The sequence below is a fragment of the Tateyamaria sp. syn59 genome, assembly GCF_007995245.1.
Taxonomy (GTDB): Bacteria; Pseudomonadota; Alphaproteobacteria; order Rhodobacterales; family Rhodobacteraceae; genus Tateyamaria.
Window position 1 is genome coordinate 479,384 of the sequence record NZ_VCBA01000003.1, and the last position, 48,184, is coordinate 527,567.

Genomic DNA, 48,184 nt, shown 5'->3' on the forward strand with positions numbered 1-48,184 from the left:
AACCCCGTCACGCCATAGGCCGTGCAGCCCAGGCCCAGGGCCAGCCCGCGCGCCGCCGACACCCCGATCCGAATACCCGTGAAATTGCCGGGACCCGTCCCGACGGCCAGGGCATCCAGATCGGTCCACGCCACGCCTTGACCCGTAAGCACTTCTTCGAGCAGACCCATCAATCGCTCGGCCTGCCCCCGCGCCATATCTTCGCCGACCGCCGCCAGCAGCGCATCGCCCCGCAGCAATGCTGCCGTGCAATGGGCCGCCGACGTGTCAAAGCCGAGGATCAGCGGCGCGGTCATTCGGCTGCCCGGTTCAGCGCCTCGCGCGCCGAGGCATCGGCGCGTGGCAGGTCATCCGCGATATGCAGCCAGGGCAGGGCGCTGTCCGCGTGGCTGTGCATCTCTGGCACAAGCGTCTCCGCCTGGTCGATGATCCCCACCGGGACATATATCTGATCCGGCAGGTAATCGAAAGCCGCGGCCAAAGGCGCATGACAGGTCGGGCAGGTCCACCGCTCGACACCCGGCGCCCCGAAAAACGGCTCAGACAACTGCGCCACGACGTCAGTCTTTTCGAATGCAGCAAAGGCGGCCACCGGGGCTCCGGTCCACCGCCTGCAATCGCCACAATGACAATAAGCCACCGTCAGGGGTGGCTTATTGAACGTCAGTCGGGACGCACCGCAATAGCACCGTGCCGTCAATGGCTCAGACAGCAACAGGGCGCACCTCGGTCACCTCGGGGATGTAGTGACGCAGCAGATTCTCGATGCCCATCTTCAGCGTCAGGGTCGAGGACGGGCAGCCCGCGCATGCGCCCTGCATATGCAGATAGACGACACCGCGGTCAAAGCCGTGGAAGGTGATGTCACCGCCATCCTGCGCCACGGCAGGACGGACGCGGCTGTCGAGCAGTTCCTTGATCTGGCCCACAACGGCAGCATCTTCGCCATCATGCTCGGCATGGCCCGAGGCGGGGGCGTGGCCTTCGCTCATCACCGGCTGGCCGGACTGGAAATGCTCCATGATCGCGCCCAGCAGCGCTGGCTTGATGTGGTCCCAATCGACCGCGTCGGCCTTGGTCACGGTCACGAAATCGGTGCCAAAGAACACGCCTGTGACGCCTTCGACCGCGAACACGCGCTGCGCCAGCGGGGACTTGTCAGCGGCATCTGCCGTCGGGAAATCTGCAGTGCCCATCTCGAGCACGGTTTGACCTGGCAGGAACTTGAGCGTGGCGGGGTTCGGTGTGGATTCGGTCTGGATGAACATGGGGCAACTCCTGAGTGCTCCACTCGGATATGCGGACCATGGGCCCGCGTGTCAAGGATTGGAACGATTCTAATCTAATCCGATGTAAATCGCCAGACCCGTAAAACGTAACACTTAACCGATCCTTGGGGGCCGGCGCCTACACCACTGCCTTGAGCCAAAAGAAAAGAGCAGTGCCATGAGTTCGTTTTACACCGTCGGCGGTTACGCCCAGAACGCCTTTTATGTGACGTCTGACGGAAAGGTGTTGCTGGACCCGAATTTCGACGCAAGTGAAGACGCGTATCGCTGGGAGATCGAGGAATACGACAACGGCGTCCAGTTCGATGGCGACGACAACGGCCAAGGGGATGAGATCGGGGACAACGATCAATACGCCCACAAATACGATGCCCAGGGCAACCTGATTGCCGAGGGGAACGTCTATCTCGAAGAAAGCTGGACGCTGACCGACGGCGACGGCAATACGATCACGCTCTACAAGGTCGAAAGCAACGGCACGCATTCCGGTTGGGTGGCGGACGGGGAAATTATCCCCGGTGTGTCCTATGATTATTCGGGGCCAAATGATGTCGTGACGGCGAACCAGCCCCGTTACGACGAACTGCACTATCCCACCTACGATCCCGACAACGTCAACAGCTACGACGGCGGTGACTTCGACGATTACGCCTATGCCGGTGACGGCGCCGACACGGTCTATGGTGATGGTGGCGATGACCGCATTTACGGCGGCGGCGGCAACGACAACCTCTATGGCGGGGATGGCAGCGATACGATCGACGGCGGGTCGGGCGACGACTACATCGCCTACGGGCGTGGAGGAGACTCCGTTCGTGGCGGTGATGGCAACGACACAATCGACGAGGCGGCGGGCAATCCGGAATACGACTATGACGACACGATCGACGCCGGTGCAGGCGACGACAAGGTCTATGCCGGGTGGGGCGACGACTATATCGACGGTGGCACCGGCGACGATGAGCTGCACGGCTCAGAGGGCGACGACACCATTCTCGGCGGGGCTGGGAACGACACCATTTATGGCGGCGTCGGCAATGACCAGATCACCGGCGGGGCGGGCAATGACCTGATTTACGCCGGTGACGGGAACGACACGGTCGATGGGGGCGACGACAACGACACGATCTACGGTGAAGCCGGGAATGACCAGCTGTCGGGCGGGGCGGGTGACGACAGTATTGATGGCGGCGCCGGGGACGACACGTTGTCCGGCGGTGACGGCAACGACCGGATCGACGGCGGGACAGGCAGCAATACTGTCACAGGCGGCTCCGGCGATGACGCATTTGTCCAGTCGCAAGATGGTGCCACAACCGTCACCGATTTCGACATCAGCGACGATGACGGTGACGGCAGCTACAACGACCAGCTGGATGTCTCCGAATTGCGCACGCTGGACGGGCGTCCGGTCACGGCGTTCGATGTGGTGGTCACGGATGACGGCAATGGCAACGCCAAGCTGACGTTCCCCGAAGGCGAAACGATTGTCTTGCAGGGCGTGTCACCTGCGCAGATGTCCTCAGCCCAGCAGTTGAATTCGGCGGGAATCCCCTGTTTCACCGCAGGCACGCGGATCGCCACGGCGCATGGTCTCATGCCGGTCGAGGCGCTCAAACCCGGTGACCGGGTCCAGACGCGGGACAACGGCCTGCGGCCCATCCGGTGGATCGGTACGCGGGCGGTGGACCGGCACGATCTGGAAACGAACCCGATGCTGCGCCCTGTTCACATCGCGCCCGGAACCTTTGGCAACAGCCGCGCCCTGCGGCTCTCGGCCCAGCACGCGCTGGCTCTCAACACGGCACAGGGCACCACCCAACTGGTCCGCGCCGGACATCTCGCGCGCCTGCACGGGGGTGCGGTGCGCGTGGCAAACGGCGTGCGCCGCGTCACGTATTATCATCTGCTTCTGGACAGCCACGACCTGATCCTGGCCGAGGGTGCCGCCTGCGAAAGCTTCTATCCCGGGCCGTGGGGGCTTCTGTCGATCGGGCCGACGGCAACGCGCGACCTCTTGCGCCTGATGCCGGGCCTTGGCAACCGGACCGTGGCCGACATCTACGGCCCCACGGCGCACCCGGTCGCACGCTTCGGACGGCTGCCGCCCGACCTGCGCGACCTTGCCATCGCGTCCTAGGTGATCGCTTCCAGCTTTTCCTTGCTCAGATCGCCCGGCACGATGGTTATGGGAATGGGCAGGGCGCCCGCGTTCCGGCTGAGCTGCGTGACCAGAGGGCCTGGGCCCTTTTTATCCGTGCCCGCGCCCAGCACCAGCACGCCGATCTCGGCGTCTTCATGGACCTGCGCCATGATCTCGTCCACCGGTTGGCCCTCGCGAATGACCAGCTCGGGGTCGATCCCCTGCTTGTCGCGCATCCATTTTGCGAACACCTCGAAGTGGGCGTGGATACGCTCGCGCGACTCCTCGCGCATGACGTTGCCCACACCGATCCAGTGATTGAACTCATCGGGCGGGATCACCGACAGGATGGCCACACCACCGCCCGTATGGCTGGCGCGCATCGCGGCAAAGCGCATCGCGTTCAGGCACTCTCGGCTGTCATCCAGCACCACCAGGAATTTGCGCATCGGGTCCTCCGCCTAAGTTCGGGCACAATGGCCCAAGGACCTTGCCCGTGCAATCCCGACAATCTCAGGCAGCGCGCGCATGGGCCAGGGCCTGCTCCAACCGATCGTTGCCCCAAAACAGCGCGCCATCGACCACAAAACTGGGCGCACCGAACAGGCCCCGCTCCAGCGCTTCGTCCGTGGACCGGCGCAGCAGCGCCTTGCCCTCCGGCGTGGTTGCAGCGGCGATGACAGCCGCACTGTCCTGCCCGATCTCATCGACAATCGAGGCAATAACCTTTTCATCCGCAATGTCCCGATCTTCCGCGAAGTTCGCCCGATATACCGCGCGCACAAAGGCGCCCACCCAAGCGGCGTCTGCATGCGTCGCCGCAATACGCGCCGCCAGAAGACTGCCGCGGGGAAAGGACGACGGTTTGACAAATGGCAGGCCCAAATCGGCGCAACACCGTTCCATATCCGTCCACATGTAGGCGCCCTTCACCGGGTACAGGTTAAACGGCGAGTCCGTCAGGCCCTGCGCGCCAAAGACCGGGCCCAAAAGGAACTGACGCCACAGCAGCGGCACACCTGCGTCGGCACAGGCCTCTTCAATCCGGGCTGCAGCCAAATAGCTGTAAGTGCTGGCAAACTCGAACCAGAACTCGACCGGCTTAACCATTGCTGGCGGCCCAATCCCAATACATCTGACGCACCCGGCGCGTCACAGGGCCAACCTGGTACGAGGTATCCTCAAAGGCCGACACAGGCGTGACCTTCATCATATTGCCGGACATGAATACCTCGTCCGCATCTTCGAAATCGGCGAATGACAGCACCTTTTCTACCACCTCGATCCCGTCCGCGCGCATATTCTCTATATGTCGGGCACGGGTGATGCCGGCCAGGAACGTGCCATTCGGAATGGGGGTAAAGGCGACACCATCCTTGACCATGAACACGTTGGCCGTGGCACTTTCCGCGACATTGCCCATTGCATCCGCCACCAGCGCATTGCCAAAGCCGCGGGCACGGACCTCGGCCAGCATCCGTGCGTTGTTGGGGTAGAGGCACCCCGCCTTGGCGTTCACCACATTGTCCTCCAGCACCGGACGGCGGAACCGCGTGCGCGCCAGTGTGGTCGATGCGCTCTCCGGGGCCATGGGGATCTCTTCCAGGCTGATGGCAAAGCCAGTGGAGCCTTCCTTGGGCACAATTCCCAACTCGCCGCCCTCAAGCGCCCAATACATCGGGCGGATATACACCGCCTGATTGGGGCTATACGCCTCCAGCCCTTCGCGGACCATGGCGACCATGTCTTCGGTGCTGACAGTGGGCGTGATCATCAGCGCCTTGGCCGACCGGTTCACGCGCGCGCAGTGCGCCTCCAGATCCGGTGCCAAACCGTTAACGTATCGTGCACCGTCAAAAACTGTCGTGCCCAGCCAACTGCCATGATCTGCGGCGCGCATGACCGCCACATCGGCGTCATGCCACGCACCTTCATAGTAGGTGCGCACATTCGTTCCCGTCGCCATCCCGGTTCTCCCTCGTTTGGCCGACAGGCTAGCAGAGACAGGTCAGGCGTCCAGACCCTTTCACTTGGGCTCTTTGCGCAGCTGATAGACGCCTTCGGGCAGGTCAAGTGCCGCCGCCAGATCGCGGGCCTGTTCCGGGGACAATGTGATCTTGACCATACTGTCGCTGCGCGGGTCGTATTGCTCGACCGTGATCACCTCGGCAAAGGCGTTGATGACCACATCTTCCTGCAGAGGGGCCGCCCCATCGTCGACCAGCGTGATCACCGATGCGTCAAATTCGTGCTCAATCGTAAACATGTCGGAAACCTATTCCATGGGCAAACCATTGCATAGAGCACACGGCTGCGTGATGAGGGCTGGAAGCCACCCCCTTGCATGATACAGTCTGATGCGTCTTGGAACGAAAGGACATCGGTTTGATCTCTCGCATAATGGCCGCGCTGACGGCCCTGGCCTTCGTGGCCGCATGTGACGACGCGGTTGTAACCACGGCCCCGACAAACACCTCTGCGCCCACTGCGACGGTCGCACCGGCCGAGGTGCCCGATGAGTTGCGGACGCGCCAGCAATCCGCGCGCGCCTTTGCTCAGGTCGTTCAGCGGGTGGAGCCTGTGGCCGAGCGTGAATGTCGCGCCCGGACCCGCAACGTGAACTGCGATTTCAAGATCCTTGTCGACGATCGCGCAGGCGTGCCGTCGAATGCGTTTCAGACACTGGATGACAATGGTCGTCCGATCATCGTGTTCACGCAGTCCCTGATCGACGATGCCCGCAACGTGGATGAATTGGCCTTTGTGATGGGCCACGAGGCGGCTCACCACGTGCGCGGCCACATTGCCCGTCAGCGCGAGAACGCGGCTGCCGGTGCGGTCATCTTTGGCGGGCTGGCGACGCTGACGGGCGGCGATGCGGCTGCAGCCCAGCGGATCGGTGCGCAGGTCGGCGCGCGGACCTATTCGAAGGACTTCGAACTGGAGGCTGACGCGCTGGGCACCATCCTGACCGCACGCGCCGGCTATGATCCTGTGCGCGGTTCTCAATTCTTCAATCGCATTCCGGATCCGGGCGACCGTTTCCTTGGCACCCACCCGCCCAATGCGCAACGGCTCGAGATCGTGCGCAGAACGGCAGCCGGGCTTTAAACCGGTGTCTGGTGCCGCGCGCGCAGCCGCACCAGAATGCCGATCAACGACATGGCGACCCAAAAGATCTGCAGCATCGCCGACGCCAGGTTAAAGCTGGCCATCAGCCCCATCAGCACGCAACTCGCCGCCACCAGGTTGATCGTGAAATAGGCCAGGCAATCGCTGCTCAGGCAGCGGGTGGTCAACAGGCTGTAATTCGTCACATAAAGCGCAAAGCCCAATATGCCGATCAGCTCATAGACCGCGAGAGGCGGCAACAGTGAAATCATCATGGAAAAATACCCCGGTGTGAAATGGTTTTTCGTTTATCAATGCACCGGAAGTAGCACATGCGGACCCGTCTGTCGGGTCCGGGAATCCCGACCTTGAGGCAACTTGGCCATATCCTGACCGACCGTGGGTCCAAATATGCTGTATCGGGCAGCGCGGTGACCTCGCGTGCGGACATTGATGCAGCCCTCAAGCACCTCAAGCGCGACCGGACCTACGCCAGGGCCACCCACAACAGCTGGGGCGCGATGCTGCAAGACGGCGGCGCCATCAAGGGCGACGATGGAGAGGCGGGTGCTGGCATGGTCATCCTGCGTATGCTCGAACGCGAGGGCCTGACCGACCACCTTGTCGTCGTGACCCGCTGGTACGGCGGCAAACACCTGGGCGGCGATCGGTTCCGCCATGTGCAAACCTGTGTGCGTACCTATCTCGACCAGATTTGACCTGGATCAATGTTGGGCAGCGGTCCAGTCCGGCACAGTCGGGCCATCCTATTCACTCGAAAGGACGACCCAGAATGACCGATGCCCGCCTCAAGACCCACGCCGATCTTGTCGACCGCATGGCCTCCGCCCGCGGGGTCGACCTCGAAGAAGCCGCGCTGCGTGCCCATCTCACCCCTGGCGACATTTCGGACCTGGTCCTGAACTGCGTCGGCTGCACCAAGCCTGACACCTGTGCCCAGTGGTTGACCGCCCAACAGGGCACCGTTTCGGAAACTCCCGGCTATTGCCGAAACGCCGATGCGTTTGCAGAGCTGGCCAAGGCCTCAGACTGACACACCCAACGCCACAGCGCCAAAGAAACAGGCCGACGCGGCCAGTACGAAGCTGTGCCAGATCGCGTTTTGAAACCTCAGCGCCTTAGCCGCGTAGAATACCGTGCCCAGCGAATAAAGCCCCCCGCCCGCCGCGATCAGCGCGGTGGACGCGCCCGGCAATGCTTGCCACATCGGCCAGATCAACAGCACGCTCGCCCAGCCCATCGCCAGGTAAAGCGCCAGTGACCCCCGCGCATCCGTGGCCCAAAAGCTCAGCTTCGCCACGGCACCCACCAGCGCCACCAGCCAAACCGCCGCCAGCACCACATAGGCGAACGCTGACCCGATCAGCACGACGAGCGGCGTGTAAGTCCCTGCAATCTTGAGGTAAATGGCCGCGTGATCAATCCGGTGAAACACCGGACGCGACGCCTCCCACGGCAGCAAGTGGTACAAGGCCGAGGCAAGCAGCGCAAAAACCGCAAGCCCTGCATAAACGCTCGTAGCCGCGATCTGTGCGATGCCTTGCGTCTGCGCCACATGCACGACCAACATCGCAGCGCCAGTCATACCCGCCCCCAGACCAAGGACATGGACCGACGCATCGGCAATCGTTTCGCGGGCGGAATGTGGGTAAGGCATGCGCGCACCGTGACGACAGTAACGCGTCCAGTCTATGCACAAATCCTCACGAAGTGGTTGACGTCGCTGCCCTTTGCCGACGCAGATGCCAGCGGTAGATCAGTGGGGCCAGCACATGATCGTAGGTCTTGGAGGCCAGCCAATGCACGCCTGGCAGGGACACCAAGCGCGCCAACCAGCGATACCGCGGCATGTCCTGCCACAGCACGATAAACGCGGGGATGCCGGAATACATCCGGCCGTCCTTCAACACATACAACCGCTGTGCCGCTGCATCCCGATCCATCCTCCAATCGGCCATCTCGGCCTGGTTCAGATCCTCAAACCGAATGGGCAGGGAACGATCGCCACTATACTTTGCATAGTGGCTGATCTCGAAATTGCAGACCGGGCAGTCGGCATTGTACAGAACGCGGGTGTCATCACTCATGCTAAAAAAATAGGCGCGCGCACAGCCCCGCCAACAGACAAACGGTCGCAACCTACCGCGGCTTGTTCCCGTCAATCCAGCGCGACATCATCACCTTGTCCTTGAAGCACTCCGCCGGGATCTGACGCCGCTTCAGCCGCGCAATCCGTTCGGCAAACTGTACCTGCTTGGCACTTGGATAGGCGGCAAAGCGGCCCTCGGGCGCCTTCGGTTTGGCTTGGTCAATCCACGCCGACAGGCCCGCTTTGTCGCGAAACAGAGATGTCGGCAGCACACGCCCCGTCTTGGCAGCCAGCGTCCGCGCATAGGCGATCTGCTTTTCGGTGGCGGGCTGCGCATCAAGCGGCAAAGCGGTCTGCACCGGTTCAAACAGACCGGGAAGGGTGGGATGAATGGACATATCTGTTCTCCTACCGTGAGGAACAAATATAGAACATAGTTAACGTGTTTTCAAGCAATGCAGTGCAAACACCTCAGCCCAGCCAGGATTTCATTAAACCAATCAAAGGCTTGAGAGGCTCGTCTGACCCGTGCAGCAGTCCGAGTGCGACCACGCTCAACAAACCTGCCCCGAGCAAAAACAACATCACGGCCCCCAGGCCAGTGCCTTTGGCTTTGCCCACCTCCAGATGGGCGGCTCCGATCAGTTTCAGCAATGCGGTCATCGTCCGGTCCTCCGTCCTTTGGCGCCGTGGCGCATCCGTCGGAACCAGACTTGACGGGTTTGCAGGAAATTTTGGTTAATGCGTCGTCACGCCGAGAGACTTTTTCAGCAACGCGCGCCGCACGTGCGCAGTAAGGCGACCATATCGCCAAGTCAGCATGCGCATAAGGCTATGATTTATTTGATCAAACGGCCCCAAAGATCATATTCGCCAGCCTCGTCCACCTCGACGGTGACGATATCGCCGGGGCGCAAATCTTCGAATCCGTCGTCAACGAAGAGATTGCCATCGATCTCAGGGGCGTCGGCTTTGGTTCGGCACGTGGCCGCCTCGTCATCGACCTCGTCTACAATAACTTCCATCCTTGTGCCCACTTTGGCCGCCAGCTTCGCCTCGGAAATGGCCTGCGCCTTTTCCATGAACCGCTCCCAACGCTCCTGCTTGATCTCTGGGGCCACATGATCCGGCAATGCGTTTGACCGCGCCCCATCTACATTTTCGTACTGAAAGCAGCCCACCCGATCCAGCTGCGCCTCGTCCATCCAGTCCAGTAAGGTCTGAAACTCGTCCTCAGTTTCTCCCGGGTAGCCAACGATAAACGTGGATCGCAGCGTGATCTCGGGACAAATCGACCGCCATTCCGCGATCCGGTCGAGCGTCCGTTCTGCCGCGGCAGGCCGCGCCATGCGCCGCAGCGTATCGGTGTGGGCATGTTGGAAAGGAATGTCGAGATATGGCAAGACCAATCCCTCGGCCATCAACGGAATAAGCTCACGCACATGTGGATAAGGATAGACGTAGTGCAAGCGAAGCCAAGCGCCGAGCGACCCGAGATCGCGCGCCAGATCGGTGATATGCGCCCGATGTCCTTTGTCTTCCGCGTGTTTGATGTCCACGCCATAGGCCGAGGTGTCCTGCGAAATCACCAGCAGTTCCTTAACCCCAACCTCGACCAGCTTCTCCGCCTCGCGCACCACCGCATGGGCCGGGCGGGACGCAAGCCGGCCACGCATGTCGGGGATGATGCAGAACTTGCACTTGTGGTTACAGCCCTCTGAAATCTTGAGGTAACTGAAATGCCTGGGCGTGAGGCTGACGCCAGAGGCTGGCAGCAGATCGATGAACGGGTCCGGGTCCGGTGGCACGGCGGCATGTACCGCATCCAGCACCTGTTCATATTGATGCGGTCCGGTGACGGCCAACACCTTCGGGTGTGCACCGGTAATATACTCCGGCTCCGCCCCCAGACAGCCCGTCACGATCACGCGGCCGTTCTCGTCCAGCGCCTCGCCAATGGCTTCCAGGCTTTCTGCCTTGGCACTGTCCAGAAAACCGCATGTGTTCACGATCACCGCATCCGCCCCACTGTAGTCGGGCGAGATGCCGTAGCCTTCGGCCCGCAACCGGGTCAGGATGCGCTCGCTGTCCACCAGCGCCTTGGGGCAGCCAAGCGATACCATCCCGATGGTCGGCTGGCCGGAACGGCGGGTGCCGTCCAGCTTGGCGCGGGGTGCAAGATCTGGGCGAAGGTCAGGCGGGTTCTGGCTCATGCTCTGCCTCATATGTGAACTCCGCCCCCGCGAAAAGGCGGGAAAAGGGTTGGGGTGCGACCGCACGCTGCGTTAGGCTGATGTCAACACGTCATCAGAACGGGAGCAGTCGCAATGAAATGGATCATCCGCCTGATCGGGTTCGTCCTCGTCCTGTCGCTTGTAGCGATCGGGTCGATCTTCCTGCTGCCCGCCGACCGCATCGGCGCCATCGCTGCTGACCAGATCCGCAAGGCAACGGGCCGCGATGTCACGATCATAGGCGTTTCGATGACCCTCTGGCCCGTGCTCGGTGTCCGCGCCGACGGGCTCGAGGTCGGCAATGCCGACTGGTCCGAACAGGGGCCCATGCTTACGGCGGAGAATGCAGCGATTGGCGTGGACATGATGGCATATATCCGGGATCGCGAAATCCGCATCACCAACGTCGAGGCGACGCGCCCCACGATCCGGCTGGAAAGCCGCGCGGACGGGCGGGCCAGCTGGATTTTCACCGACGCCAGCGGTGCGGCGCAGATCGAGGCGGAGACGCCCGCTCCATCGACCGACAGCGCGCCACAGGCCCTGTCGATCCAGAAGCTCGAGGTCACGGATGCCACCCTGATTTACGACGCCGAGGGCGCGGATCTCGTGTCCTATTCCGGCGTGGACCTGACCCTTGACTGGCCCGAAAGACTGGGCCCTGCCACGATCGCCGCGACATTGCGCCCCGCGGGGACAGAGGTACAGGTGGACGCCACGATCGGTGGCTTCGCGGGCTTTATCACCGGCCAAGTGCAACCGCTGAATGCCACGGTCGACGCTGGCGGCGGGCGCGTCACCCTCGACGGGCGTGCGAGCACAGCGGGCGACGTGGCCGGGGCGTTGGGCGTGAGCCTGCCCAGCACTGACGCGTTCATGTCCGCGCTTGGCCTGTCCCCGCCGGGACTGCCGCCAAAACTGGGCAGGGCGGTTGAGATGTCGACGCAGCTGACCCTCACCTCGGACCGGCGCCTGTCGCTGCGCGACTTGCGCGCGGATCTTGAGGGCAACGCGCTGAGCGGTGCGGCGGACATCAGCCTCAACGGCACGCCGGTCGTCAATGCGCAGTTCAACGCGGGCGCGCTCGATCTGCGCGGTGCAACCGGATCGGCGGCCTCGGGCGGCGGGTCAGCGACCGGGGGCGGTTCTGCACCTGCGCCGACGGGCAGCGGATGGCCGAAGGACCCAATTGATGCGAGCGGTCTGGCGGCCTTTAACGGAGAGATCGCGCTGACCGCGTCCTCCATCGACCTCGGCCAGTTCAAACTGGGTCAGACCCGCACGCTCCTGCGCAATGACCGCAGCCGCATGGTGTTCGAGCTGCGCGAGGTTGCAGCCTACGGCGGAACGCTTGTGGGCGAGTTCGTGGTCAACAACCGCTCCGGCCTCAGCGTCGGTGGCAACATGAACATGCGCGGGCTGTCGCTTCAGCCCTTTCTGCGGGACGCCGCGGACCTGGAGATGCTGACGGGTGCGGCGAACATGGACCTGCGCTTTCTGGGGGTTGGGCAAAGTGTTGATGCGATCATGCGGTCACTTTCGGGCAACGGATCGTTCAACGTGGCGCGCGGCACGATTGAGGGGATCGACCTTGATGGCCTGCTCAAGTTCGGGCGCGGCAATGGGCGCACGACCGTCTTTGACGCGATGAGCGCGAGCTATCGGATGGAGAATGGCAACCTGTTCAACGATGACCTTCTGGTGGTGTTGCGCAGTTTTGAGGCGCGCGGAAATGGTCGGATCGGGCTGGGTCAGCAAGACATCGACTACCTTTTTACGCCGACGGCATTGAAGGGCGAGGACGGCCCGGATCTCGCGATCCCGGTGCGCATCCGCGGGCCGTGGGCTGACCCGAAAATCCTGCCAGATCTGGATGCCGCGATTGACCTGCGGCTTGATGAGAAACTGGAGGCTGAAAAGGAGGCGTTGAAGGCCAAGGCAGAACAGCAGGTGCGCGAGAAAGTGGCTGAGGAACTTGGGGTCACGGATCAGGGTCAAAGCCTTGGAGATGCGGCCAAGCAGAAGTTGGAAGACGAGGTCAAAAAGGGGCTTCGGGGACTGTTTGACTGATCTGTCTCCGCGGGGACACGCTGTTCGGGAGCTTTGCCGTATTTTAGGCTTTGTCTTGTCTGCGCGTGAAATCAGGGACTTCGGCCTATGCGCGGTGCATTATGTCAAACTTAACCGGATGTCCGATAGGCTGTGCGCGAAGGCGGGCGGCACTTTGATCGCGCCCTGAGCGGTGCATTGCTTTGGCCTGTGGAAGTCTGGTGATCGCGACCGAGATGCGGGTTTGTTCGACACGACCCGGTCAGGCGTTCGGCTCGGGGTTGGGGTTGTAGTGTGGAAAGCTGCAGTCGAGGGTGGCGTGCCGCTCCACCACCGTGGCCCCGATGCGGCGCAGCAGGTCCGGTGCAAAGGCTGCCGCCGTCCCTTTTCCTGCGGCGCAGACAACGGTGAACTTGCGTGTCAGTTTGAAATCGCGTGCGAGGTCGTCGGGATACGTGTCGCATACGCCTTCCACGAAATCATACCCTCCGCCCCGGCGCGGTTCACCGGCTCCGTTCAGGACGATGTTGCGCAGCTCTGCCATGTCGTCGGGGCCGTGGGTGAGAGGGCATTCGAAGCCCATCTTCACCCCTGTCTAACCGTTGGGATTATGGGAGGCGATGACCATGGCAACCGCCGGGACATCAATGTGGAATTGCGCGAAATAGGCCATCGGTGACAGCGCAGGGCCGATGTCATGGACGCGGATGCCCCCCTGCATCAGCCCCAGGATCAGGGCGTCTTTGACCGAAAGCGAATAGTCGCGATAGCCGTTGCCAACCACGATATCCGGCCTGATCCCCGCCTGTGCATCTGTGTGCCAAGCCCCAAGCCGAGGGCTGTGATGCCGGGTAGGTTGATCTGTTCGGGATATCTCCAGCGTGCGTCGTGTTCCCGAAACCCTGTCGGAGCAATCATGGGGTCGCGTAGGAAAACCCAGGTGTTCGGTGTAACGGTGGTCTGCGGTTTGACCCTGTGCGGTCAGACGGACACGGGCCGCGCCTTTGCCAGCGCGTCGAACTGCATGAGCGTGTCGATGAGTTGCGGCATCTGGTCGAGGTAGATCATGTTCGGCCCGTCCGAGGGTGCCGTGTCAGGGTCGGGGTGCGTTTCGATGAACACCGCCGCGACGCCGATGGCGACGGCGGCCCGCGCCATGACGGGGGCAAACTCGCGTTGCCCGCCGGAAGAGCCGCCCTTGCCCCCCGGTTGCTGGACCGAGTGCGTGGCATCCATCACGACCGGGTAGCCCGTTTGGGCCATTTGCGGCAGCGACCGCATGTCAGCCACCAGTGTATTGTAGCCAAAAGATGTGCCCCGTTCCGTCAAAAGGATGCGGGTGTTGCCGGTGCTTTCCACCTTGGTCACGATGTTGGGCATTTCCCAGGGTGCAAGGAATTGACCCTTTTTTATGTTCACGACCGCGCCGGTGTTCCCTGCGGCCAGCAGCATGTCGGTCTGGCGGCAGAGAAAGGCGGGGATTTGCAAGATGTCGGCCACTTCGGCCACGGGGGCGCACTGTGCTTCGGTATGCACATCCGTCAGGACCGGGACGCCGATTGCGTCCTTGACCGACTGCAGGGCCTTGAGCCCTTCGTCGAGGCCAAGGCCGCGCCCGCCGGTGAGCGAGGTGCGGTTGGCCTTGTCGTAGCTGGCCTTGAAGACGTATTGCGCGCCTGCGGCGTCGCAGACTTCTTTCATGCGGCCCGCGATCTCTTGGCCAAGATCAACGTCTTCCAGGGCGCAGGGCCCAGCGATCACGGTCAGGGGCCGGTCATTGCCGATGGTCAGACCGGCGACGTCAACGTGTTTCATATCAGCTTGTCACCTGTTCTCTGAGGATCGACGCAGTGAGCGAGATCATCAGGTAGATGCCTGCAAAGACGAGGAAAGCCAAGATCGTGTTTTCGAATGCGCGGGGGTAGGTCGGTTCCTCGGGTGCGATGGGTTCAACCGCGACCGTGAGGTAGCGCACCTGCCGCGAGGCTTCGACGCGGGCCTGTTCCATCTGTTGCAGGGCCGATTGCAGCATCATGTCGCGCGAGGCGAGGTCGGCCTGGGCGATCTGGATGCGGGCGGCCAGTTCAGCGAGGGAGTTTGCGCCCTGGCTGACGTCGGTCATCTTGTTATTGAGCGCGACAAGCTGGTTATTGAGGATCTGTAAAGTGCCGCGTGCGCCGTCCACGCGGCTTTGGTTGGGGCGCGTATTGTTGAGCAGGCTGGCAAGCTCAATCTCTTTCTCGATGATCTGGGTTTCAACGGTGCTGATCTGCGTGCGCAGCGAAGCGATCACGCCTTCGGGGTCGAGCGTGGACCCCTCGATCTGGAGGCGGACGAGGTTTTCCTGAGCGGCACGGCGTTCTTCTTCTGCCCTTTCGAACCCTTCGCGGGCGTCGCGCATCTGGTCGTCCCGCTTTTGAAACGAGAGGTTGTTCACCCGCTGTTCGGCGTAGTCTATAAGCTGGTTCGAGAAATCGGCCGAGACGGCAGGATCAGCGGCCGCCACCTCCATGCGGATCATACCCTCGGTCGGATCATAGCCGATTTTGACGTTTTTCTTGTATGTCTTGTAGGCTTCTTCGTTTGTGGGATCTTCGCTCAGCCGTTGGATCGGGTCGATCCAGTTCTGGGTGAAGTGCGTTTTAAAGCCGACATCGCGGTCAAGCCGCAGCATGGCGTCCTTGGATTGCAGGAAGCCCTGCACCGCGATGCTGTCGGCGTTGGTGGCAAATTGCGTGGGCAGAAGCCCGCCCAGCGGACCGGAGCCGCCGGACCCCTCGTTCTGGATGATCAGAAATTCGGACTTGGTCGCGTACATGGGTGTCGCGATCTGGTAGAAATAGTAACCCGCCAGAAAAGTCGGCAGGATCACGAAGAAGGCGAGCCGGACCAGCAGGAGGCCCATTTTCTTGCGGCGGCGGCGACCGATGTCGCGCTGGATGTTCTGGATTTCCTGAGTGCGCCGTTCCGCAGGGCTCAGTTCGGTCGAAGGCAGCTGTTGGCGCGCCAATTGAACTGTTTGCGGCAGTTGCGCGCGCCCGGACCCTGCGCCGCCGGTGGTGGCAGGCAGGTTGGCAAAGGCGTCGGGTGCGCCGCCCTCATGCGGTTCAGCGCCCGCTTGCGGCACCACCAGCTCGAGCATGTTGGAGCGTTGGAACGGGTCGATGCCCTTGGCCCGCAACAGGCGCACGGCGTCGAAGTCTGAGGTGGGCGCCAGCCCATGTTTCTGCGCGACACGGCGCGCCATGCGCAACTGGCGACCGGTCAGCCCTTCCTGGCGGATGGCATCGACGGTATTTTCGCTTTGTACCTGCTGGGCCGAGGCAACCTCACCGCTCTTGGCAGGGGGTGGGGTTGGTTTGGGCTCCGCATGCGCGGTGTCGACCGGTGGCTCTGGCGCTTCGGTCGCCTCGGCACGCGCCGCGTTTGCGGCTGCCGTTCCGGGCATCGGCGCTGTCCGCTTGATGCGGAATTTTCTAGCTTTGGGTTTCGTAGTCATAGAGCCGTTTCGCCTCTTCGAGCGTGTCGAACATGTGCAGTTTGCCGTCGAGCAGGACCGCGGCAGAGCGCGCGAATTTCTCGAGCGTCTGGGCCTGGTGCGACACGATGATGATGGTCGTGGTGCGCAGCCGCTCCTGCAGCACTTCGCCCGCCTTGCGGTTGAATTCCACATCGGTGGAGGAGGGCATCCCCTCGTCAATCAGGTAGATGTCAAAGTCGAGAGCCAGCATGAGTGCGAAGGAAAACCGCGCCCGCATCCCCGACGAATAGGTGCCGAGCGGCTGGTCGAAATATTCGCCCAGATTGCAGAGCCAGCGGCAGAAGCTTTCGACATAGTCGGGGTCAAGCCCGTAGAGCCGCGCGATGTAACGGGAGTTTTCCAGCGCCGAGATCTTGGGCAGCACGCCCCCCATGAAGCCCAGCGGAAACGAGATGTTGCAGCTGCGCCGGATCTCGCCCTCATCCGGTTTTTCCAAGCCAGCCATCATGTTGATCAGGGTCGTCTTGCCGGTGCCGTTGGGGGCAAGCACGCCGAAGGAGTTGCCCAATTCCACTTGGAATGACACGCGGTCAAGGATCACCTTGCGCTGTGTGCCTGTCCAGAAGGACTTGGATACGTTTTCAAACTCCAGCATCTCTGGCTGCTCCGCGGCGTCTGCTCTGCCTCCGCACCCTCAGGTGGGCGACCCGTGCCCCCATTACCAGAGGGGTGTTAACGGTCTAATCACCGACTTTGGCCATATTATGTCCAAAGTGCTGTCAAATGTATAGGTTTTGCGGGGGACTGTCGCTGCGGAATAAACAGTTCTGCGCCCTTGCCACACAGTTGTGACAGGGGCGTGAGGCGCGGAGCGTTGTAAGGCGACGCATTGTACGTGCCTTCGCGACCGACCTTTCCTTTGCCGAAGCGTAGCCTTGTCTTTGATCAGTATAGGCTGGCAGATCGAACCTGCCCTGTCAAAACTGGTTTTGAGCGAAACCCTAATGGGCGATTGTCTCTACAATCTGTTCCTGGAAACGGTTGAAGGTCGTTTAGCAAGAGTTGAATAAAACACTGCGCACCTTTTCAGAGTTGGTCTTGTGTCTGGTCTTTTTTGCACGGTCATCACCGTTGGCCTTAATGAGATCCGCAGATCACGTTCCTACCTGCCAAGAGGGCTGCAGCGCCCTAAACATTCGGCGGATTGTCCTCATCGTTACCGCTGAAGTGTACACCGTCACATCAACTCGTCTTGCTATGTCGTTGTCCTTTTCATTTTCAGGCCGTGTGCTGTCTGTCAGCTTTGTTCCTCGTCAGCACGGTCCACGTGATCCGAGCCGTCTTATTCGCCGTGGCCCGACTTAGTTCCGGGTCTCTGTCTCGTTTCCACCCGTTGGTGTGTACGATGTGCCAGAAACCCTCTGTGATCAAACCAGCCTGAACTATCCCACCGGCTCTGACGTTACACCGCTTCCCGCAGTGTGGGCTGCCCCGCGCGGTTCAAACGGTCACGACAAAGCGCTGCGATGGCGGGTACGGCGGCACGGCGGTCCGCAAAGCGAACCGCAATCGCGACATGCCGCGCGAGCGACACCCAGCGCATGGTGTCGATACGATGCGGGTCCGGCAGTGTGCGGAGTTCTGCGTAGCCTTCGAGGAAGTCGCGCACAAGGTCGTCGTACGCATGGCCGTCCCCCCCTCGGCGAAGGTCGAGCTCGGTCAGATGCGCGATAAAGTTGCCGAGATCAATCGCCGCATCGCCGATTGCATGAAGGTCGAGATCGACCAGCCAGGTGGTCTCCGGGCCGACAATGATCTGATCAAAATAGAAGTCGCGATGAAGCCCGACATCGACCGCAGGCGGGAGCGTGGCCATGCATTCAGAGGCGAGCCATGCGAGGTCGGCTTCCGGGCCATCCAAAACCGCCCGTGACAACACGGCCAACTCGTTATCATGACTCCAGTGACGGTTGGTCTGCGGGGCAGTGCAGTGCAGCGCCGCCAGCGCGCGTCCTGTTTTGCGCATGGCACTGGCCGCATGAGGCGTTGCGATGAGCTGGCCTAGCGGCGTGCCATACACCTCTTCCTGAAACCAGACGGGGATGTCCTCGGCGACGCCCACGACGCGCGGTACGCCGATACCATCCCTCCCATTCAGGCCCGCAGCCCTGAGCCCTGACTGTATCCTAGGCGCAGTGTCGTCGTGCCCCTTGGCGCGCAGTTTTCCCAATACAGCGCGAACGGAGCCTTCATACCGGATCATCGCCCGGCGATGGGGCTTCAGACGCGTAAGGGTCGCCTTGTTTGCTGCGAAAGCGGTAGCGCAGGCACGTGGGTCGAGCGCCGCAGCAAGGTGCGGGGTCGACGGATATCCGCCGTCCAAGACCGCCGTGATCTGATTGAGCACCGCTGCGATCTCGCGGTCCCAGCCTGGACGACGGGCGCGAAACCCGTCGGTGGCGCGCGACATCAGCACATGGGCGCGATAGGTCGCAATGTCTGCGTCGGAGGCGCTGCCGCCAGCGGCGCGGTAGCCCGCGATGAGCGCATCCCCTGCCGCATCGGTTCCGTCAACCCCGCGCAGGCGGTCCAAGTCAAGCACAGCCAGCGCCGTCCCGATGTCGTGGGCCGCCGGTCCGATACAGGCGCGGTCCCAGTCGAGGATGCGGGGGCCTTCAGGTCCGCAGACGATTTGATCGGCACTGAAGTCGCCGTGTAGCGCTGTCGCAGGACCACCAGGGAGGACGGGCATGCGTGCAGCCACATCACGCGCCGCCTCATCCAATTCCGGGGCCAGCCAACCCAGCCGCTCGGCCACGGCGTCTGCCTCAACAGGGCGTAAGCGAGGCAGGTCCATCGGCGGGGCCATCTTGTGCGCGGCGGCCAAGGCCCGTCCTGCCTGCACGTAGTTATCAAGTGATGCGTCTTCGTCCAACGTCTGACCCGGTATCCACTGCGTCGCAATGGCGCCATCTTCGGCTGATACGGATAGTAGCGGCGCCCCGCCAGCGGCTTCACCGGCCCGAGCGCCCGCGAGGGCGCGCGCGAACGCGTCTGGGTGGGCATGGAGCTTCAGAAGAGCGCGTGGACCGTCCGGTCCGTCGGCGCGGAGCACCAAACGGCGCCCTGGCTTGAAGCGAAGAAGTTTGAGTGTGCAGCCCGAAAGACCCATCCGCGCCAGAAGTGCCTCACGCGAGGACGGATCGGCCAGCGCACGCGCTGCCTTCGGCCGACGCATCAGGGACAAGGGAACAAGCACGGTTTGCACGTCATCCAGGAAAATCACGCCGTTCTGCCACGCCGGACGGTCGCGCACTTCGCGGTAGCGCGCCGTCGTGTAGGACGCTGCCGTCCAGGCGCCGAGCGTTCCATCCTCGGGCATCAGCCCGGCCACGCAGCTCGTCCATGGCTTGTAGAGCAGATAAGATGTCCGGAGACCCTTCAGCCCGGCGCGCATCGCTATGGCTGGCGCGTGCAGAACGCCAGCCAGGCCGGGCAGCTCGGGCTCGCGCATGGCGAGCGCCGCATCAGGATGCAATTGCATGGGGTCGGTCTCCTCTTTGACGGGCATGCGCGGCGGCGAACCAACCGCCATCACGCAGCAGCATCTTGGGTGCGCCATCCTCGACCACGCGTCCGCCATCCAACACCACGACCCGGTCACAGTCAGACGCAAGTGCGAGGTCATGGGTGATCAGCAGCGTCGTGCGACCGCGCGATACACGCGCGATGGCGCTTGAGACGATAGCCTCCGAAGGGCCATCAAGCCCGGTGGTCGGCTCATCCAGGATCAGGATCGGAGTGCGACGCAAGAGCGCGCGGGCAAGCGACAGGCGCTGGCGTTGCCCAGCCGAAAGCGACCCGCCCCGCTCGGCGATGACGGCATCGAGGCCACCGTCCATAGCTGTCACGAAGTCCTCGGCTGCGGCGGCCTGAAGCGCATTCTTGATCTCGTCATCCTCAACATCGTGGCTCAGCCCGAGCAAGAGGTTCTCGCGTACGGTGCCGGAAACGATCAGCGGCTCCTGCGGCACGAGGGCGATCTGCGCCCGAAGCGAGGCGAAGGTTGCATCGCGCAGGTCCATGCCATCAGCCGTTACGCGACCCGCGTCAGGATCGTGCAGGCGCAGTGCCAGTGCCGCGAGCGTCGACTTGCCCGTGCCGGATGGTCCAACCAAAGCAATACGTTCGCCCGGCGCGACCTTCAGGTTGAGATTGTCAAACACCGGCGTGCCGCCCGGATGCCCGAAGCGGACGCCTTCAAAGGCCATTGCACCCGAAAGCGCCGGGGCCGGTACGGCACCCTCGCGGTCACGCACAGCGTCGGTTTCGTCAAGCAGGCCGACGACGCGCTCACCCGCGGCGAGCGCCTTCGCAAGGCGGGCGGCGTACTTGGCATAGCCGCGCACTGGGCGGAACGTATGCTTGAGGTAGGTGACGAAGATCAGCAGATCGCCGGGCGTAATACGGCCCGAAAGCACTTGCAGAGTGCCGAAGAACAGGATTGCGGCCAATCCGACACCCGCCAGGACATCAACCGACCGCTCCAGTCCCGCAGTCAGACGCGCGCCTCGAAGGCCCGCCTTCATGTCGCCCTCGTTGGCACCCCCGAAGACCGCTGCCGTCCGCGCCTCCAGGCCCAACGCCTGGACCGAACGGATGCCAGCCAGCGTCTCGGTCGAGGTGGCCGCAAGATGGCCCTGGCGTTTGCGTTGTGTGCGGCTGACTTCGCGGATGCGGCCTGTCAGCACGCGCGACAGGATCATCAGGATGGGTAGGGGTGCCAGCGCCACAAGCGCAAGCTGCCAGTCGAGCCACAGCATGACCCCGACCATGCCGCCGAAGATCAACACATTTGCCGCCAGCGGCATCGCTGCCGTGACCATCGTCTCCTTGAGCATGCCCACGTCACCCACGAGGCGCATCGTCAGATCACCCGACCGCGCGCGGGTATGAAACCCGACCGACAGCGATTGCAGATGTGAAAACAGATCAGCGCGCACGCGTGTCAGCACCGTATTGCCCACCCGCGCAAAGCCCATCGTCGCGAGGAATTGGAAAAGGGCGCGCAAAAGGACCGCTGCAAGCAGCCCGAACGCGCAGAGCGTCAGCACCAGCATCGGGTCGTATCCTGCCAGCGCAGGCGCGCCCGACGCGGATGGCACGACGCTGTCGATCACGAACTTCAGCGCCCACGGCTCGGCCAGCTTCGCAACGGTGGCAAGGATGAGGGCGATGACCGACCCCGCAAGAACGACGCGATGTCCGCGCAGGTAAGGCGCAAGGCGGCGCACGATCCGGCCCAGGCCCGGCAGCGTCTCTGAAAGGGTGTCGGGGCGGCTCATGCGGCGTGGCGCTTCGGCAGGGCCCGCTCCAGCAGGCGCGCTGCAACGCCGTCCCACGTGCGGTCGGTCAGAACCTCGTCCCGACCGGTGGCGCCCATGGCGTGGCGGCGTGGGGCGTTTCGGGCAAGTATCAGCAGTGCGCGTGCCAGCGCAGCAGCATCGGCGACCGGCACGACATGGCCTGTGGCCCCGTCACGCACTAAAGCGGGCAGGTGTCCGACCCGCGTGGTCACAACCGGCAGGCCCGCGGCCATGTATTCATAGATCTTGAGTGGCGAGAAATAGAAGTCGTCCGTTTCGCCGTAGGGCGCACAGCCTACGTCCATGCGCCGGAGTGCTGCAGGAACGCAGGATGCGGGCAGCGCACCGGTGAATTCCGCAGCATCGTCGCATCCTGCACGGCGCAAGCGGTCCATACAGGCCGCGCGCTCCGGTCCATCGCCAACCACCAGCAGGCGGGCATCCGGCAGGTCACGCGTGAGCAGTGCAAACGCATCGACCAGAAGCGGAAGGCCATGCCACGGTTTGAGCGAGCCCAGGAAACCGACCGTAAAGGGTGCAGCCGCGAGCGGCGCGGGTATGGGGAAGCGCGCGGGATCGACCGCGTTGGGCTCGACCGTCACATCTGTTGCCCCCATTCTGCGGGCATGGGTGGCGACGGGCTCCGAGACTGCACAGACAAGCGGCGCGGCGGCCATTGAGCGGCGCGCAGAGGCTTCGGCGGCTTGCGGCAGGGCGAGGGTGCGGTGAGCCGCCTGCTCGGCCAGAAGCGGTGCATTGACCTCCAGCACGGCAGGTACATTGCATCGACGCGCCCATTCCATCGCGGCATGGGCGTAAAGCGCATGGCGCTCGTAAACAAAGGTCGGTTTTAGATGATCGAGCGCGATGGCCACGTCGTCGTTCGAGGCCAGCAGCTTGGTGGCCCGAACATCGGGAGCCCCTTTTGGGGAAGGTGGCAGGGCATGCACCGCAACTTTGGTGAGGTCTGCAGGCGGCGACCCTTCAAGCCGGGGCGAAAGAACCGTCACGCGTGCGCCACGGCGCACGAGGGCGCGCAGCATCTCCTGCACATGGACAGAGGCGCCCTTGCTGCCCCAGACGGGAATGCCGGGATCGGTTGAGACATAGGCTACGTGCATCACGCCGCCTCCGGCAGATGTGCGCGGCGGGCGAGCGCATCGGCCCAATGCGCGCGCAGTGCGCCTGCTGCGGCGCGCGCGTCGAATTGGCGTTCGATCAGCTTCCGTGCGCGGACCGAAAGGTCGGCGCGCAGGCTCGCATCATCGAGCAGCCCGCCCATTGCGGCCGCCAGGGCCTCGGGATCGGTCTCGGGAACGATCCGCCCGGTCTCTCCGTCGCGCACCAGTTCGGGGATGCCGACCACATCGGTTGATACGACCGGCAAACCAAGCGCCATCGCCTCGGTCAGGACTGTGGGCAACCCGTCGCGATTGCCGTCAGAACCGACGACACAGGGGCAGGCCATCAATGCAGCGTTGCGGATCAACTCGACGACTTCCGACTGCGGGCGGGGGCCGTCCAGCAGAACCTGACCTGACAAGCCTGCGTCCTCAATCTGGCGGGCAAGGTTGTCGCGCTCTTCGCCATCGCCGATGATCCGACAGCGGGGCCTGCGGCCTTCGGCGGCCATCAAACGGATCGCTTCGATCAGGATGTGAAAGCCTTTCTTTTCGACAAGGCGGCCGACGGCGAGGATCTCACGCGCCTTCGGATCGGGCGCGGCGTATGTAAAGCGGTCAAGATCCAGCCCATTGTACACCCGCGCCAACCGGGGGCCTTTCCCGAACCGGTCCCGCAGATGTGTGAGGTTGTAGTCCGATACGGTCACACAAAGATCTGCATCGCGCAGCTTGAGATCGAGATGCTGTGGCGCGTCGTAGTCGTGATAAATGTCCTTGGCGTGGGCCGTAAAACTGTAGCCGATGCCGGCCATCGCCGCGGCCAGGCGTGCGACCGAAGTCGCGACCGTGCCAAAATGCGCGTGCAGATGGACGAGGCCGCGGCGCTTGGCCAGCACCGCCAGTTCCAGAGCCTGTGCGGCGTCCTGGCCCGATGCGACACCTTGTGCGTCGCGCAACGCTTCCCACGCGCCGGGAAGTTCGGCGCGCGCCTCATTCAACCGCTTCCAAAGGCTCTCGACGCCCGAGAAGCGGTCCTTGAGGCGCGTGACCGGCGCACGGACGCGGCCAAGGTTGTCCTGGAAGTGTGTCTCTTCGACAGGGCGAAGCGCGAAGACATCAATGTCCTGCCCAGCGGCCTCGTGGGCGAGAATTTCGGTGACGATGAAGGTTTCCGAAAAGCGTGGGTAGCGTTTGACGACGTAACCAATGCGATCGACGGGGGGGACGGATGCAGACATTTGAAAAACCTCTCTGATCAGGCCGCGAGCGCGGGCGGGGTGACGGTTGGGGCGCCGACCGTTGCAAGGGATTGAATGCGTGCCAGCCCGCCCATATCCGGTCGGCTCTGCGGGCGGGGGGGCGGCGACACCAGCCACGCGGAAAGTGCATCAGGGCCAAGCGCATCTGGCCGCAGCATCGAGACCAGACCGCGTGCGGCGAGACGCGCAGTCCGGATCAGCTGTTCACGGCGTGGGGTGCAGCGAGGCACGATCAGCGCAGGGGGATCCAGCGCCAGCATCTCCATGGTTGTGTTGTAGCCACCCATGCCAACAATGCGGGCTGCGTTGGCCATCAGGCCAATCGGCTCGCGCACGAAAGGCAGCACGGTCATGTCGTCTCTTTGCTTTGCCAGATCGGCGACACGCGCCTTGGCGTCATCGGGCATTTGCGTGCCTGTCACGAGTACGCCGCGATGGCCATCCGGCAGACGAGCGCGGACGAACGCTTCGCACAGGGCGACGCCATCGCGGCCGCCACCCACAGCGCAGTAGACATAGGGACGCGGATCACCACCGGTGACGGCGCCAAGATCACGCGCGGCTTGTGCTGCGTCGCGCCGCCCAGTGGGATCAAGATAGCCGACATGCACGGCCTTTTCGCCCAGCGCTGCCTGCATTCCGCACTCGCGCAGGATGTCGTAGAAATCGGCGTCGCCATAAATCCAAACCGCATCGTAAAAACGTCGCACGGTCTCGAAGTTGCGCTGACGCAACCACTGCCGGCGTACGGTTGCGCAGTCGTCGATGACGTCGCGCAGCCCTAGCACGATTCGGGCACGGCCGCGCGCCCTCAGCTTACGCAGCATACCGTCAAGTTCGTATTGTGCGCCGCGCGGCACGTTGTCGACGATGACAAGGTCGGGGTCGAAGCCTACGACTGTGCTGCGCACAATGCGCGCGCGCAGCGCTGCAAGCCGTGTAAGATCGCCACCCAGATCGCGTGGTCGGTAGCTGCCGTCGCCCTGCTTGGCGTAGGCGGGCAAGGTGATGCTGTCCACCCCTGCGGGCATGGCAAAGGCGCCCGCCTCGCGCATCCCTCCGATCAGCAGGATCTCGGGGCGCGGTTCGATCTCGGCGAGAGCAGCAGCGATCAGCAGGTTACGCCGCAGGTGGCCGTAACCCAGCGTGTCATGGGAATAGAGTACAATCCGCATCGGCTCGGCTCGCTGGGCGCGCGGATCAATTGGAAATGGCGGACGGGCATGGAGCATTGGTGCGTGATCCTTGAGTGTCGCGTGGTTGTCATAACCGTGTGCCATCCAGATATGTGGGATCGTCCGCGTTACCCGTTAGAAGGGGATTAGCGCGGATTAGAATTTCGTTAGAGAGCTGGATTGACCCATGCTTGACAAAACGACGGGTGCTACAGTCGCGTCGAAGGCCGGGCCAAGGACCAGATGCGCGTCACCACCAAAATCGCCATTGCGCAAACAGCGCTTATCCTCACAGCCGGAGCAGTTGTGACCGTGATGCTTATGACACTGCGCTCTAACCAGACTGTCATGCAGGAAATCATCAACAGCTATGAGCAGTCGCTAACTGTCAAAACCATCGCGCAGATGGCTGATAACTATTCCGAGCAGATTGCCGAACACGTCATACTCGGCCCCGAGTCGGAAGAAGCAGCGGCGGCGCACGACGTTCTCATGGAAACCATTTCCGCCATGGAGCGGAAGATCTTGGGCGAGTTCCAAGACCTCACTCGGTCTGGCAACCAGCAGGAAGCCGCTTACGTGCAATTGGAACTCGACCGCATGAAAGGGCTGCGCGAAGCTGTCACCCGGTTGGAGGACGCTCGCTCGCGCATGGTCAGCTCATTATACCAAGACAATACCGCGCGTGCAGTTGCGATCTACGCGGAAGAGATTGAAGACGGCTTCGATGTTGCGCTCGATCAGCTGACGGAAGAGTCGGTTGTTCGCGAACAGGTTCAGGTCAGGGACGCCTTGTTGGACTCTCAGGTTGCGGCGGCGCGTATTCGCTGGATCGTCGTCTTCCTTGCCCTCTCGGCGGTCAGTGGGGCGTTGGTCCTGTCCGCGTTCCTACACAAAAGTATCCTGCAACCCATCGCACGCCTCGACGCTGCAGTTCGCGCCGTCTCTGCCGGGAACCTCGAGGCCCGGATCGGCGATAATCGGCGTGACGAACTTGGTGACGTTGGACGGGGTTTCGACAACATGACCGCCAAGGTATCGGCGCAGCGCGGCGCTCTGGTCGCGGCGCGGGATTCTTTGGAACGTCAGGTGGCCGAGCGGACCGAGGCGTTGACGACGGCACTGCAGGATCTGGAACTGCAGTCCGAGCAGCGGTCGCGGTTTCTGGCAGATATCAGTCATGAGTTGCGCACGCCGCTCACCGTTCTGCGGGGCCGTGCCGAAGTCGCACTTGCTGATCCGGGATCGGACGCAGATACGATGCGGACGGTTCTTGAGCGTATAGTGCGGACGTCCAATCATCTGGGGCGGTTGGTCGATGATCTCCTGTTTCTGGCCCGGTCCGAGGCAGGTGTGATCTCCATCGAAAAGGGCCCCGTGGTCTTGCAGGATGTGCTGGCGGACATTTTGCTCGATTGCCGCCAGCTCGCGCGTGGGAAGGGCATCACTCTGATGCCCAGCCAGCCGGACGCCCTGCTGACCATCGAGGGCGATGCAGACCGGCTGCGCCAGGCCGTTCTTATCGCGCTCGACAATGCGGTTGCGGCCGCACCGTCCGGAAGCACGGTTTGGGTGACTTTGATGCGTGCGGGCAACCACGCGGTGTTGGAGGTGGCCGATGAGGGACCGGGTTTCTCTGACTCCGAGATTGCAGAGCCGGCGCGCCGGTTTCGCAAGGGGCAGGGCCGGGGGAACGGGCTTGGCCTGTCCATCGCCGACTGGATAATGGCGGGGCATGACGGCCATCTTCGTCTGTCCAATGCAAAGGATGGCGGCGCCGTCGTCCGTCTTGAGCTGCCTCTGAGCAAATCATGACGGATGGGGCCCGCATCCTGCTTATCGAGGATGATTTCGAGATCTGTGAAATCGTGACTCAGGGCCTGCGTCTGGAAGGGCACGAGGTCACGGTCCGTACTTTCGGTCAAGGTCTGGTTGAGCATGTCCAAGCGGATCCGCCCGCGCTGATCGTGCTCGACCGAACGCTGCCTGACAGCGAAGGCGCCGAACTCTGCCGTGCCTTGCGGGCCGCGGGTCTGGGCGTCATGATCTTGATGCTCACAGCCCGCGACAGTCTGGAAGAAAAGCTACAAGGCCTCGACGCTGGCGCAGATGACTATCTGACAAAGCCATTTGCACTTTCTGAGCTAACGGCGCGCGTCAAGGTCCTGCTGCGCCGAGCGGGTCACGGAGGATTGGCAGAGCCTGCACCGCCCGCCTCTGTTCTGGGACCTCTCCGGCTTGATCGTGCAACGGCATCTGCCGATGTTGCCGGTGTTCCTCTCGTGCTGACGGCAACGGAGTTCGCGCTCCTGGCCGCCCTTCTGGAGAACCAGGGCCGTGTCATGAGCCGGACAGAGCTTCTCAAGGCGGTCTGGGGGTACGACTTCGACACGCGCACGAACGTCGTGGAAGTCTATGTCTCCTACCTCCGCCGCAAACTCTCAGCCGAGACAGAGGCCGTCGTCGTCCGCAACGTGCGTGGCTTCGGGTATACAATCGAACTCTCTTTAGAAAAGGCCTGACGTCACTGAGTGTTGGCAGCGGCAGCGAACAGCTGAAAAGTGGGCTGCGAGCGCAGCATCTGTACTGCAGCTGCGGGCTAACGGGCCCTAGTCAGGCAGATCCCGGAGAGTGCAGGTGCCCATTGTTCAAACGCGCAGGTCGATGTCATGCTGAGGGTGCAACTAGAGAATGTGCCGCATTGTGACCGCCTCTGTTGGCGTGTCCTTGCGATGTCTTGATGGCGGATATTTCCTGAAACTTTGTATGGAGGATATCCAGCCTAAACTGAGGTCCACTGACCTGTTCGGCAACCAAGGCGTCCGAGTTCAGAATATTCAGATACGCCACGATTTGGCTATGATCTTATCGGAATTTTAATAAATGGATCTTGAGCGACGCGAACAGCGTAGCCCTTAATTCTTCGCTCAAGGTCAGTGACTTAGCGAAACCATTCCCGCTTGCGCGCAAATCGGGCTGACGTTGACAGGTACTCAGATGCGGTCGTCTACTTGAAGGCAGCGCAATACCGAAATCACCCTGAGACTGGCGAGGCGCATGCACAACGACGATGGATCCGGTCAACCCATTGCAAGACGCAAGCGCTCATGAGCGCGATCGTGTCTGCCGATCTTGTGCTGACCGGCGGGACTGTCTGGTGCGGCAAAGACCTCGACCGGGCCGAAGCAATCGCCTTTTGGGGCGGGCGGGTTTTGGCGGTCGGTACTGCAGCGGACCTTGCCTCGCTCATCGGACCAGACACGCGAGTGGTTGACCTTGCTGGGCGTTTTGCGATGCCGGGCCTCAATGACGCACACATGCACCTCATTCCGTATGGCACGTCCATGGCGGAGATGGATTTGCGCCCATCTGAGGTCCAAACGCTGGAGGGGCTCCTCGATGTGGTGCGCGCGCAGGCAGCCAGCACACCGAAAGATGAGTGGCTGATCGGGCGAGGCTATGACCACTTCAAGCTTGATGTGGGGCGCCATCCGTATCGGGAGGAACTGGATCAGGCCGCACCCGACCACCCCGTCTATATCGTGCGAACATGCGGGCATCTTTCGGTTGCGAATTCGCGCGCCTTGGAGCTTGCAGGGATCACCGAAGACACCCGATCGCCACCCGGTGGTCTGATTGAGCGTCAGAATGGCCGGCTGACCGGGCTTCTGGCTGAAAACGGGCGGGACGCGGTGATGCAGGTCCTTCCACCGGCTAATGTCGACGAACTCGTCGCCTCAATCGAACGGGGCGGTCGCGATCTGCTGTCCTACGGTATCACGTCCTGTACGGAGGCCGCTGTGGGCATCCGTGATGGCTGGACCGAGATGCTGGCCTATCAGAAAGCGCATCGTGAGCGACGCTTGCCAGTACGCGTCTATGCCACGCTGATGGGCGACAAGAGCAGAAACGTCCTGCCTGAGGCGATGGGCGCCGGCATGATATCCGGTTCCGGCGGCGACATGTTTCGCATTGGTCCGGTCAAGATTTTCACCGACGGCAGCGCGGGTGGACGCACAGCGGCCATGACAAGGCCGTATCTGGGCGGCGAGGACAAAGGGTTGCTCTGCCTGCCTTCCGATGAGCTGAACGAAATGGTCGCCGCCGCCCACGACGCAGGTTACCGCATGGCGATCCACGCGATTGGCGATGCGGCCATTGATCAGGTGCTGGATGCGCTTGAGGCGGCTCTGGCCAAGACGCCTGATCCGGGTCGACGCCATAGGATCGAGCATTGCGGATGGCTGCGCCCCGACCAGATGGAGCGGATGGTCGCTGCTCATATCCTGCCTGCGCCGCAGCCTGCTTTTCTTTATTACTTCGGCGATCTGTACCTCACCCTGCTGGAGCGTGAGCGGATCGAGGCGTCGCATCCGATGCGCACCTGGCTGGAGCGGGGGCTGCATCCCTCCGCCAGCACTGATTGCCCGGTGGTGGAGATCGACCCGCGTCCGAACCTCTACACGATGATCACCCGTAAGACCCAGCAAGGCAAGTTGCTGGGCGCAGATCAGGCGCTCACCCTGGACGAGGCACTAGAGGCCTACACCTATGCGGGTGCCTACGCGGCGCACGAAGAGGGGATCAAGGGGCGGCTCACACCGGGGCAATTGGGCGACGTCGCAGTCTTTGACACGGATTTCTTCACCGCCGTGGAGGCGGGTGAGCCGGAGCGTCTGCTGGAAGTGCAATGCGACCTCACTATTCTGGGTGGACAGGTCGTGTACCGGCGGGAGGGTGCGGCAATATGATGACGTTGGTTCTTAACCGTCTGATTATCTCCGTCCCCGTTCTTTTCGGCGTCTTGCTTCTGGGCTTTGGCCTGTTGATCCTCGTTCCCGGTGATCCGGCCATTGTGATGGCCGGTCCGATGGCCACCCCCGAGGTTGTCGCGGCCATCCGCACCGAGATGGGTCTTGATGAACCGGTACTCACTCAGTTTTTTCGCTATCTAGGCCGTATGGCGGAGGGGGATCTGGGCCGCTCACTCATCTCCAACAAGACGGTTATCAGCGAGTTGGGCGCTGCCATCGGTCCGACGACCGAGCTGATGGTGGCCTGTCTGATCTGGTCGATCCCTCTGGGCATCGCGTTGGGCACACTGGCCGCGGTCTGGCGCGGCTCCATCACTGACCGGGCGATCATGGCGTTCTCTGTGGCCGGCGTTTCGCTTCCCATCTTCTTCATCTGTCTGATGCTGATCCACTTCGTCGGTGTGCAATGGCGGCTTCTGCCGTTCATCGGGCGGGGTGGGCCGCTTTGGACCATTGATGGGTTGCGCCATATCGCGCTGCCCGCTCTGTCTCTTGGTTTGATCTTCATTGGACCGGTGGCGCGGATGACCCGATCATCGGTGCTGGAGGTTCTGCGCCTCGATCATGTTCGCACCGCCCGCGCCAAGGGGCTGTCCGAGACGCGCGTCATCCTGCGTCACGGGTTGCGCAATGCGCTGATCCCGGTGGTTACGCTTGTGGGGCTGCAGGCTGGTTATCTGCTCGGCGGTGCGGTGGTGACGGAAAGCATATTTTCCTATCCAGGCATCGGGCGTCTTGCCGTAGGCGCCATCTTGTCGAGTGACTTCCCGCTGGCCCAAGGCGCCATCCTGATCCTTGCGCTGGCCTTCATCCTCATCAACCTGATCGTCGATGTACTCTACGCACTGCTCGATCCGCGGGTGCAGACATCATGAGCATCGCTGAACCCGTCGATCTGGATGCCCTGGCGCCCAGCCTGCCCTGGTGGCGGCGGCTGGTCCGCGATCCGGCAGCATTCTTGGCGCTGATCGTTCTGACCATCATCGTGTTGTGCGCCATCTTCGCGCCGCTGATCTCTCCGCATGATCCTTACGCCTCGTCCCGTGCCGTCATGCAGCCTCCGGTCTGGAGCGACCGTGGCGCCTGGCTTCACCCATTTGGCACGGACGGGCAGGGCCGGGACATCCTTAGCCGCATCTTCTATGGCACGCGCCTGACACTGCTGATCGGTCTTGTCAGTGTGGGTCTGGGCGGTGTGCTGGGCTCTCTCCTCGGCCTGCTTGCCGCCTTCCGCCCGCGCCTCGATCCTTGGGTGATGCGGTTGGTGGATGTCATGCTAAGCTTCCCTGCTATCCTTCTCGGGCTGGCCCTTGTTGCCGTCTTCGGGCCCGGTGCCATCCCGGTGATGATCGCGCTGGCCATCGCAACCGTACCTGATTGCGCCCGTATCGCGCGGTCCATCGCTGTCAGCGTTATGAAACAGGAATACATCGAAGCGGGCCGTGCCGTGGGTCTGTCGGATCTGGCGCTTTTCACGCGCTACCTTCTGCGCAACTGCATTTCGTCCATCCTGATTTTCATCAGCCTGCGCTTTGGCCAGATCATCCTCATTGGCGCTGCCCTCAGTTTTCTGGGCCTCGGCGCCAAGCCGCCCCAGGCTGAACTTGGCATGATGGCCGCGCAAGGGCGAGATTTTCTGCTTTTTGCACCGCATATCGCGGTGATCCCGTCGGTGATGATTTTCGTGATCGTGCTGGCTGCCAATGTGCTGGGCGATGCGCTTAGAGATGTGCTGGACCCGCGTCTGCGGTCCTGACCCCAAAAGAAGACCCAACAGGAAGAGGATAAGGAAAATGAAACGATTGACTTTAACCACCGCTGTTGCGCTTGCCCTGCCTGCTTTCGCGCAAGCGGCAGAGATCACCGTAGTGCGCGAGGTCGACAGCAACAACTACGACCCACACCGCGCGGTAGCCCGCGCCGCGGCCGAGGTGCTGTTCATGCTGGGCGACACTTTGGTGTCGCTGAACCCTGATATGCAGACGATCGAGCCGGGCGTGGCCGAATCCTGGGACGTGTCGGACGATGGCCTGACATACACCTTCAACCTGCGAGATGATGTCTATTTCTGCGACGGCAAGCAGATGACGGCGGAGGATGTCGCCTATTCCATCACGCGCTGGGTCGATCCCGAGACGAAATCGCCGGTCGCCTGGCGCGCGGGCGATGTGGAGAGCGTGACCGCGGTCAATGAATTCACCGTCGAATACAAGCTGAGCGAGCCTTTCTCGGAACTGCTTTACCAACTGACGCAATCCTTCGGCACGATTATCGATTCCGCCAATGTCGAGGCGCTGGGCGAGGATTTCGGTGTCTCAGGCTTCAACGGCTCTGGCCCATTCTGTTGGGTCGAATGGACCCCGCGCGACAAGATGATCATCGAGCGTCACGAGGCCTATAGTTGGGGCGCACCCTTCCACACCAATACCGGTCCCGCCAGCATGGAAAAGATCACCTGGCAGGTTGTGCCCGAGGAAAACACCCGCACGGTCGCGTTGCTGACGGGCCAAAGCGAGATCACACAATATGTGCCCGACATCGCGCTGGCGCAGTTGCGCGACGCGCCGACGGTCGAGGTTGTCCGCTCGGATCTTGCCTTCTGGACCTATTTCATGGGGTTCAAGATCGACAAGGCGACTGTCTCTGACCCTGCGGTGCGGCAGGCGATCAACCTCGCGGTCGATCAGACTGCCATGGCTGAGGACCTGTTCTTTGGCGAGGTGGAACCGGCTTATAGCTACGTTTCGCAAGGTGCGCTTGATTGGAACACGGCGCTCGACGACACGCTGCTGACCTACGATCCTGATGAAGCGAACCGTATCCTCGACGAAGCTGGATGGGAGCTTGGCTCGGACGGCGTGCGCAGCAAGGACGGTGTGAGGCTGGAGCCAATTGCGTACGTTTTTGCCGGATCGACCTGGGGCAAGATTTCGGAGTCTGTGCAAGCCTATTTGCGGGAAATCGGCGTGGCGATGGACATTCAGGCGTTCGACGCAACCGTCGCGTGGGGCCGCCTTGCCACGCAGGAGTTTGACATGTTCGGGATGAGCTTTCCCTATGTCTCGTCCGGTGATGCGCTGAACCTGTACTTCCGGTCCGAGAATATGCCTACGCCGAACCGGATGAACTGGAACGACGCACAGACGGACGAGTTGCTGCAAGCGGGCAAGACCGCGTTGGACGATGCGACCCGCGCCGAAAGCTACGGCGCGGTGCTGGAGATTGTGCATGACGCTGCAGTCTGGCTGCCGCTCTATCACGAGCCGATGGTCGTTGCGCAGTCGGCAGATCTGGAGACCGTCGTGCCGCACAACATCTATGGTGCCGGGCTCTACAAGGGTCTCGACCTCAAGTTCAAAGAGTAACGCATGACGGGGCCGCCTGGAGCGGCCCCGCTTGACCCAGATTGACCGGAGGTCCCCATGCCCGTCACTGTTATTCGTAACGCAGCCTGGATCGTTGCCCACGAGGCGGGCGCGCATACCTACCTCAAGGACGGCGATGTCGCCTTTGAAGAAGACAAGATAATTCATGTCGGCGGCACGTATGACGGCACGGCGGATGTTGAGATCGACGGGCGTGACCGGCTGGTCTCACCGGGTCTGGTCAACATCCATTCGCATCCGTCGTCCGAGGCGATGAACAAGGGGATGCTGGACGAATTGGGCAGTCCCAAGCTGGGTATGTCTTCGCTTTATGAATTCATGCCGCTCTTTCGCCCCGATGACGAGGGCCGCCAGGCCTGTGTCGAGGTCACCTACAGCGAGCTTTTGCTGTCGGGCGTTACGACCCTCGTGGACCTGTCGGTCGCCTGGGACGGCTGGCTTGATACCTTCGCCGCATCCGGCCTGCGAGGCGTGGTCTCGCCCATGTACCGCTCCGCCCGCTGGTATACCGACACTGGCAGCACGGTCGATTATGAGTGGGACGAGGCCGCAGGTCGTGCTGCTATGGAAGCCGCCTTGGCGCTGGTCGATGCCGCCGCAGCGCATCCGTCCGGGCGCTTGTCGGGCATGGTTTCCCCGTCGCAGATAGACACCTGCACGCCTGACCTCATCCGCGACAGTTTTGCTGCCGCTCAGGACAAGGGGCTGCCGTTCCAGATCCACGCTGCCCAGTCCGTGGTGGAGTTCAACGAGATCACCCGCCGACATGGTCGCACCCCGCTGGAATGGCTTGACGATCTGGGTGTGCTGGCGGAGGGCGCCATCATCGGCCATGGGATTTTCCTCAACGACTACGACATGGTCTATTGGCCCGAGGCGAACGATTTCGCCCTGCTACAGGAGAGTGGCGCCGCGGTCGCCCATTGCCCAACTGTCTTCCAGCGCCGTGGCATCACAATGAACACCGTCGGGCGCTATATCCGCGGCGGTGTGCCAGTCGGGATCGGCACCGACACCTACCCACACAACATGCTCGAAGAACTGCGCAATGCGCTGTATCTCAGCCGTGTCACCTCTCGGAATGCATACGACCTGCGCACCAGCCATATCTTCGATGCCGCCACGACCGGAGGCGCTGCGATCCTGGGTCGCGACGACATCGGCAAACTGGCCGTCGGCGCCAAGGCCGATCTGTTCCTGGCTGATATCACTGCGCCGTCAATGTGTCCCCTGCGTGATCCCCTGCGCTCGCTCATCTATGTCGCAGGCGAGCGGGCCGTGACCGACGTCTTTATTGATGGGCGCCACGTGGTCGTGGACGGCACCGTGCAGGCCTTTGATCTGCCCGACGCGCTGGCCCGTCTTGAGGCGGCGCAGCGCCGGGCCGAAGAGGCCTTCCGCGGTCTCGATTTCGCCGACCGGCGGCACGATCAGGCGTCGCCTTACGTTTACCCGATCACCGCATGAAGATGGAGGAGGTCGATATCGGCACGACGACCGAACCGCTCCTGAAGGTCGAAGACCTTGCCGTCGAATTCCATGTCAGCGGCACTGTTCAGCGCGCCCTGCAGGGCGTCAGCCTGACCTTGCAGCGGGGCCGCACTCTCGGCCTTGTTGGCGAATCCGGTTGCGGCAAAAGCGTCACGTCCCTCTCGATCATGCGGTTGCTGCCGCAGCCTCCGGGGCATTACGCAGGCGGGCGCATCGTGCTCGAAGGGCGCGACCTGCTCAGCATGCCGGAGCGCGACATGCGCGTCTTGCGCGGCGGGCGGATTGGAATGATCTTTCAGGAGCCGATGACCTCACTCAACCCGGTCTATACCTGTGGCGAGCAGATTGTCGAAAGCCTGACCGTGCATTCCGGGCTTTCGTCCAAGGCCGCCATGGACCGTGCGGTTGAACTGCTCGACCTGGTGGGTCTGCCGTCCCCGAAGGAGCGGGCCCATGACTACCCGCACCAACTGAGCGGCGGGCAGCGACAGCGGGTGATGATCGCGCTAGCGCTTGCGAACGATCCTGACCTGCTGATCGCGGATGAGCCGACGACCGCGCTCGACGTCACGATTCAGGCGCAGATTCTTGATCTGATGACCGATCTGCGTGAACGCACCGGCGCCGCCGTTCTTCTGGTCACGCACGATCTGGGCGTCGTGGCCCAGACCTGCGACGACGTGGTTGTCATGTATGCCGGTGGCGTGGTCGAACAGGCCCCGACCAAAGCGCTATTTGCCGACCCGCAGCACCCCTACACGATCGGCCTTATGGCCGCTGTGCCCCGGATCGACACCACTGTTGACCGGCTCTCTACCATTGCGGGGTCCGTCCCGCCGCCCTGGGTCAAGATCGACGGGTGTCGCTTTGCGTCCCGCTGTCCGCTGGCCGACGACCGCTGCCGCAGCGCTGTGCCTCCGTTACGCGAGATCGGCCCGGATCACGCCGTCGCGTGCTGGCGCGCGCCAATTGAGGAGACCACGGTATGACTGCAATGCTGGAAGTCCGTGGTCTGACCAAACACTTCCCCGTTCGCCGGGGGCTGCTGCGTCGCGTCGTCGGGCATGTTCAGGCCGTCAACGATGTCAGCTTTGACGTGAATGAGGGCGAAACCCTTGCCATCGTCGGCGAGTCTGGTTGCGGCAAGTCCACCATCGGGCGTACTGTCCTGCGGCTGGTAGAGGCGACAGACGGTTCCGTGCGTCTGGACGGAGAGCAAATCCTCAACCTGTCGACCGACGCCATGCGCGACATGCGGCGCAAGTTGCAGATCATATTTCAGGATCCCTTCGGCTCTCTCAATCCGCGGATGACTGTGGCCGAGACGCTGGCTGAACCGCTGCTTTTGCACGGTTTGGCTACGCCTGACACTGTTGACGACAAGGTCACTGAGCTTTTGCGCACCTGTGGTTTGTCGCGCTTCCACGCCCAGCGCTATCCGCATGAATTCTCCGGTGGCCAGCGTCAACGTGTCGGCATCGCGCGTGCGCTCGCCACGCGGCCCCGCCTGATCGTATGCGATGAACCAGTTTCTGCCCTTGATGTCAGTGTGCAGGCGCAGATCGTGAACCTGTTGCAGGATCTGCAGGCGCAATTCGGTATCGGTTACATCTTCATCAGCCACGATCTGGCCGTCGTCCGGCACATCGCGGCGCGGGTCGCGGTGATCTATCTGGGCCGGATTGTCGAGGAAGCGACTGCCGAGGCGCTCTTTGCCGCACCGCGCCACCCTTACACGCTGAGCCTGATCGCAGCCGCCCCGCGCCCGGATCCTACCATTCGTGATGGGACTGAGCCGGTTCAAGGCGATGCCCCCAGTGCGCTGGCACCACCGTCTGGCTGCGCGTTTCATCCTCGCTGTCCAATGGCGCAAGAGGTTTGCCGCACTGAGCGTCCGGAGTTGCGCGCGCTTGGTGCAACGCGCGTGGCTTGCCATTTTGCCGAAGAGGTTGTGCCTGAGACGGTCGCAATTCAAACAACGCCCACAGCGCCGAGCTTGCAACGACGCCTCGACGTGCTGCAAAGCGCAGCCCTCAAAAAACAGAGTGCAACATGAAAGACGATCCCCCAATGAACGGCGCTGAAAGCGTGGTGCGCAGCCTGCATAGCGCCGGCATAGACGTCTGTTTTGCCAATCCCGGTACATCTGAGATGCAGTTTGTCGACGCGCTTGATCGCACCGGGTGCCTCCGCTGCGTGCTGGGACTTTTCGAAGGGGTTGTGACCGGGGCCGCGGACGGCTACGCGCGGATGGCTGGCAAGCCTGCTGTGACGCTCTTGCACCTTGCGCCCGGTCTCTCGAATGCAGCGGCGAACATTCACAATGCCCGCAAGGCCCGCACGCCGATGATAAATCTCGTGGGCGATCATGCCTTGCGCCACCGCCAGTATGATGCGCCGCTCACTGCCGATGTCGAAGGCGCCGCGCGGCCCTTCAGCGACTGGGTGCGCACGGCCATGACGCCGAGCCAGTTCGCGGCTGATGCGATGGACGCCTTTGCTGCTGCGACTGCAAAACCCGGCGCAATTGCCACACTCATCGCGCCTGCCGATGTGGGATGGGATGCGGGGGGCGTGCTTGCGCCACCTCCCCCTTCTCCCGTTCTTGCGGCCCCGGACGAGGCGGCTCTGACCGATGCGGTTCGCGCTTTGGAGAGTGACGATCCGACCGTTTTCCTTGTCGGTGGCGCGGTTCTGGAGGACCCGGACGCGCTGGCGCTGATGCAAGGTATCGCGGCCCGCACCGGTGCCGACGTTTTGGCGCCGACATCCAACAGGCGGATTGAGCGGGGCAGGGGCCGCGCAGCCGTTCGCCGTATTCCCTATCCCATCGACCTCGCACTCGACATGCTCAAGCCATACGCCAATGCGATCCTGATCGAAACGGTGCCACCTGTTGCGTTCTTCGCCTATCCCGACCGCCCCAGCCTGTTGCTGCCGGAGGGGTGTGAGGTCCTGTCGCTGTGTGGTCCGGACGGGGACGGGGCTGCCACCATCGCGGCCTTGGCCGATCGGCTCGGTGCGCGGGCCACAGCGCCGGTAGACGCGCCTTTGGCCGCACCTCCCGCAAGTGGATCCATTACTCCCGACAGTCTCGCCATCGCTATTGCCGCAGCGCTCCCGGAGAATGCCATCGTTGTCGATGAAAGCATCACGTCCGGCCGGTCAATCTATGACGCGACGGCTGGGTGCAGCCCTCATTCCTGGCTTTCCATCACGGGCGGCGCCATCGGCATTGGCCCACCTCTCGCGGCTGGTGCGGCTTGCGCCGCGCCGGATCGTCCCGTCGTCACGCTGCAGGCTGATGGGTCTGCCATGTACACGATCCAGGCCCTCTGGACACAGGCGCGGGAGAGCCTGAATGTCACCACCGTCATCTTTGCCAACCGAACCTACGAGATCCTCAAACATGAACTTTTCAACGTGGGTGCCAATCCCGGTCGCTCCGCGCTCGATATGCTGAATCTCGACCGCCCGGAGCTCGATTTCGTGTCACTCGCCAAGGGTATGGGCGTCTCCGGTGTTCGGGTGGACGACGTGCATGAGCTATTCAAAGCGCTCGAAACGGCCACGCAGGAACCCGGCCCGTTTCTGATTGAAGCGATAATGTGAGTAGCCGGAGAAATATAAGCAATAGCTATGATGTCATCTGAAATTAAATCATAAATTTATCAATTTTCCTATGTGGTCCGCAGGGTCTCGTCTAGCCTGTCGGTGGGAGGGAAGATGTCAGGAGGTGAGTATGACACCATTATTGAACTTGGGCGCCTTGGCTATCGCCCTGACCCTATCCGCACCGGCGCTGGCCGAAACCAGGACCTTTAACGTTGCGCTCGACGGCACCTTTGCTCCACACGCGATGCCAAGCCTCAGCGGTGGCGTTGAAGGGTTCAACGTGGATCTCGCCAACGAAATTGGCACCCGGATGGGGGCGGAGATGAACATCGTCGCGACGCAGTTTTCCGGCATTCTTCCGGCGCTTGCGGCGGGAACATATGATTTCGTAGTGGCGCCAGTCACCATCACTGAAGAGCGTGCCGAAAACCTGTTGTTCTCCGAAGGCTATCTGAACACTGACTTTCAGTTTGTCATCGCTGCGGATGCCGATGACATCACCGATCTGGCGGACCTCGAAGGACAGGTGATCGCCGTCAATAAGGGCTCTGTCTATGACAATTGGGCGCGCGGGCTGGAGGATGAGATCGGCTGGACCGTCGAAAGCTACGGCACCAACAGCGACGCCGTGCAGGCGGTGGTATCAGGCCGCGCCTTTGCCAACGTCGCTGGCAACACCGTGTCGGCTTGGGCGGCCAAGCAGAACCCGGCGATCAAGCTGAGCTATCTGCATTCCACAGGGCTCGTCTGGGGCATGCCTTTCCGCAAGGGCGATGAGGATCTGCGCGCCGAGGTGGAGGCGATCATCGAGTGCATGAAGATCGACGGCACCATCGCCGCGCTCAGCGAGAAGTGGTTTGGCACCGCACCCGCCGAAGGTTCTGCCGCCGTCACGCCTGTTGCGGGCTTCGGACAACCGGGCTTCAATGGGTATTTGGACAATGGTCATACACCAGCCTGCAACTAAGATGACGCAGGCCGCGCAGGAGGCCGTGGCACCACCCACGCTGGTAGTGCGCGGCCTGCGCAAGTCCTTCGGGTCGGAGGAGGTGCTGCAGGGCATCGACCTCACCGTTGCCCGCCGTGAGTTGGTCTTTGTCCTCGGCCCCTCCGGTTCCGGCAAATCCACCATGCTACGCTGTTGCAACCGGCTGGAGGAACCCGATGCAGGGGAGATCACGCTGGAAGGTGACCCGGTCACCGGACCGAAAGTGGACGTAAACCAACTCCGCCGGCGGATGGGCATGGTTTTTCAGGCCTTCAACCTCTACCCGCATCTTTCGGCCCTCAGCAATGTCACGCTGGCCTTGCGCAAGGTTCGTGGTTTGCCACGTCCCGAGGCTGAAGCAATGGGGCTCACCGCGCTAGACCGTGTCGGGCTGAAGGCCAAGGCGGCCAGCTATCCTGCGCATCTTTCGGGCGGCCAGCAGCAGCGCGTGGCAATCGCCCGCGCCTTGGCACTGGAGCCGTCGGTAATGCTCTTTGACGAGCCGACATCGGCGCTGGACCCAGAGCTGGTGGGCGATGTGCTGGCGGTCATGCAGGATATGAAGGCGCAGGGCATGACGATGCTTGTCGTCAGTCACGAGATGAAATTCGCCCGCGACGCCGCCGACCGCGTGATCTTCATGGATGCCGGTCGGATCGTGGAGCAGGGGACGCCTGAACAGATCTTCGAGACGCCGCACCACGAGCGCACACAGACCTTTCTTGCGCGCTTTTCCGGTCGGGGCTGAGGTGGAGGCGTTTCTCGACACCTTCTTTAACGGCGCGGTGCTTGCGCGCTATGCGCCGTCGATCCTGCAAGGGGTCTGGGTCACAGTGCTTCTGTCGGTGCTGATCGTGGTCAGCGGGATCGTCGGTGGCGCGGCGTTGGCCTGCCTGCGGGCTTACCGCATCCGGCCTCTTTCTGCCCTGATCGTCATCTATGCTGATATGTTCCGGGCACTTCCACCGCTCGTCCTGATCCTGCTCGTGTTCTTCGGCCTGCCGAACCTTGGCATTCTCCTCTCCAGCTCCACCGTCCTTTACCTGATCCTCACCCTCGTCCTCGCCGCCTTTGCCGAGGAAATCGTCTGGGCCGGGATCACCGCCGTGCCTAAGGGCCAGTGGGAGGCGTCCCGCTCCACCGGGCTCGGCTTCACCCAAACGCTCATCTGGGTCATACTTCCGCAAGCCGTGCGCCTGGTCATCCCACCGCTCACCAACCGGGCCATTGCCATCACTAAGATGACCGCCCTTGGTATGGTCATCGGCGTGCCGGACATCCTAGGTCAGGCCACCACGGCCCAAAGCTTTTCTGCCAATGCGTCCCCCCTGATGCTGGCAGCCATCGCTTATGTCCTGCTGTTTCTGCCTCTGGTGATCTTCTCTCGCTGGCTCGAAACGCGCTTTGCAGCGCCGGGTGTGTGAGATGGAGGCGATCCTAACCCAGTTCTTCAACGTCGAGATCATGGTGAAGGCCCTGCCTTTGGTCCTGCAGGGGCTCGGCATCACTCTTTTGATCTGCGTGGTGGTGATCCCACTCGGCTTGGTTGGCGGGCTTCTCGCGGCTTTGGCTGCCGTTTCAAGAAACCGTGCCGTGCGCTGGTCAGCCATCGCCTTAGTCGATCTCTTCCGCGCGGTTCCGCCTCTTGTCCTTCTGATCTTCATCTACGCCGGGCTGCCCTTCGCCGGTCTCAGCCTGTCGCCCTTTGCCGCCGTTGCCATTGGGTTTTTCCTGAACAACTCCGCCTATTTCGCCGAGATTTTTCGGGCAGGTCTACTATCGGTCCACAAGGGGCAGGCCGAAGCCGCCCGCTCAACCGGGCTTACCCAGAACCAGACCCTGATCCACGTGGTCCTGCCGCAGGCCACGCGCAACGTCCTGCCGGATCTGATGTCTAACGTGGTCGAGGTGATCAAGCTCACCTCCCTCGCCTCGGTCGTGTCTTTGGGTGAGATGCTTCATGCTGCGGGCCTTGTGCGCTCGCTCACCTACAATGCGTCGCCGCTGGTGCTGGCAGCGGGGATTTACCTCGCAATGCTCTGGCCGCTGGTCCGACTGATCAGCAGGTTTGAACGGCGCATCGCAAGCTAAGACAAGAAAGGGAACGCCATGCGGGAAATCGTCATCGGAGGCGCGCAGATGGGCCCCATTCAGCGCACCGACACGCGCGCGCAGGTCGTGGACCGTATGCTTGCCCTTCTCGATCAGGCGCGGGGAGCGTGTTGTGATCTGGTGGTCTTTCCCGAACTGGCGCTTACCACCTTCTTTCCGCGCTGGTACATGGAGGACCCGGCAGAGGTTGAGGCATGGTTCGAAACCGAAATGCCCAACGCTGCTACGCAGCCGCTTTTTGACCGTGCGCGCACGTATGGGATAGCGATCAGCTTTGGCTACGCAGAACGCACGCCCGATGGACATCACTTCAACACATCCATCCTCACCGACAAGGCCGGTGAGATCGTCGGCAAGTACCGCAAGATCCACCTGCCGGGACATTCCGAATACGACCATGACCGCGCCTTTCAGCATCTTGAGAAGCGCTACTTCGAACCGGGTGATCTGGGCTTTCCGGTCTGGCGCAACCTGGATGCCTGGATGGGCATGTGTATCTGCAATGACCGCCGCTGGCCCGAGGTTTACCGCGTGATGGGCCTTCAGGGCGCCGAACTCATCATGCTGGGCTACAATACGCCGTCGGTGAACAGTCAGGCCTCTGCCGAAGGGCTGGAGCAACGGCTTTATCATTCGGATCTGTCGATGACGGCGGGGGCCTACCAGAACGCCTCGTGGGTGGTGGGCGTGGCCAAGGCGGGGGACGAGGACGGCCATCCGCTGATGGCGGGCAGCATCATCGTCGATCCCAACGGCTTTGTCGTGGCGCGGGCCGAGACCGAAGGGGACGAGTTGATCGTCTATCCCTGTGATATGGACCTTTGCGCTTTCGGCAAATCCACCATCTTCGACTTTGCCCGCCACCGCCGGACCGAACATTACGGGCGCATCACCGCCCAGACCGGGGTGGAGTATCCCGACACATGACGTTGAATGTTGATCTGTGCGCATTGGAGGCCAAGGACCGCTACAAGCTGCTGACTGCAGTGGTGATCCCGCGCCCGGTCGCCTGGATCACGACGATCAGTGAGGAGGGCATCGTCAATGCAGCGCCGTTCTCTTTTTTCAACCTGTTCGGCAAGGATCCGGCATTGGTTGCCCTTGGCCTTGAACATCACGCAGATGGATCGCCAAAGGACACAACGCGCAACATCCGTACAAACGGAGAGTTCGTGATCAACATCGCCACGCCCGATCTGACCGAAGCCATGGTCGGCACCGCCGCCGCCTATACGCCCGACGAAGGAGAGCCCGAGGCGCTGGGCCTGCTGACGGCGCCTTCGACCCACGTCGCCCCGCCGCGTCTGGCCGATGTGCCCGTTGCCATAGAATGCCGCCGCACCGTTGCCTTGACCTTCAGCCCAGAGCGCGAGATCGTCATTGGCGAGGCTGTGAGCCTTGCGGCACGCGAGGGGCTGGTGGATCCGGCAAACTGGCATGTGCATTGGAACGGCGACTATCCCGTCGCGCGGCTTTTTGCAGACCGCTATGCAAGGCTGGAGGAGATCGCACCGCAGTCCATCCCGTCCGCCCCGACATGACCGGAGACCTTAAGTGACCAACCTCATCGACCGAAACTCCAGCGGCGTCTTCATCATCGCCGCGACGCCCTTTGACGACAGCGGTGCGCTTGATCTGGCCAGCACCGACAGCATGGTCGATTTCTATCTCGATTGCGGCGTCAGCGGCATGACTATCTTAGGCATCATGGGCGAGGCACCCAAGATGGCGGGTGACGAGGCTGTGACCTTCGCACGCCGGGTACTCGACCGGGTGGCAGGACGTGTACCGGTGATCGTTGGCGTCTCTGCCGCGGGTCTCGACAATATGGCGCGCCTTGCTCACACGTCGATGGAGATGGGCGCGGCGGGTGTCATGGTCGCGCCGCAACCAGGTCTGGGAACAGAGGTAAAGCTGCGCAGCTACATCGCCCAGGTCTGCGCCACTTTGGGGTCGGACGTACCGATTTGCTTTCAGGATTATCCGCAGACGACCGGCGTGCAGGTGTCGGTCGAAAGCATCATCGGCATGACCGTCGATCATCCGCAGATCGTCATGCTGAAACACGAGGATTGGCCGGGCCTTACCAAATTGTCGCGCGTGCGGGCCGAGACGGGCACCGGAAATGTCCCGCGTCTGTCGATCCTGACGGGGAATTCGGCTCTGTTCCTGCCTCAAGAGATGCAGCGCGACGCCGATGGCGCCATGACCGGCTTTGCCTATCCAGAGATGCTGGTGCAGGTCGTTGCCCGCCATCAGGCCGGCGATGTGGACGGGGCCGAGGATCTTTTCGACGCCTATCTGCCCCTTGTGCGCTATGAACAGCAGCTTGGTCTTGGCCTTGCCATCCGCAAGGAGGTGCTGCGCCGCCGGGGCGTGATCGCCAGTGCCAAGGTGCGCGCACCGGGCCCGGCGCTTACGTCGACAGATGCCGATGAACTGACCCGTCTGACCAATCGCCTTGAAAAGCGTCTGAAGGAGCTCGGCTGATGGATCTGGGACTGCAAGGCACAGGCGCTCTCGTCATGTCTTCCTACTCCCATGGGCGGGGCTTTGGAATCGCCGAAGGTTTGGTGTCCGACGGGTGCAGAAACCCAGCCCGGGAACCCGTACACGTCGCCACGTTCCTGGCCAGCTATGTTACCAGCAGCCTGATCCGCTGCGATGGTGGCGCCGTCTGTGCGGTCTGATAGGGGAGAGACACATGTCATATGATCTGGTGATAAAAGGCGGAGAGATCGCCACCGCGACCGACCGCTTTCACGCCGATGTCGGTATCGCGGGCGGCAAGATTGCTGCCCTGGGCTTGGGACTTGAGGCCGACGATATGATTGATGCGACAAGCAAGCTGGTCCTGCCTGGCGGGATCGAGGCGCATTGCCATATCGCCCAGGAATCCGCGACCGGCGGGATGACCTCTGATGACTACCGCACAGGCTCCATCAGCGCGGCCTATGGCGGCAACTCGTCCTTCGTACCCTTTGCCGCGCAACATCGGGGGATGGGCGTGATCGAAACGCTCGACCTTTATGACAGCCGGGCGCAGGGGGCTTCGGTAATCGACTACAGCTATCATCTGATTATTGCCGACCCTACGGAAAAGGCGCTGAATGACGAGCTGCCTACCGCCTTTGCGCGGGGCATCACCTCGTTCAAAGTCTTCATGACCTATGATCTGATGCGGATTGATGACCGGCAATTCCTCGATATCCTGACCGTGGCCAAGACCCACGGCGCGCTGACGATGGTGCATGCCGAAAACTCTGGCATGATCAGCTGGATTTCTGACCGTCTGGTCTCCGCTGGCCATACCGCGCCGCGCTACCACGCGCCCAGCCACCCCGCGCTGGCCGAGATCGAGGCGATCAACCGCGCCATTTCCCTAGCTGCTCTCGTGGATGCGCCGCTTTTCATCGTGCATGTCTCTACGCCCGAAGGCGCTGAGCTTATCGCTAAGGCGCGCCTCTCTGGCGCCAAGGTTTTTGGCGAGACTTGCTCGCAATACCTGTTCCTCACCCGAGATGATCTCGACTGTCCGGGCATGGAGGGTGCGAAATACATGTGCTCTCCACCTTTGCGCGACGTGCCCACGCAAGAGGCTCTTTGGCGTCACCTTCAGGCGGGCACGTTCAGCGTTTTTTCCTCTGACCACGCGCCCTATCGCTTTGATGATACCGGCAAGCTGGCAAACGGCCCGAATGCTTCGTTCAAGCAGATCGCCAACGGCATGCCGGGTATCGGCATCCGCCTGCCGCTTCTCTTCAGCGAAGGGGTTGGCAAAGGGCGCATTACCTTGCAGCAATTCGTGGCCCTGTCTGCCACCAATGCGGCCCAACTCTACGGGATGGACAGCAAGGGCAGCATCGCCATCGGTATGGATGCCGACCTTGCCATCTGGGATCCAGAGGAGACGCGTACTGTCACTGTCGAGAACCAGCATGATGCGATGAACTACACGCCTTATGACGGCTGGTCCCTGACCGGCTGGCCTGTGACAGTACTTTCGCGCGGGGCGCGGGTGGTGGATCAAGGCACGTTGATTGCAAAACCCGGCGCGGGCCAATTCGTGCCCCGCCGTCCCGTCGATATGACTGGCCATCCCGGCCATGTCGTGCCGGAACTGGACCCGGCCACGAACTTCGGGGCCGAGATCGCGCCATGACCGGACCCATTGTCGTCATCAACCCCAATTCCAATCAGGCCGTGACCGACGGGCTCGTCAACGCACTTGCGCCGTTTGCGCGCGCGGATGGCCCGGCGATCGACTGTGTCACCCTGACCGACGGACCATTTGGCATCGAAAGCCAGGTGCACTCAGATCAGGTTGTCCTGCCGCTGGTCGATCTGATCAAGCAAAGAGCGGACGCCTCGGCCTTCGTCATCGCATGCTACTCCGATCCGGGCATAGACGCATGTCGTTCCGTCTCTCCGGTGCCGGTCTTCGGTATTCAGGAAAGCGGTATGCTCACCGCTTTGGCGCGCGGCGACCGGGTCGGCGTAGTGGCGATTGCCGAAGCCTCAACCCTGCGCCATCGCCGCTACATGCGCCGGATGGGTGTGCTCGACCGCCTTGCCGGAGAGCGCGCGCTGAATATGACCGTCGATGAAAGTGCACGGGGGGACGGCACGTTCAAGCGTCTCACCGAGGTGGGGAAGGCCTTGCAAACGGATGGCGCAGACGTGCTTGTCCTGGGGTGCGCAGGCATGGCTGTGCACCGCGCGCCGTTGGAAGCTGAGCTGTGTTGCCCAGTGATTGACCCGACACAAGCTGCTGTGGCGATGGCGATGGGTACCGTTCTGGCTTCGCAGCTTTAGGCTGCATATATTACTCGCATGAAGATCAAGCGCCGAAACGACCTCTCTCTGCGTCTGCTCGAGATTTTCGGCACGCTTATGGTCCATCAGACAACTGTTGCCACGGCTGCAGAGCTGGGCATATCGCAACCCTCCGTTTCTACCGCGATCAAACAGCTTGAGGACCAGTTGCAGTTCGCTCTCTTCGAGCGACACAAGAAACGCATGCTGCCCACCAGCGAAGCGCGCAGCTTGTTCGAGGAGGTCGAGCCGCTTTTCGAACAACTCCGCTCTGTCGAAAGCCGTGTGCGGGATCTGCGTGGCGCTTCCACGGGTAAACTGCGGATCATGGCCACCCCACCTTTGGGACATTCTGTGGTGCCTGTGGCGCTTCACGCGTTCCTTGCCTCTCGTCCCCGTGTCACGGTGCAATACGATGTACGACGGATGGAGAATGTGATCGACGCGGTCGCTATTGGGGCGATTGATCTGGGTCTTGTCCTGGGTCTCGATGCCCACCCCGGTGTGGTCATACGCACATTGCGCACCGACCGCATGGTGGCATTGATAAAGCCCGGTCATCCGTTGGAAGAGCTTTCGGTGATCGGGCCTGCGGATGCTGCAACGCATGGATTCATCGGGCTTGATCGGGCATCTCGGCTGGGCCTTCTTCTGCAAACCGCGTTTGAGAGCGCCCGCGTGCCATATACCCCTCAGGTCGAGGTCCGCTACTGCCACACTGCGGCTGTTCTCGCACAATCCGGCAACGGGGTGGCTGTGGTCGATCCCTATACCGCATCGTTCTTGCCGAATATGGGGCTGGTCAAACGCGCCTTCGATCCGATGATTCCGGTTGGAGCATGCCTTTTGACGCGTCCAGGGCGCCCGATATCCCGCCTCGCGTCGGCATTTTGCGATGATTTCGAAGGCGCTTTGCTGAAGTGATTTGGCTTACTATCGCTAAGCTGAAAGAGCAGAAGCGTTTCAAAGGTGTTCGTGGACTAAAGAGATATTCATTGCATGCGACTGCGCGAGGTTTGTTGGCACCCGTCCTAGTGACCTCTGAGTAATGACGCACTTCCCTCTCGCTGCGAATGTCGGAAATGTGGATGGCGAACGGAGCATCGAAGTAAGACGGTCGATGTCTCTTACGACCCTCTTGCTCAAGCGGCCAGTGGTCAAATCTCATCTGGCTCCGTTCATGGCTAATTCGTTTTCAGGTTACACACCGGAATACTTAGGTGCGCCATCTATTTTGTTGTGGCCACGCGGAACTCAAACGGCAGACAGACAGCAATACCTTTACGGTTAAAGTCACGTTATTGCTTCCCATCGACCGTGCCCCAGACAAGCCAGTGCGACCATGTTTGAGTGCCGGTCTGTGCAAACCAAGCCCACGTCTCTATTCTCTCCGGCCTCGCTGCTAATGGAAGACCGGCATCACCTCCGCTCGATACATGGATAGGTGCACTGCAGACGCGCATAGAAATTCAACTCTGCGCGAAAAAATGCCACTTGTTGTTCGCTTCAACCATGTGCTTGCTGGGCTTTTTTTGCGCCATGCTATGCTCGTAATGCGTGTATTTTTTTGCTTACGGTCTGCGACAAGGTACCGAACTTCGAGTATCAATCCCTATCGTTTG

Annotated in this window: 47 protein-coding genes and 1 pseudogene (1 of these 48 only partly in view); 26 read left to right on the forward strand and 22 right to left on the reverse strand. The window is 62.1% G+C overall.

Annotation, left to right across the window (positions count from 1 at the left end):
* The 3 genes from tsaB to FD715_RS08390 all read right to left on the reverse strand — a co-directional run.
* Positions 1-296, reverse strand: partial view of a tRNA (adenosine(37)-N6)-threonylcarbamoyltransferase complex dimerization subunit type 1 TsaB gene (tsaB, locus tag FD715_RS08380; RefSeq protein ID WP_147108007.1) — the 5' portion only. It extends 277 nt beyond the left edge of the window; the window shows 296 of its 573 coding nt (coding positions 1-296); it begins with the start codon at positions 294-296; the stop codon falls past the left edge of the window.
* Positions 293-640, reverse strand: coding sequence for a GFA family protein (locus FD715_RS08385; RefSeq protein WP_223274792.1), 348 nt, complete (start codon positions 638-640; stop codon positions 293-295). The genes tsaB and FD715_RS08385 overlap by 4 nt, the downstream gene beginning before the upstream one ends.
* A 64-nt stretch (positions 641-704) precedes the next feature.
* Entirely contained in the window at positions 705-1,268 is a 564-nt protein-coding gene (locus FD715_RS08390) for a NifU family protein (RefSeq protein ID WP_147108009.1), read from the reverse strand.
* A 178-nt stretch (positions 1,269-1,446) separates the two neighbouring features.
* On the opposite strand from FD715_RS08390, the gene FD715_RS08395 reads away from it, so the two are divergent.
* The gene (locus FD715_RS08395) at positions 1,447-3,429 is read left to right on the forward strand and encodes a Hint domain-containing protein (protein ID WP_147108012.1); all 1,983 of its coding nucleotides are present in this window, start codon (positions 1,447-1,449) and stop codon (positions 3,427-3,429) included.
* On the opposite strand, the gene FD715_RS08400 is transcribed toward FD715_RS08395, so the two are convergent.
* The 4 genes from FD715_RS08400 to FD715_RS08415 form a co-directional block, all read right to left on the reverse strand.
* Positions 3,426-3,881, reverse strand: coding sequence for a universal stress protein (locus tag FD715_RS08400; protein ID WP_147108015.1), 456 nt, complete (start codon positions 3,879-3,881; stop codon positions 3,426-3,428). The two genes, FD715_RS08395 and FD715_RS08400, sit on opposite strands and share 4 nt — an antisense overlap.
* Positions 3,882-3,945: 64 nt before the next feature.
* Complete coding sequence (locus tag FD715_RS08405) at positions 3,946-4,542, reverse strand: 2-hydroxychromene-2-carboxylate isomerase (protein ID WP_147108018.1); 597 nt, start codon at positions 4,540-4,542, stop codon at positions 3,946-3,948.
* Positions 4,535-5,398 carry a branched-chain amino acid aminotransferase gene (locus FD715_RS08410; protein ID WP_147108021.1) on the reverse strand — a complete coding sequence of 288 codons (864 nt, stop codon included), beginning with the start codon at positions 5,396-5,398 and terminating at the stop codon, positions 4,535-4,537. The genes FD715_RS08405 and FD715_RS08410 overlap by 8 nt, the downstream gene beginning before the upstream one ends.
* Positions 5,399-5,458: 60 nt before the next feature.
* Positions 5,459-5,698, reverse strand: a complete 240-nt coding sequence (locus tag FD715_RS08415; RefSeq protein ID WP_147108023.1) for a hypothetical protein — start codon at positions 5,696-5,698, stop codon at positions 5,459-5,461.
* 134 nt (positions 5,699-5,832) lie between these two features.
* On the opposite strand from FD715_RS08415, the gene FD715_RS08420 reads away from it, so the two are divergent.
* Entirely contained in the window at positions 5,833-6,543 is a 711-nt protein-coding gene (locus tag FD715_RS08420) for a M48 family metallopeptidase (RefSeq protein ID WP_147108026.1), read from the forward strand.
* Here the strand turns inward: FD715_RS08420 and FD715_RS08425 are convergent.
* Positions 6,540-6,818, reverse strand: a complete 279-nt coding sequence (locus FD715_RS08425) for a hypothetical protein (RefSeq protein WP_147108029.1) — start codon at positions 6,816-6,818, stop codon at positions 6,540-6,542. The two genes, FD715_RS08420 and FD715_RS08425, sit on opposite strands and share 4 nt — an antisense overlap.
* A 57-nt stretch (positions 6,819-6,875) precedes the next feature.
* Between FD715_RS08425 and FD715_RS08430 the strand changes: the two genes are divergently transcribed.
* Positions 6,876-7,262: a YigZ family protein gene (locus tag FD715_RS08430; RefSeq protein WP_189799440.1), complete on the forward strand. Its 387-nt coding sequence runs from the start codon at positions 6,876-6,878 to the stop codon at positions 7,260-7,262.
* Positions 7,263-7,336: 74 nt separating this feature from the next.
* Positions 7,337-7,597 carry a DUF6455 family protein gene (locus FD715_RS08435; protein WP_147108033.1) on the forward strand — a complete coding sequence of 87 codons (261 nt, stop codon included), beginning with the start codon at positions 7,337-7,339 and terminating at the stop codon, positions 7,595-7,597.
* Here the strand turns inward: FD715_RS08435 and FD715_RS08440 are convergent.
* The 5 genes from FD715_RS08440 to rimO form a co-directional block, all read right to left on the reverse strand.
* Positions 7,589-8,221, reverse strand: a complete 633-nt coding sequence (locus FD715_RS08440; RefSeq protein ID WP_147108036.1) for a hemolysin III family protein — start codon at positions 8,219-8,221, stop codon at positions 7,589-7,591. The two genes, FD715_RS08435 and FD715_RS08440, sit on opposite strands and share 9 nt — an antisense overlap.
* 46 nt (positions 8,222-8,267) lie before the next feature.
* Entirely contained in the window at positions 8,268-8,651 is a 384-nt protein-coding gene (locus tag FD715_RS08445; RefSeq protein ID WP_147108037.1) for a thiol-disulfide oxidoreductase DCC family protein, read from the reverse strand.
* A 52-nt stretch (positions 8,652-8,703) separates the two neighbouring features.
* Entirely contained in the window at positions 8,704-9,051 is a 348-nt protein-coding gene (locus FD715_RS08450; protein ID WP_223274779.1) for a hypothetical protein, read from the reverse strand.
* 73 nt (positions 9,052-9,124) lie between these two features.
* The gene (locus FD715_RS08455) at positions 9,125-9,316 is read right to left on the reverse strand and encodes a hypothetical protein (protein WP_147108038.1); all 192 of its coding nucleotides are present in this window, start codon (positions 9,314-9,316) and stop codon (positions 9,125-9,127) included.
* A 176-nt stretch (positions 9,317-9,492) separates the two neighbouring features.
* Complete coding sequence (rimO, locus tag FD715_RS08460; protein WP_147108197.1) at positions 9,493-10,866, reverse strand: 30S ribosomal protein S12 methylthiotransferase RimO; 1,374 nt, start codon at positions 10,864-10,866, stop codon at positions 9,493-9,495.
* Positions 10,867-10,980: 114 nt separating this feature from the next.
* Here rimO and FD715_RS08465 point away from each other — a divergent pair, with 114 nt between their 5' ends.
* Positions 10,981-12,957, forward strand: a complete 1,977-nt coding sequence (locus FD715_RS08465; RefSeq protein WP_147108040.1) for an AsmA family protein — start codon at positions 10,981-10,983, stop codon at positions 12,955-12,957.
* A 253-nt stretch (positions 12,958-13,210) separates the two neighbouring features.
* Here the strand turns inward: FD715_RS08465 and FD715_RS08470 are convergent.
* From FD715_RS08470 to FD715_RS08510, 9 genes and pseudogenes are all read right to left on the reverse strand, one after another.
* Positions 13,211-13,854, reverse strand: a pseudogene (locus FD715_RS08470) (phosphomannomutase/phosphoglucomutase); the annotation flags it as partial.
* A 63-nt stretch (positions 13,855-13,917) separates the two neighbouring features.
* Positions 13,918-14,751, reverse strand: coding sequence for a 3-deoxy-8-phosphooctulonate synthase (gene kdsA / locus FD715_RS08475; RefSeq protein ID WP_147108042.1), 834 nt, complete (start codon positions 14,749-14,751; stop codon positions 13,918-13,920).
* A gap of 1 nt (position 14,752) precedes the next feature.
* Entirely contained in the window at positions 14,753-16,435 is a 1,683-nt protein-coding gene (locus tag FD715_RS08480; RefSeq protein ID WP_147108044.1) for a capsule biosynthesis protein, read from the reverse strand.
* Complete coding sequence (locus FD715_RS08485) at positions 16,413-17,072, reverse strand: ABC transporter ATP-binding protein (RefSeq protein WP_147108046.1); 660 nt, start codon at positions 17,070-17,072, stop codon at positions 16,413-16,415. The genes FD715_RS08480 and FD715_RS08485 overlap by 23 nt, the downstream gene beginning before the upstream one ends.
* A gap of 807 nt (positions 17,073-17,879) precedes the next feature.
* Positions 17,880-19,961 carry a phosphotransferase gene (locus FD715_RS08490; RefSeq protein ID WP_189799441.1) on the reverse strand — a complete coding sequence of 694 codons (2,082 nt, stop codon included), beginning with the start codon at positions 19,959-19,961 and terminating at the stop codon, positions 17,880-17,882.
* Positions 19,945-21,762 (reverse strand): ABC transporter ATP-binding protein, encoded by a 1,818-nt coding sequence (locus FD715_RS08495; RefSeq protein ID WP_147108052.1) that lies wholly within the window; start codon positions 21,760-21,762, stop codon positions 19,945-19,947. Before FD715_RS08495 ends, FD715_RS08490 begins: the two co-directional genes overlap by 17 nt.
* Complete coding sequence (locus tag FD715_RS08500) at positions 21,759-22,904, reverse strand: glycosyltransferase family 4 protein (protein WP_147108054.1); 1,146 nt, start codon at positions 22,902-22,904, stop codon at positions 21,759-21,761. The genes FD715_RS08495 and FD715_RS08500 overlap by 4 nt, the downstream gene beginning before the upstream one ends.
* Positions 22,904-24,145: a glycosyltransferase gene (locus FD715_RS08505; protein ID WP_147108057.1), complete on the reverse strand. Its 1,242-nt coding sequence runs from the start codon at positions 24,143-24,145 to the stop codon at positions 22,904-22,906. The genes FD715_RS08500 and FD715_RS08505 overlap by 1 nt, the downstream gene beginning before the upstream one ends.
* Before the next feature lie 17 nt (positions 24,146-24,162).
* Positions 24,163-25,398: a glycosyltransferase family protein gene (locus FD715_RS08510; protein WP_189799442.1), complete on the reverse strand. Its 1,236-nt coding sequence runs from the start codon at positions 25,396-25,398 to the stop codon at positions 24,163-24,165.
* A 186-nt stretch (positions 25,399-25,584) separates the two neighbouring features.
* Here FD715_RS08510 and FD715_RS08515 point away from each other — a divergent pair, with 186 nt between their 5' ends.
* The 21 genes from FD715_RS08515 to FD715_RS08615 all read left to right on the forward strand — a co-directional run bounded on the left by FD715_RS08515 (position 25,585) and on the right by FD715_RS08615 (position 47,486).
* Positions 25,585-27,156: a HAMP domain-containing sensor histidine kinase gene (locus FD715_RS08515; RefSeq protein ID WP_147108063.1), complete on the forward strand. Its 1,572-nt coding sequence runs from the start codon at positions 25,585-25,587 to the stop codon at positions 27,154-27,156.
* On the forward strand, positions 27,153-27,863 hold the full coding sequence (locus tag FD715_RS08520) for a response regulator transcription factor (protein ID WP_147108066.1): 711 nt from the start codon (positions 27,153-27,155) through the stop codon (positions 27,861-27,863). Before FD715_RS08515 ends, FD715_RS08520 begins: the two co-directional genes overlap by 4 nt.
* Positions 27,864-28,448: 585 nt before the next feature.
* The gene (locus FD715_RS08525) at positions 28,449-30,092 is read left to right on the forward strand and encodes an amidohydrolase (protein ID WP_147108069.1); all 1,644 of its coding nucleotides are present in this window, start codon (positions 28,449-28,451) and stop codon (positions 30,090-30,092) included.
* The gene (locus FD715_RS08530) at positions 30,092-31,030 is read left to right on the forward strand and encodes an ABC transporter permease (RefSeq protein WP_223274780.1); all 939 of its coding nucleotides are present in this window, start codon (positions 30,092-30,094) and stop codon (positions 31,028-31,030) included. Before FD715_RS08525 ends, FD715_RS08530 begins: the two co-directional genes overlap by 1 nt.
* Positions 31,027-31,911 carry an ABC transporter permease gene (locus FD715_RS08535; protein ID WP_147108075.1) on the forward strand — a complete coding sequence of 295 codons (885 nt, stop codon included), beginning with the start codon at positions 31,027-31,029 and terminating at the stop codon, positions 31,909-31,911. Before FD715_RS08530 ends, FD715_RS08535 begins: the two co-directional genes overlap by 4 nt.
* Positions 31,912-31,948: 37 nt before the next feature.
* Positions 31,949-33,520, forward strand: coding sequence for an ABC transporter substrate-binding protein (locus FD715_RS08540; protein WP_147108077.1), 1,572 nt, complete (start codon positions 31,949-31,951; stop codon positions 33,518-33,520).
* Positions 33,521-33,577: 57 nt separating this feature from the next.
* Positions 33,578-35,008, forward strand: coding sequence for an amidohydrolase family protein (locus FD715_RS08545; protein ID WP_147108080.1), 1,431 nt, complete (start codon positions 33,578-33,580; stop codon positions 35,006-35,008).
* Positions 35,005-36,021 (forward strand): ABC transporter ATP-binding protein, encoded by a 1,017-nt coding sequence (locus FD715_RS08550; RefSeq protein ID WP_223274781.1) that lies wholly within the window; start codon positions 35,005-35,007, stop codon positions 36,019-36,021. Before FD715_RS08545 ends, FD715_RS08550 begins: the two co-directional genes overlap by 4 nt.
* Complete coding sequence (locus FD715_RS08555; RefSeq protein WP_147108084.1) at positions 36,018-37,088, forward strand: ABC transporter ATP-binding protein; 1,071 nt, start codon at positions 36,018-36,020, stop codon at positions 37,086-37,088. Before FD715_RS08550 ends, FD715_RS08555 begins: the two co-directional genes overlap by 4 nt.
* A complete protein-coding gene (locus FD715_RS08560) occupies positions 37,085-38,644 on the forward strand; it encodes an acetolactate synthase large subunit (RefSeq protein WP_223274782.1) in 1,560 nt (519 codons plus the stop codon). The genes FD715_RS08555 and FD715_RS08560 overlap by 4 nt, the downstream gene beginning before the upstream one ends.
* 130 nt (positions 38,645-38,774) lie before the next feature.
* Entirely contained in the window at positions 38,775-39,614 is an 840-nt protein-coding gene (locus FD715_RS08565; protein ID WP_147108088.1) for a transporter substrate-binding domain-containing protein, read from the forward strand.
* A gap of 1 nt (position 39,615) precedes the next feature.
* A complete protein-coding gene (locus FD715_RS08570) occupies positions 39,616-40,383 on the forward strand; it encodes an amino acid ABC transporter ATP-binding protein (protein ID WP_147108092.1) in 768 nt (255 codons plus the stop codon).
* Positions 40,358-41,059, forward strand: coding sequence for an amino acid ABC transporter permease (locus tag FD715_RS08575; RefSeq protein ID WP_223274783.1), 702 nt, complete (start codon positions 40,358-40,360; stop codon positions 41,057-41,059). The genes FD715_RS08570 and FD715_RS08575 overlap by 26 nt, the downstream gene beginning before the upstream one ends.
* A gap of 1 nt (position 41,060) precedes the next feature.
* On the forward strand, positions 41,061-41,726 hold the full coding sequence (locus tag FD715_RS08580; protein ID WP_147108099.1) for an amino acid ABC transporter permease: 666 nt from the start codon (positions 41,061-41,063) through the stop codon (positions 41,724-41,726).
* Positions 41,727-41,744: 18 nt separating this feature from the next.
* Entirely contained in the window at positions 41,745-42,674 is a 930-nt protein-coding gene (locus FD715_RS08585; RefSeq protein WP_147108102.1) for an N-carbamoyl-D-amino-acid hydrolase, read from the forward strand.
* Positions 42,671-43,288, forward strand: coding sequence for a flavin reductase family protein (locus FD715_RS08590; RefSeq protein WP_223274784.1), 618 nt, complete (start codon positions 42,671-42,673; stop codon positions 43,286-43,288). Before FD715_RS08585 ends, FD715_RS08590 begins: the two co-directional genes overlap by 4 nt.
* A 13-nt stretch (positions 43,289-43,301) precedes the next feature.
* Entirely contained in the window at positions 43,302-44,237 is a 936-nt protein-coding gene (locus tag FD715_RS08595) for a dihydrodipicolinate synthase family protein (RefSeq protein ID WP_147108105.1), read from the forward strand.
* Positions 44,237-44,437, forward strand: coding sequence for a hypothetical protein (locus tag FD715_RS08600; RefSeq protein ID WP_147108108.1), 201 nt, complete (start codon positions 44,237-44,239; stop codon positions 44,435-44,437). Before FD715_RS08595 ends, FD715_RS08600 begins: the two co-directional genes overlap by 1 nt.
* 14 nt (positions 44,438-44,451) lie before the next feature.
* Positions 44,452-45,909 (forward strand): dihydropyrimidinase, encoded by a 1,458-nt coding sequence (gene hydA, locus FD715_RS08605; protein WP_147108112.1) that lies wholly within the window; start codon positions 44,452-44,454, stop codon positions 45,907-45,909.
* A complete protein-coding gene (locus tag FD715_RS08610) occupies positions 45,906-46,562 on the forward strand; it encodes an aspartate/glutamate racemase family protein (RefSeq protein WP_147108115.1) in 657 nt (218 codons plus the stop codon). Before hydA ends, FD715_RS08610 begins: the two co-directional genes overlap by 4 nt.
* 18 nt (positions 46,563-46,580) lie before the next feature.
* Positions 46,581-47,486, forward strand: a complete 906-nt coding sequence (locus FD715_RS08615; RefSeq protein ID WP_147108118.1) for a LysR substrate-binding domain-containing protein — start codon at positions 46,581-46,583, stop codon at positions 47,484-47,486.
* Positions 47,487-48,184 lie beyond the last annotated feature (698 nt).

Excerpts from the sequence above, each read along its gene's own strand:
- FD715_RS08530 (WP_223274780.1), top strand. The coding sequence starts at position 30,092 with ATGACGTTGGTTCTTAACCGTCTGATTATCTCCGTCCCCGTTCTTTTC.
- FD715_RS08520 (WP_147108066.1), top strand. The coding sequence starts at position 27,153 with ATGACGGATGGGGCCCGCATCCTGCTTATCGAGGATGATTTCGAGATC.
- FD715_RS08580 (WP_147108099.1), top strand. The coding sequence starts at position 41,061 with ATGGAGGCGATCCTAACCCAGTTCTTCAACGTCGAGATCATGGTGAAG.
- FD715_RS08390 (WP_147108009.1), bottom strand. The coding sequence starts at position 1,268 with ATGTTCATCCAGACCGAATCCACACCGAACCCCGCCACGCTCAAGTTC.
- FD715_RS08410 (WP_147108021.1), bottom strand. The coding sequence starts at position 5,398 with ATGGCGACGGGAACGAATGTGCGCACCTACTATGAAGGTGCGTGGCAT.
- FD715_RS08560 (WP_223274782.1), top strand. The coding sequence starts at position 37,085 with ATGAAAGACGATCCCCCAATGAACGGCGCTGAAAGCGTGGTGCGCAGC.
- FD715_RS08455 (WP_147108038.1), bottom strand. The coding sequence starts at position 9,316 with ATGACCGCATTGCTGAAACTGATCGGAGCCGCCCATCTGGAGGTGGGC.
- FD715_RS08445 (WP_147108037.1), bottom strand. The coding sequence starts at position 8,651 with ATGAGTGATGACACCCGCGTTCTGTACAATGCCGACTGCCCGGTCTGC.
- FD715_RS08590 (WP_223274784.1), top strand. The coding sequence starts at position 42,671 with ATGACGTTGAATGTTGATCTGTGCGCATTGGAGGCCAAGGACCGCTAC.
- rimO (WP_147108197.1), bottom strand. The coding sequence starts at position 10,866 with ATGAGCCAGAACCCGCCTGACCTTCGCCCAGATCTTGCACCCCGCGCC.
- FD715_RS08495 (WP_147108052.1), bottom strand. The coding sequence starts at position 21,762 with ATGAGCCGCCCCGACACCCTTTCAGAGACGCTGCCGGGCCTGGGCCGG.
- FD715_RS08430 (WP_189799440.1), top strand. The coding sequence starts at position 6,876 with ATGCGGACCCGTCTGTCGGGTCCGGGAATCCCGACCTTGAGGCAACTT.
- FD715_RS08395 (WP_147108012.1), top strand. The coding sequence starts at position 1,447 with ATGAGTTCGTTTTACACCGTCGGCGGTTACGCCCAGAACGCCTTTTAT.
- FD715_RS08420 (WP_147108026.1), top strand. The coding sequence starts at position 5,833 with ATGGCCGCGCTGACGGCCCTGGCCTTCGTGGCCGCATGTGACGACGCG.
- FD715_RS08565 (WP_147108088.1), top strand. The coding sequence starts at position 38,775 with ATGACACCATTATTGAACTTGGGCGCCTTGGCTATCGCCCTGACCCTA.
- FD715_RS08615 (WP_147108118.1), top strand. The coding sequence starts at position 46,581 with ATGAAGATCAAGCGCCGAAACGACCTCTCTCTGCGTCTGCTCGAGATT.
- FD715_RS08585 (WP_147108102.1), top strand. The coding sequence starts at position 41,745 with ATGCGGGAAATCGTCATCGGAGGCGCGCAGATGGGCCCCATTCAGCGC.
- FD715_RS08540 (WP_147108077.1), top strand. The coding sequence starts at position 31,949 with ATGAAACGATTGACTTTAACCACCGCTGTTGCGCTTGCCCTGCCTGCT.
- FD715_RS08545 (WP_147108080.1), top strand. The coding sequence starts at position 33,578 with ATGCCCGTCACTGTTATTCGTAACGCAGCCTGGATCGTTGCCCACGAG.
- FD715_RS08505 (WP_147108057.1), bottom strand. The coding sequence starts at position 24,145 with ATGTCTGCATCCGTCCCCCCCGTCGATCGCATTGGTTACGTCGTCAAA.
- FD715_RS08490 (WP_189799441.1), bottom strand. The coding sequence starts at position 19,961 with ATGCAATTGCATCCTGATGCGGCGCTCGCCATGCGCGAGCCCGAGCTG.
- FD715_RS08600 (WP_147108108.1), top strand. The coding sequence starts at position 44,237 with ATGGATCTGGGACTGCAAGGCACAGGCGCTCTCGTCATGTCTTCCTAC.
- kdsA (WP_147108042.1), bottom strand. The coding sequence starts at position 14,751 with ATGAAACACGTTGACGTCGCCGGTCTGACCATCGGCAATGACCGGCCC.
- FD715_RS08555 (WP_147108084.1), top strand. The coding sequence starts at position 36,018 with ATGACTGCAATGCTGGAAGTCCGTGGTCTGACCAAACACTTCCCCGTT.
- FD715_RS08435 (WP_147108033.1), top strand. The coding sequence starts at position 7,337 with ATGACCGATGCCCGCCTCAAGACCCACGCCGATCTTGTCGACCGCATG.
- FD715_RS08480 (WP_147108044.1), bottom strand. The coding sequence starts at position 16,435 with ATGACTACGAAACCCAAAGCTAGAAAATTCCGCATCAAGCGGACAGCG.
- FD715_RS08500 (WP_147108054.1), bottom strand. The coding sequence starts at position 22,904 with ATGCACGTAGCCTATGTCTCAACCGATCCCGGCATTCCCGTCTGGGGC.
- FD715_RS08465 (WP_147108040.1), top strand. The coding sequence starts at position 10,981 with ATGAAATGGATCATCCGCCTGATCGGGTTCGTCCTCGTCCTGTCGCTT.
- FD715_RS08525 (WP_147108069.1), top strand. The coding sequence starts at position 28,449 with ATGAGCGCGATCGTGTCTGCCGATCTTGTGCTGACCGGCGGGACTGTC.
- hydA (WP_147108112.1), top strand. The coding sequence starts at position 44,452 with ATGTCATATGATCTGGTGATAAAAGGCGGAGAGATCGCCACCGCGACC.
- FD715_RS08400 (WP_147108015.1), bottom strand. The coding sequence starts at position 3,881 with ATGCGCAAATTCCTGGTGGTGCTGGATGACAGCCGAGAGTGCCTGAAC.
- FD715_RS08570 (WP_147108092.1), top strand. The coding sequence starts at position 39,616 with ATGACGCAGGCCGCGCAGGAGGCCGTGGCACCACCCACGCTGGTAGTG.
- FD715_RS08510 (WP_189799442.1), bottom strand. The coding sequence starts at position 25,398 with ATGCTCCATGCCCGTCCGCCATTTCCAATTGATCCGCGCGCCCAGCGA.
- FD715_RS08405 (WP_147108018.1), bottom strand. The coding sequence starts at position 4,542 with ATGGTTAAGCCGGTCGAGTTCTGGTTCGAGTTTGCCAGCACTTACAGC.
- FD715_RS08415 (WP_147108023.1), bottom strand. The coding sequence starts at position 5,698 with ATGTTTACGATTGAGCACGAATTTGACGCATCGGTGATCACGCTGGTC.
- FD715_RS08610 (WP_147108115.1), top strand. The coding sequence starts at position 45,906 with ATGACCGGACCCATTGTCGTCATCAACCCCAATTCCAATCAGGCCGTG.
- FD715_RS08485 (WP_147108046.1), bottom strand. The coding sequence starts at position 17,072 with ATGCTGGAGTTTGAAAACGTATCCAAGTCCTTCTGGACAGGCACACAG.
- FD715_RS08550 (WP_223274781.1), top strand. The coding sequence starts at position 35,005 with ATGAAGATGGAGGAGGTCGATATCGGCACGACGACCGAACCGCTCCTG.
- FD715_RS08535 (WP_147108075.1), top strand. The coding sequence starts at position 31,027 with ATGAGCATCGCTGAACCCGTCGATCTGGATGCCCTGGCGCCCAGCCTG.
- FD715_RS08440 (WP_147108036.1), bottom strand. The coding sequence starts at position 8,221 with ATGCCTTACCCACATTCCGCCCGCGAAACGATTGCCGATGCGTCGGTC.
- FD715_RS08425 (WP_147108029.1), bottom strand. The coding sequence starts at position 6,818 with ATGATGATTTCACTGTTGCCGCCTCTCGCGGTCTATGAGCTGATCGGC.
- FD715_RS08515 (WP_147108063.1), top strand. The coding sequence starts at position 25,585 with ATGCGCGTCACCACCAAAATCGCCATTGCGCAAACAGCGCTTATCCTC.
- FD715_RS08450 (WP_223274779.1), bottom strand. The coding sequence starts at position 9,051 with ATGTCCATTCATCCCACCCTTCCCGGTCTGTTTGAACCGGTGCAGACC.